This window comes from Candidatus Pelagibacter sp. PS_23, assembly GCF_059417905.1.
In genome coordinates this window covers 1-57,671 of record NZ_CM182071.1, presented here as the reverse complement: position 1 = coordinate 57,671, position 57,671 = coordinate 1, and the positions used below count along the sequence as shown (strand labels likewise).

Sequence of the window (57,671 nt, the reverse complement as noted above, 5' to 3'; positions counted from 1 at the left end):
GATTTTAGTGTTTAAAGATAAAAACTCTAAACCAGTTAAAAACCTATATGCAAGATTGGGTAATACTCAACCAAACTTTATGTTTGCTGGTCATTTGGATGTAGTGCCTCCCGGAAATATACAAGATTGGACGATTAAACCTTTTAGTCCAACTATTAAAAAAAATCATCTTATTGGTAGAGGTGCTAATGATATGAAAAGTGCAATTGCAAGCTGGGTTGTTGCTGTAAACAACTATGTATTAACTAATAAAAAAATTAATGGATCAATTAGTTTATTAATTACTGGTGATGAAGAAGGTGTTGCAATTAATGGTACTAAAAAAGTAGTTGATTACTTAAAAAAGAAAAAAGAAAAAATAGATTTTTGCTTAGTTGGTGAGCCAACAAACCCTAATAAACTTGGTGAAATGATTAAAATAGGTAGAAGAGGAAGTATTAATGTTGAATTAACGATAATTGGAACTCAAGGTCATGTTGCATATCCTCATCGTGCTAAAAATCCATCGACTTCATTAATAAAAATACTAAATGAAATAAAAGAAATAAAATTTGATAAAGGAACAAAAGACTTTCAGCCTACAAATTTAGAGGTAACCAAAATTAATATCAATAATACAGCTGATAATGTTATTCCAGGCCTTGCAAGAGCTACCCTTAACATAAGATTTAATAATAAACATACGTCTTCTAGCTTAAAGAATAGGTTGAATAAAATTTTCAAAAAAATTACTAAAAAAGATAAATCTAATTTTAAAGTTGAATACCGTGTATCAGGTGAAGCTTTTTTAACTAAGCCCAATAAAACAACTTATATGATTCGAGATGTAATAAAAAAAATTACAAAAATTAAACCTCAACTGTCTACAACAGGTGGAACTTCTGATGCAAGATTTATTAGAAAAATTGCCCCATGTTTAGAATTTGGTCTAGTAGGTAAAACAATGCACAAAGTAGATGAGGCAGTGTCTATTTCAGATCTAAAAAAATTGACTAAAATATATTATAATATTTTAGAAAATTATTTTAAATGAAAACTGGTTTAATAACCTCTGGCACTTATCAAAATCATAATACAGGCGACGGTCATCCAGAGAAAATTGATAGAGTTACAGTAGTTATCGATAACTTTAAAAAGTTAGATAATAAAGATTTAGTTTGGAAAAAACCTTCAAAATTTGACCGATCACTTTTAGAAATAACGCACAATTCTGATTATATAAATTTTGTAGAAAAATCTTTTCCTGAAAAAGGATTATCTTTTTTAGATGGAGATACGATTGTCTCCCCTGGGAGTAAGGATGCGACCTCAGATGCTGTAGGTTCAATTATAACAGCTATTGATGGTGTTCAAAATAAAGATTTTAAAAATGCTTTTTGTGCCGTTAGACCTCCAGGACATCATGCAGAGAAAAATAAAGCTATGGGTTTTTGCATTTATAATAATGTCGCTGTTGGAGCCAATTATCTTATAAATAAATATAAACTTAAAAAAATAGCAATTATTGATTTTGATGTACATCATGGAAACGGCACTCAAGATATTTTTTATGATAATGAAAAAGTTTTATATATTTCTACTCATCAATACCCTTATTACCCAGGCTCAGGCACTAAAGATGAAAAAGGAAAACATAACAATATATTAAATATTCCTTTACCAGCAGGAACAACTTCTGAAGAGTATTTAAATGCTTATGAATTTGTACTTAATAAAATTAAAGAGTTTAAACCTGAATTTATCTTACTTTCTGCAGGGTTTGATGCTCATAAAGATGATCCATTGGCACAACTTCAATTAGAGTCAAAAGATTTTTATAGTATTACCAAAAGAACACTCGAGTTATCAAAACAATATTGTGATGGAAAAGTAGTGTCAATTTTAGAAGGTGGATACGATCTACAAGCACTTCAAGAAAGCACTGAGATGCATGTAAAAGCTTTACTAGAATTTAATTGATAATTTCTCAATACGCATTAAAGAACTCACAATGAAACTTTACAAAATTAAAAAATCTGACATCGATAAAAAAGGTCGTGGCCTATATGCTGCAAAAGATATCAAAAAAGGTACTAGAATTATTGATTATGTGGGTAAAATTATCACTAAGAAACAAACAGAAGAATCACAAAAGTTTGATAATGCAAAGCCCATCTATTTATTTAATTTGAATAAAAAATATGACTTGGATGGAGATGTTTCTTGGAACACAGCACGTTTAATAAATCACTCATGTTCTAATAATTGCGATTATAACGGGACAGGTTTAAAGTTATGGGTGGTTGCTATAAAAGATATTAAAAAAGGTGAAGAAATTACAGCCGATTATGGTTTTGGTTATGATGAAGATTACAAACAATTTCCATGCAAATGTAAGTCAAAAAATTGTTGTGGTTATATTGTTAGAGCAGAATCTAGATGGAGAATTAATAAAAAATTTAGTATTGGCCGACAAAAAACTAGTAAATAACTTTTTCTAAGAATAATCCCTCAGCAGGTGCTGGTGGTGCACAAAGAATTCTTTTTTTTGATTTAATAACAAATTCAAATTTTTTTAAATCCCATTTATTTTCAGCTAAGTATTTTAAACTACCTACCATTGATCGTACTTGTTGTTGTAAAAATGATTGTGATTTAAATTGTATTTCAATTCTTCCATCTTTTGATTTAATCTTAACAGATTTCATAGTTTTGATTGGACTTTTTGCATTACAGCTTGATGCTCTAAAAGTAGAAAAATCTTTAGTACCTAAAAGTTTTTTTGCCCCTTTTTTCATTAACTCAATATCTAATTTTTTGATTATGTGCCAACCCCTTTCTTTTTCAAGAGAAGGCTTACTTAATCTATTAAAAATTATATATTTATAAATTCTTTGTTTGGCTGAATGTCGTGCATGAAATTTTAGACTTCTTTTTTTAATTGCTAAAACAGAAATACCTTTATCATTTATAAAATAATTAATTGATTTTAATAACTTATATAAATTTTGAATTTCTTTTTTGCTATCAAAATGGGCTGACTGCTCTATTGCATGAACGCCTGCGTCTGTTCTTCCAGATCCTATCAAAACCACTTTTTCTTTTAAAAATTTTGATAACTTGACTTGTATTTCTTTTTGAATTGATTTTCCTTTAGATTGTATTTGCCAACCAACAAAATTAGTTCCTATATATTCTATTAAGACTTGATATCTAAACATTTGTTATTCTTGAGCCTTTTGTAATTTGAGAACCAAGAACAAATTCATTAATATTTTGAGGCTTTTTTCCTTGTCTTTGAATTTCAATAATTTTGATAGATTTTTGGTTACCGCAGCTAATTTCTAAATCATTGGACATTACTTCACCTATCTCACCACTTTTATTTCCTAATTCTGCTTTTAAAATTTTGTATCTTTCATCTTTAAAAATAAAAAAGGCCCCAGGGCTTGGGTATAATCCGTTTATTTTTCCAATAATACTTTCTGCATTATCATTCCACTTAATTTCACCCTCTGATTTTTCAATTTTAGAAGCATAGGTTGCGCTTGTATCATCTTGTTCTTTAAATGTTAATTTATCTTCAAATATATTTTCTACATTTTCTATGATTTTTTCTGAAGCTAAAATTGAAAGTTTAGTTGATATTGTTTCTGCATTATCACTATCTTTAATTTTTATTCTATAACTATTGCCAACTGGACCAGTATCAAGTTTTTCTCCTATTTTCATAATACTAATTCCTGTTTCTTTCTCTAAATTCATAATAGACCTTTGAATGGGTGCAGCACCTCTCCACTTTGGCAGAAGGGAGGCGTGAATGTTTATAAAACCTTTTTTGGCAAGATTTAAATATTCTTTGGGTATTATTTGACCATAGGCCACAACAATTACCAAGTCTAAATCTAGTTGTTTTAAATATTCATATTCTTCTTTATTTGCTTTTAATGTGTCTGGTGTTCTACAATCTATATTATAATCTTCTGCTACAATTTGTATTGGCGACTTATTTATTTTTTGACCTCTTTGAGATTTTTTTGGTGGCTGTGTATATACAGCAGGTATTATATAATTTTTTTCATATAAAGATTTTAAAATTGGTACAGCAAAAAATGGTGTACCCATGAAGACAATTTTCTTTGTCATTTAAACGATTATTCTATTCGACTTAATCTTAGAGAGTTTTTTAATTATCATAGATTTTTTTAATTTAGATAAATAATCTATAAACAAAACTCCTTCTAAGTGATCCATTTCATGTTGAATACAAGTAGCCAATAATCCATCTGCTTTTAATAATTGTTTTTTTCCATTGTAATCTAAATATTCAACTTCACATTCATTTGGTCTTTCTATTTCAGCAAACTGATCAGGAACTGACAAACAACCCTCTTCATATTTTGACGTTATATCATTTTTATTTTTGATTACTGGATTAACAAAATATCTTGGCTCCTTTTTGTCTTCATCTCTACTTATATCCATTACTATAATTCTTTTTGGTACCCCTATTTGAATTGCTGCAAGACCTATTCCCGGTGCTGCATACATAGTATCCAACATATCATCCATAAGTCTTCTTTCTTCATCACCAACATTTTCAACTGGTTTAGAAATCTGCCTTAATAGTTTATTTGGTTCTGTTAAAATTGGTTTAACTGACATTATGGTTGATTATTTTAGTATAAATTTTAAACTTTTAAAGGAAGAACTTTAAAGAGTATTTTATTTCTTAGTGGATCCGCATTTAGCTGATTAAGTGTGCTTATAATAAAGTATAACGTATCCTCATCAATAGCATTTAAGCTGTCCTGCCCTATTACCTCAACAATTCTAAGCAATGCAGCAGCCATATCACCACTGTTAACAAATATTTGAATATCAGATGGTATTTCTGAATCGTTTATTTGGTATAAATCATCATACTTCTCTAAAATCTTGACACCATCGGACTTAAAGGTCTCAACTAAAATTACATCTTTTTTAGAAAAAAAATATTTTTTATCTTTTTTTATTTTTTTTAAGAAATCATTTATATCTTTTGTGGGATCATTTTTAGATTTTTCTAATTTTAAATAATTTATTAATTTTGATTGATGTAAAATTTTATTATTTATTTTAATATTTGCTTGTTCTGTCTCTTCATTACCTAAATTATTTTGATAAAATGTTGTAAAATTTGAAGGCACCTTGTTCTCTTCTATATTTTTTAAAAAATTTTTTAATTCTATATTAAATGCATTTTCAATACCGTCATTCTTGAAAGAATTTTTGAGAGCGTTCATTAACTGTAACTTATTCTCAATTTCAGTAGTAATTAAAATTCCTTGATAAATTAGCGCTCTTGTTTCTATTTTTGAGAGTACTTTTGTTGATTCTTTAATATTTAATAATTGATTAATATTAAATTGAAATCTCTTATAAAGTTCAAATAATTCTTTTTCTGCATAATTTCCCTCATGTGTTGCTTTTTCAATACTCGTAATTTTCTCTATATCTGTAAGCTCAATATCACTGATATCATCTAATAGATTTGAAGTTGATAGATATTTCCATATTTGCCTGGATGTGGTATTTTTTGGTTCAAATTTAAATTCTGGGTTCGTTCTGTGAGATAAATGGAAATCTAAAATTGTTTTTTCTGAAACTTCTGTTGCTGGTTCTGTATTATACCCCATTAAATAATCAATTTTTTTATTAAAAAACTTATCTGCAATGCCTAATTCTAATTGAAGATCGATAAGCAATTGAGCTTCATCTCTTTTATTATTATTAATTAAGCAATAAATGTTGAATTTAGATAAATATAAATCTTGTATCTGTTCATTAATTTTAGAAAAAATTTCACAAGCTTTTTCAACATCTGATTGAGACAAATAATGATCTACTAAGTGTTTGGTAAGTTTTGGATGTTCATTAATAATCTCATTATTCAATAAATATTTTTCAATCAAGTCAAAGTTTGAGCGCTTAATAAGCCACTTTGATTTAATTTCTAAAAACTGTTCTTTTGAAATATTCATTTCTGGATAATGTGCATTTGTTAATAATAAAACATCCAAAATCTCTGCAGCATCTCTTGAAAGTTCCAATTTATCTATTCTTTTAAAGATATTTAAAATTTGATCTCCGTTAGAATTGGACCACATATTAATATCCAACCCATTTTCTGCAGGGTCATAAATTCCGATTAATTTTTTTTCTTTTGAAATTAAAGTTTGCGTTTCTTCTATGCTTAATTCCCCTTCTTTTTGGGATTGCATATCATAAATACTATTCTGGGGAATATTTTTTTCTAATTCATCTTCTGTTAAGATTAAGTTTTCTTTAGGTTTTTTTTCTCCCACTTCCCAGATATCCACTGGTTCTTGTGAGTTGGTTGCAAAACCAAAAAATAAAGAAAATAATATAACTAAAAAATAGTTCTTACTTAACAATTTTAAGTTTTTCATTAGGGATGATTTTTTCAATGTCTTTATTTGGAGATGGAAATTCAATTTTACCAAGTAGTACTATGGCTCCAATAAAAATAATTAACACAAATACTATTTTGATTAATAAACTTTTACCACTCCGATTGCTTGTGTTTTTTGAAAATTGCATATATTCTTTAGTAATTTCAAATTAAGACATATTTGTGTTTTTTCAATAAAGAAAGCTTATGAATTCAAATAAAAACCTCGTTTTTTTAGGTATGATGGGGTCAGGCAAATCTTCTATTGGGGCTATGGTTTCCAAAAAATTGAATATTCCATTCATTGATATAGACAATTTAATTGAAGAACATGCTGGTATGACCATCTCAGAAATATTTAAAGTAAATGGCGAGGCATACTTTAGAAATTTAGAAGAAAGAATAACTATTAAGTCTTTAAAACATAAAAAAGTTGTTGTTTCTTTAGGTGGGGGCAGTTTTATTAATGACAAGATAAGAAAAGATATTTTAAAAAATCATTTTTCTTTTTGGCTCGATTGGGATGATTTAATTTTAATTAAAAGAATTAAAGGTAGTAAAAAAAGACCCTTAGCCTCAAATTCAACTGATCTTGAAATTAAAGCCATTATTAATAAAAGAAAGAAAGTATATTCAAAAGCTAATTTTAAAATAAACTGTAATAAATTAACAAAAAGTGAAATAGTTAAAACTATAATAAAAACATATGAGCTTAATTAAATTAAAAGTTAACACCAACAGTCAACAATATTCAATTATTATTGGAAATAATATTTTAAAAAAAGTAAATAAATTTTTGAAAGAAAATTCTATTGATTTTAATCAATGTCTTCTAGTAATTGACAAAAATATTCCAAAAAATTTAGTAAAAGATACTTTAAAATCTTTACCAAAAGGATTTGTTTCAATTCATTATTTTAATGCGAGTGAAAAAAATAAAAATCTAAAAAGTGTCAATGAAATCACATCAATTCTTTTAAAAAAAAGTTTTAATAGAAATGATTGTTTAATTTCTATTGGTGGTGGTATTACCGGTGATGTATCAGGCTTTGCAGCAAGTACTTTTAAGCGAGGCTTAAAGTTTGTAAATATACCAACTACACTACTTTCACAGGTCGACTCATCAATCGGAGGCAAAACAGGTGTAAACACCAAATATGGTAAAAACTTAATTGGCTCATTTTATCAACCTAGTCTAGTTATATCAGATACTAACTTTTTAAACTCTTTACCAAAAAGAGAAGTTGTATGTGGCTATGGTGAAATTTTAAAACACTCACTTATTAATGGAAAAAAATTTTTTTACTTTTTAAATAAAAATGGAAAAAAAATTATCCAATTAAAAAGTCCCTTTATACAAACAGCTATTCATCAAAGCTGCTTGATTAAAAAAAAAGTAGTTGAGGCTGATGAAAAAGAATTAGGTATAAGAAAAATACTAAACTTTGGACATACTTTTGCTCATGCCTTTGAAGCAACACTGCGTTATTCAGCAAAATTAAATCATGGTGAAGCAGTTATCCTCGGTGTTAAAACTGCTGCTAGATTTAGTTTATTAAATAAAATTTTAAATAAAAAAGAATTTGAATTAATTGATGGTCACTTAAATGACTTAAATCTTCCAAGAGATATTAATAAATTCTTTTCAATAAAAAATTTAAATACAATTTTATCTTTTATGAAAAAAGATAAAAAAAATAATACAAAGAAAATTAGTCTAGTTTTGATTAAAAGAATAGGTTCTCCAGTTTACAAATTACAGTTTAATGAAAAAACTATTAATCTCTTTTTAAAAAAAGAATTAACTAAGTAGTATTTGGATAGAATGTATGTGTTCTTTCAGCTCATACTCTAAAATATTATAGATTTTCTTGGTTGATTCTATCTTATTTAATTTTTTAAGCTCTTCAGATTTAATAATTAATTTTAGATGGAACATTCCTTCTTGATTTCCTTTATGATTTTTATGTAAAAAACTTTTATCTTCGATTTTAAGATCTTGTATAATAATTTTTGCTTCAAGTTTATTTTTAACAATTTTAATTAATTCGTTTATATTCATAAATAATAATTTATTACTATACAGCATGAAAAATATTTGTGATTGGAATAATTGCTTTGATACTGGTGAATATAAGGCACCAATTGAGAAAGATAATAGCAAACGCTACAGATTGCTTTGCTTAGCTCATGTTAAAGAATTTAATAAAAATTGGAATTATTTTAAAGGAATGGATGATGAGCAGGTATTTGATTTTTTAAAGTCTGACATGACCTGGCATAAACCCACTCAAAGCTTTAGCTCTTCAGATAATTTTTTTAAAGTTCTATGGAACAATACGTTAAAAGATGAATTTGATAAAACCAAACTTAGAGGTGAGTATAACCACATGAATCAATTCAAATTTGATGCTAATGATATTAAAGCTTTTAGTATTCTGGGTGTTTCAGTTGGCCAAAAATGGGAACAAATACAAGATCAGTTCAAAACTCTTGTCAAAAAATTTCACCCTGATATTAATTTGGGAAATAAAGAATACGAAGAAAAACTTAAATTAATTACTTTAGCTTATACTCAGCTAAAAAATACTTATAAGGAAAAAATTGACACCTAATTTAAACATACAGCCAGACATTAAAATGTCTTTAAAGCAAAGCTTTGGAATTGATTCAGATATGGAAGTTGACGCTTTCTCTAAAAGAAGTGAATACGTTCCCGAAATAGATAAAAATTATAAGTTTGATAGAGATACTACCCTTGCTATCATATCAGGTTTTGCTTTTAATAAACGTGTCTTGGTTCAAGGCTATCATGGTACAGGAAAGTCTACTCACATTGAACAAATCGCAGCTAGATTAAACTGGCCTTGTATTAGAGTAAATTTAGACAGTCATGTAAGTAGAATTGATCTTATTGGAAAAGATGCAATTGTTGTAAAAGATGGAAAACAAATTACTGAGTTTAAAGAAGGTATTTTACCTTGGTCCATTCAAAACCCTGTTGCACTTGTTTTTGATGAGTATGATGCAGGAAGACCAGACGTGATGTTTGTTATTCAAAGAGTATTAGAAGCTGAAGGTAATTTTACTCTTTTAGATAAAAATAAAGTTATTAAACAAAATAAATTTTTTAGATTATTTGCGACTTCAAATACAGTTGGTCTAGGAGATACAACAGGATTGTACCATGGTACTCAACAAATTAACCAAGGGCAGATGGATAGATGGAATATTGTAACATCTTTAAACTATCTTAGTCTTGATAGAGAAATGGAAATCGTTCTTGCTAAAAATAAAAATTTAAACAATCCAAAAGGTAAAGAAAAAGTCTCTAACATGATTAAAGTTGCATCTTTAACTAGAAAGGGCTTTATAGCTGGAGATATATCAACTGTAATGAGTCCAAGGACGGTACTTCATTGGGCTGAAAATGCTGAAATTTTCAAAGACACAGGTTATGCTTTTAGGGTCACTTTTTTGAATAAGTGTGACGATATAGAAAAAAATACAATAGCTGAATATTATCAGAGATGTTTTGGAGAAGAATTACCAGAGTCGATGGTTAATATTCAGATCTAAATGAGCTCAAAAGAAAACAATTTTAAAGAGCAATTTAAACAAGCATTAATTTCTACAGCTAAAGTAATTTCTGAAGATTATAAATTAGATGTTAAAAAATTAGATAAAGATTTAAGTAATAAAAAAACTGATTTTTTTGATGTAACCAATTTATCAAATAAAAACGATTTTGTTAAACTAAGAGCAGAAACTGACTCTGGAGCCTTAAAGAAAAAATTTTCAAATAAAGAAATATTTAATAAAAACCTACCTAATAATCCTTCTTGTAAATCTTTATATAATATTGCCGAAAAAATCAGGTATGAACTTCTTGGCGGCAAAATGCTTAAAGGAGTTGGAAAAAATTTAAGTGAAAATTATAACCAAAAAATACTTTCTAATCGTAAAGAACAATTAAAAAATAAAGAAGATGTTCCTGTTAATGAAGCTTTTGAATTATATATGTTAAACAAATTCTTTAAATTAGAGCTCAATGATGTGTCTACAAAAATGTTAGATTTTTGGAAGAAAGAATTTGACGAATCTATTGATAAGCATTTTGATTTTTTAAGTAAAAATTTGGAAGATCAAAATAATTATAGTTTAAAATTTTCAGAAATTTTAGAGAATATGGATGTCTTTGCTTCAAATAATGAAGAAAATAATGAAGAAAACGATGAACAAGAAAATGAGCAAGATAATAAATCAGAGAACGATAATGACGGCCAGTCTGATGACAAAGAGGAAGAAAATAATCAAGATGATAGTCAGACTAGTTTAGATGCTGGCTTTGATCTAAGCGACCAGCAGATGGAAGAGCAATTAGAAGATTCAGATTCTTTAAAAGAGAGTGCAGAAAGTGTTTTACAAAAAACAAATATTGATAATATTGATCAAGATTACAAAGTATTCACCACAGAATTTGATGAAATTGCAAAAGCTGAAATATTAGAAGATATAAAAGAAACACAAAAATTAAGAAAAAATTTAGACCAACAACTTGTCGGGTTTCAAGATTTGATTACTAAGCTTGCTAACAAACTACAAAGGCAGCTCCTTGCAAAACAAAATAGAGCATGGGAGTTTGACTTAGAAGAAGGTTTATTAGATAGCTCAAAATTAACTAGAATAATTATGGATCCTTATAATTCTTTATCTTTTATGAAAGAAAAAGATCTTGATTTTAAGGACACAATCGTAACCTTGTTAATAGACAATTCTGGTTCCATGAGAGGTCGGCCAATAACAATTGCTGCACTTTGTGCAGATATATTATCTAGAACCTTAGAAAGATGCTCAGTAAAAGTAGAGGTTTTAGGCTTTACTACAAAAAATTGGAAAGGTGGTAAAAGCAGAGAGGCTTGGACTAAAAATGATAAGCCAAAAAATCCTGGAAGATTAAATGATTTAAGACATATAATTTATAAAGGTGCAGACACACAGTGGAGACAGGCAAAAAACAATATAGGCTTAATGCTTAAAGAAGGATTATTAAAAGAAAATATTGATGGGGAAGCTATTTCGTGGGCCTATAATAGAATTAAAAAAAGAAAAGAAGAACGGAAAATACTGATGGTTATTTCAGATGGTGCCCCAGTTGACGACTCTACTTTATCTGTTAATTCAGGAGATTTTTTAGAAAAACATTTAAAAAAAATGGTTAAATTTATAGAAACTAAGAGTGACGTTGAAATTTTAGCTATCGGTATTGGGCATGATGTTTCTAGATATTACAATAAAGCTATTAAAATAACAGATGTGCATGAACTTGGAGATGTTATGGTTTCACAATTGAGTGGCTTATTTGAAAATAAAAAAAAACTACATTAAAGTTTTAAAAGATCTTCATTTTTCCATTTAATACTTACTTCAGCCCCACTTCTTGTTTGGGAATTTCTGCATAAAATATTTGCATAATTTTTTTCAAGTAAAGTTTTGCCTATAAAAATTCCAAGACCTAATCCAGATTTAGATTTTATTGAAGACTTAAAAGATTTAATATAAGGCTCTCCAATTTTACTCAAAACATCTTTTGGGTATCCCTCTCCATCATCTTCAATCATAACTTCTGTGAAATCACTATCACTTTTTATATTAATAAAAATCTTATTTTCAGAAAACTTATTTGCATTACCGATAAAATTTCTTAGCCCATAAACAATTTCTATTGATTTAGTTATATTTAGTGGATTTGAATTTTGATCATAATTTACAATAAAATCTTTTTTACTTGTTTCTTGGAATGACTTGACTATTTCACTCACGTATTCTGCCATTGTTAAATCGCGATCAATAAAATTATCTTCGATTATTGGGTTTAATGTTAATTTTTTTAAAATTTCACTACATCTCTCTAATTGACTGGATAATAACTCAATATCTTTTTTAACATCTTCATTATCTTTAAATCGCTTCAATAAATCAGTGGAGATAATCTTCATTGTTGAAAACGGTGTACCTAATGAATGTGCAGCGGCAGCAGCCTGCCCCCCTAATGATAATAGCTCATGTTCTTTTGACATGATTTCTTCCATTTTATTTAGTGCCTCTTTCCTTATTCTAGATTCTGATCCGAAGGTTAATGCAAAATAATTTAAAAAAATTAAAGCAATAATTAATGCTATTGGAATTGAATAGTAATAATAGCTGTCTACGTGAAAATGTTCTTTAATTGGATAGGGCAAAGGTTGATTAAAAAAAGTAAGAAAAATAATCAATAAAACTGTGAAGCTAACTAACAATAAATTACTCCTCAAACCTAAATTAGATGATGAAAATATAGCCGGGATAATCAAAAAAATTGAAAAAGGATTTATAATTCCACCTGTTAAATAAATCAAACAACTCAGTTGTAAAATATCAATAGATAAAAAAAGAAATGCTATTTTATCTGACAGTTGTGTGTTTTTATTAATATAGATTAAATAAAGATTACTTAGCGCTCCAATCAAAATTATCAAATTTTCTAAAATTAGATTAAATCTAAAATCAAAAACAAAATAAATAATATTAACTGTTATAAGTTGGCCAATAATAGCAATCCATCTTAGATTGATGTAGGTCGATTTTTTTAATGAAAAATATTTAGAAGTTTCGAAAAACTTCATTATTAGATATCTAGATTTTGAACATTAATTGCATTTGAAACAATAAAATCTTTTCTCAATGCAACATCATTACCCATTAATGTGTGTATTAAATCTTGATCTTTTTTTATATCTTTTGAGTATTGTACTTGTAATAAATTTCTTGTTTCAGGATCTAACGTAGTATTCCATAGCTCTTCTGGGTTCATCTCTCCTAATCCCTTAAACCTTTGAATGCTCATTCTAGATTTTTCATCTTCATAAGCTTTAGTAAATTCTTTTGTTCCTTTTTTAATTTTTTGTAATTCTTTATTATTCTTTAAAATATAATCTTCTAACTCTTTTTCATCTTTTATATAAATGCCTTTTGTTCCTTTATTAATCTTGAATAAAGGTGGCTGTGCAAGATAAACATGTCCATTTTCAATTAGTTTATTAAATGGCTTGTTGTTAAAGAATGTTAGTAATAATGCTCGTATATGAGAACCATCAACATCAGCATCAGTCATGATAATAATTTTTCCATATCTTAAATCTTTCAAATCAATATCTTCAACTTTTGGATCAAGGCCAAGTGCATTAATTAAAGTCACAACCTCATTAGATGACATCATTTTTGCTAAAGATTTTGTTCTATGTTCGCTACCATCTCTATTACTATTTTTTTTAAGAATAATCTCTTCCACATAAGTATTAAGAATTTTTCCTCTAAGTGGTAAAACAGCTTGATTTGACCTATTTCTTCCTTGTTTAGCAGAACCACCTGCAGAATCTCCCTCAACAATAAACAATTCTGTTCCTTCTTGTTTGCCTATTTGACAATCTGCCAATTTTCCAGGTAATCCACTTAATTCTAAAGCGCCTTTACGTCTAACATTTTCTCTAGCTTTTCTAGCAACATCTCTTGCTAGAGCTGCCTGCATTACTTTAGCTAAAATAATCTTTGATAAAGTTGGGTTTTGATCAAACCATATTGAAAGTTTTTCACTAACAATACTTTCTACAATCATTCTAACTTCTGATGAAACAAGCTTATCTTTTGTTTGAGAAGAAAATTTAGGATCAGGTATCTTTGCTGAAATTACACATGTAAGACCCTCTTTAATATCATCTCCTGAAATAGTTAATTTATTTTTTTTTAATAAATTATGCTCTGTAGCATATTTATTAATAACTCTAGTAAGAGCACTCCTAAATCCTAATAAATGAGTACCACCATCTTTTTGATAAATGTTATTTGTATAAGGATAGATGTCTTCTCCATAACTTGCATTCCACTTTAAAGAACATTCAATTTCAATATTATCTTTTTTTCCTTCAATATAAATAGGCTTCTTAAATAAATCATTACCGGTTTTATTAACAAGTTTTTCTCTTTTTTCGTCTAAAAAATCAACAAATTCTAAAACTCCCCCATCAAACTTAAATACAATTATTTTTTCTTTTTTTTGATTTAAATCGTTAACGGTTATTTTTATTCCTTTATTCAAGAATGCAAGTTCACGCATTCTTTTAATAATTATACTTGGAGTAAATTTAATTGAAGAAAATATTTCTTTTGATGGTAAAAAAGTTATTTGTGTTCCAGTTTCTTTTGATTTTCCTATAACTTTAAGAGGTGCTTTTGAGGCTCCATCTTTAAATTCTATAAAATATCTATTTCCATCTCTATCGATTTCTAATTTTAATTTTTCTGATAATGCATTTACAACTGAAACTCCAACACCATGTAAACCACCTGATACTTTGTATGAATCATGATCAAATTTTCCTCCAGCATGAAGCTGAGTCATAATAACTTCCGCTGCAGACATTTTTTCACCCTTATGCATATCAACGGGTATTCCTCTTCCGTCATCTCTTACTGTAATAGTCCCATCAGAATTTATCTTAACATCTATATTTTTACAGTGTCCTGCTAAAGCTTCGTCTATTGAGTTATCAACAACCTCATAGACCATATGATGCAAACCTGTTCCATCATCGGTATCGCCAATATACATTCCTGGTCTTTTTCTAACAGCTTCAAGACCTTTTAAAACTTTGATAGAGTCTGCTTGATATGTTGAATTGTTTTTCATAATTTTGTAGTGGAAAATTACATAAATATAACATTTTTTTAATAAAAAAGATTAAATAAATATTTTAAATTCACATACCATAGTTGAATTAGTGTTGATTTTAAATGTTTTTATCCTTTTCAAGTTGATAAGAAAAAACTTATACATTGAAAAATATCTTCAACTAAATAATCAATGAATCACTATATCTTTCTTTATTTAATTTTACAAAATCGGGCATCTTTGAAAGAGGATAGACCTCATATCTCTCTTCCTCTGTAGTAAAAGGTAATCGGTTTTTAATAATATTGTTAATATCTGATTCACTGTAAGTGCTTAAAATATTTTCTCCACGTCCTATAGCTCTATTTTCCAACTCATGTTTTAAATTTTTTGAAGATCCAAAAAATCTAAAATGCCAACCACCGTAATTAATAATATTTAATCTGGGTTTATCAAATCTCCACCAACCATATTTTTTTGCCTTAAAGTTTCTAATTTTTTGAACATTATTTATTTTTTTAAATAATCTAAAATTTAACATTCTTGTGCCTGGCCATAATCCATCTCCACTATCATGATCAAAGTTTCTAACTCTGAGATTAAGCTTAAAATAAAACATAACTTGCTTAAAAACAGTTAAGTTTCCATTAAATAGCTTAAACTTATCTATATCAGGGAATTCATCTACATCAGAAATCAATATAATATCATTATCCAAACAATCTTTTAACCCTTTGCTGATTCCATTTCTTGTATAATAATCGTTTATAAAAGTACTATGAGTATCACCTAAGTGTTTAGGATATGAATCTTGAATAACATGGACAATTTTTTTTTCGTATTTTTTGAATAAAGATTTGTTTTCATCATAATATAATTTTTTTATTTTACCTTGATGACTGTGAGTTCCTTCGACTATAACAAATTTATCAACTACATTTTTAAGATAGTTCATTCTCATATCCAATAAAGATATTTCGTCAAAAAAAGGGAAGCAATCAAAAATTTTCATTTATAATTAATTATTTTAAACCGAACTAAGGAAATTTAAAGATAAATTATTGGCGGAGAGACAGGGATTCGAACCCTGGGTACCTTTAACAGTACACACACTTTCCAAGCGTGCGCTTTAAACCGCTCAGCCATCTCTCCAGCTACTGGTCTTTATTAATTTTAAGCACTCCTATAAATGCTTCTTGTGGTATTTCAACTTTTCCAAACTGTTTTCCTCTAGCTTTTCCTTTTTTCTGCTTATCTAGTAGTTTTCTTTTTCTATCTCTAGCTCCACCACCATGAATTTTTGTTAAAACATCTTTTTTAAAACCCTTAATAGTTTCTCTTGCTATAATTTTTCCTCCAATTGCTGCCTGCACTGGAATCATAAAATTATGACGTGGGATTAAATCTTTTAATTTTTCACATACCTCTCTTCCAACAGTTTGTGCAAAATCTTTATGAACCATCATTGATAAAGCATCAACTGGCTCAGCATTAACAAGTATTCCTAATTTTACTAAATCTCCCTCTCTATGACCTATGATCTCATAATCAAAACTTGCATAGCCACTAGTCATTGATTTAAGTCTATCATTAAAATCAAAAACAACTTCATTTAGAGGGATTTCATAATTTAAAACTGCTCTATTACCTGAATAACTTAAGTTTGTTTGTACTCCTCTTTTATCCTGACAAACTTTTATAATTGCTCCAAGATATTGATCTGGTGTAATAATTGTTGCTTTAATCCAAGGCTCTTCAATAAATTTGATTAGAGTGGGTTCTGGTAAACTTGAAGGGTTTTGTAACTCTATTATTTCCCCCTTGTTCATATGAACTTTATAAACAACCCCTGGTGTTGTGGTTAATAAATTTATATCAAATTCTCTTTCTAATCTTTCAGTTATAATTTCTAAATGCAGGAGACCTAGAAAACCACATCTAAAGCCAAGACCTAACGCAGATGAAGATTCTGCCTCATATGAAAAACTAGCATCATTTAATTGAAGTTTACCTAAACCATCTTTTAATTTTTGGTATTCAGAGCTGTCAACAGGAAACAAACCACAAAATACAACTGGCTTACTTGGTTTAAATCCAGGTAGTGCTTCTTGAGGTGGTTTAGTTGCATCACAAATAGTATCTCCCACTTTTGTTTCTGATAAAATTTTTATTCCTGTTGTTATAAAACCAATTTCTCCTGCATTTAATTCATTAACATCAGTTGCTTTTGGTGTAAATACACCTACTTTTTCAATTATATATTCTTGGTCAGTAGACATCATTTTAATCTTCATATTTTTTGAAATTTTTCCATTAATAACTCTAACTAGAATAACCACCCCTAAGTAAGTGTCATACCAACTATCAACTAATAAGCATTTTAAATCAGCATCTTTTTCTCCTTCTGGAGCTGGTAGTGACACAATAATTTGTTCTAGAATTTCTTCTATACCCTCACCTGTTTTTCCAGAGCAAGGTATGGCATTTTCAGTATCAATACCTATGACCTCTTCTATTTGCTTCTTTGTTTTTTCTAAGTCTGATGCAGGTAGATCAACTTTATTCAGTACAGGTACTATCTCATGCTTGGTGTCTAAAGCTTGATAAACATTAGCCAATGTTTGAGCTTCTACTCCTTGGGTACTATCAACAATTAAAATAGATCCCTCGCATGCATACAGAGATCTACTAACTTCATAGCTAAAATCTACGTGTCCTGGAGTATCAATTATGTTGAGAATGTACTCTTTACCATCTTTTGCTTTATAATTAAGTTTAACTGTTTGAGCTTTAATAGTTATGCCTCTTTCTCTCTCAATATCCATTGAGTCTAGAACTTGTGCCTTCATTTCTCTTTCGGTTAGACCACCACAACTATGAATTATCCTATCTGCAATTGTTGATTTACCGTGATCAATATGTGCAATGATTGCAAAGTTTCTGATGTGATCAATTTTTGTCATGATTATGATCTAATCTTAGCACCAGTTTTAGATTCAACAGCTGAAATAATAAGTTGATTAATTTTATTTAAATCATCCTCAGCCAAAGTTTTTTCTAAAGATTGAATAATTACATTTAATGCAATTGATTTTTTACCATCAGGAATATTCGCTCCTTCATAAACATCAAATACTTTGACAGATTTTATTAACTCTTTGTCTACATTAGAGATGGTTTCAATTAATTCTTGAACTTTAAAATTTTTATCTAAAACAAAAGCAAAATCTCTTTCTGATTTTTGAAAATCTGAATATTTATACTGAGTTTTTTGATCTTTTAATGATTTTTTTGGCTGTTTTAAATTGTCTAAAAATATTTCAAAACCCACTAAAGACTCAACTTTAATATCTAATTTTTTTAATATACCTGGGTGAATATCACCAAAAAAAGCAACTACTTTTTCTTTTCCTTTGTTAAGAAATATTCTTCCTGATTTTCCAGGGTGATAATAGCTTGGTGTTTCATCATCAATATAGAGCTTATCTTTATTATAACCTGCTTCAACTAAACTTTTGATAACATCACTTTTAACATCAAACACATCTATTAATCTTTCTTTTTCCAGCCAGCTCTGCCTAGCCAATTTTCCTGATCTTAATCCAGTAGCGACTGTCTGTTGCTCACCTGGCTCAGATCCTAAAAAAGTTGGACCTATTTCAAAAAATGACAAATCTTTAAATCCTCTTCCTAAATTCTTATTCAAATGAATTATCAAATTAGAAAAAATTGAACTTCGCAAAACGTTCAAATCAGAACTTATAGGATTAATTATTTTAATTTCTTTGTTGTTTTCAATGAATAGTTGATTGATTTTACTGTCGGTAAAAGACCATGTGATAGCTTCAAAATACCCCTTAGAAGCAATAGATCTTTGTAAAAAATGAAATAATTTTTGTTTTAAATTTAATGTTTGTTTTTTTCTAACTTTTTCTGGTTCAATAATTTTAATTTGATCATAGCCCTTAATTCTTACAAGTTCTTCTACCACATCAACTTCTTGTGAAATATCTGGTCTCCAAGATGGTATAACAACATCTAGCATTCTCTTGTTTTCTTTAATTTCAAATCCTAGGTTATCTAAGATTTTTATCATTTCTTTTATATCAATATTAAATCCAGTAATTTTTTGAAACAAAGAAGGATCAAATTTTAATGATTTTTTTTTAATATCTTCAATTTTTTGAATATCAAATTCACTAACTTCACCACCACATATTTCTTGTATTAAATTAGCTGCTCTTTCAAGTCCTTGATCAATTGATAATGGATCAATACCTCTTTCAAATCTAAATTTTGCATCCGTATCTATATTTAAGATTTTAGATGATTTTCTGATTGATCGTGGACTAAAGTAAGCAGACTCAATTAACACATTTTTTGTATCTAGTTCAGTTCCAGTTCTTGTGCCTCCTATTATGCCTCCAAGACCTAATACGCCTGACGCATCTGATATGACACACATCTCATCCTCTAATTTATATTCTTTATTATCTAATGCTTCGAATGTTTCACCTTTCTTAGAATTTCTAACAACTATTCCTTTATCTATTTTATCAACATCATATGCATGAAGTGGTCTATTCAAATCAAACATTACATAATTTGTAATATCAACTATTGCCGAAATAGGTTTTTGGCCTAGAGCAATTATTTTGTCTTTTAGCCACTCTGGACTTTCAGTATTGTTTACTCCTTTAATTAAACAACTGCCAAAGGATATGCATGCTTGATTTTTTTCATTTTCAATTTTTACACTAATTGTTTGTTTATTTTTTTTATCAAGTTTTTTTTCTTTTTGATTTATTAATCTTCCCGCGCCTGCAGCAGCTAAATCTCTTGCTATCCCTCTAACCCCTAAGCAATCTGCTCTATTTGGTGTAATAGAAATATCAATTACATTTAAATTTTTTTTTGGAAAATAATTTTCTCCTATTTTTTTGTTATATTTTTCTGGTAAAAGCTCTGTTATGCCATCACTTTCGTTTGATAGATTAAGTTCAGATTCTGAACAAAGCATTCCATATGAGGTTACACCTCTTATTTTGCTTACCACCAATTTCATTTGACTTTTTGGCACTACAGCGCCAGGAGGAGCATAAATTGTTAATAAACCCTCTTTAGCATTTGGAGCTCCACAAACAACTTTTACTGATTTGCCCGAACCTATATCAACATCACATACTCTAAGCCTATCTGCATCAGGATGCTTTTCAGCCTTCAAAATTTTGGCAATTACAAATTGATCAAGCTCTCCTGATTGACTATCAACACCCTCTACTTCTAAACCAATATCTGTAAGTTTATCGATGATTTGATTTTCATTAAGTTTGGTATCTAAATGATCTTTGAGCCATGCTGTTGTAATCTTCATCGGCTTAAGCCCCTATAGTTTGTTGGGACATCTATTGGATCAAATCCAAAATGATTTAGCCATCTATAGTCACAATCAAAAAAGGCTCTTAAATCATTAATGCCATATTTCAACATTGCGAGCCTATCTATTCCTATTCCAAATGCATAACCTTGGAATTCATCAGGGTTTACTTTCACATTTTTTAAAACATTGGGATGAACCATTCCACAACCTAAAACTTCTAGCCATTTATCACCTTCCCCAATTACTATTTTTCCATCTTTTATTTCATAACCAATATCAACTTCTGCAGATGGCTCTGTAAATGGGAAATGACTAGGTCTAAATCTCATTTTAATTTTATCAACCTCAAAAAACTCTTTAATAAAATAATTTAAGCATCCTTTTAAATGCCCCATATTTATATTTTTATCAATATGTAGCCCTTCAACTTGATGAAACATTGGAGTATGAGTTTGATCGCTGTCAGATCTATATGTTCGCCCTGGCGCTATTATTTTAAAAGGTGGTTTATCATTAAGCATTGTTCTAATTTGAACTGGTGAAGTATGTGTTCTTAAAAGTAGCTCTTTTGTATCATCTAGATAAAAAGTATCATGCATATCTCTAGCAGGATGGTTATCAGGTGTATTTAACGCAGTAAAATTATTATATTCATTTTCAACATCTGGTCCCTCTTCTACACTAAAACCAATTTCTGAAAAAATTGAAGAAATTTCATCTATAACTTGAGATACAGGATGAATTTTTCCCTGAACAAAAGGTCTCTCTGGTAAAGTTATATCTATTTTTTCTTTTTCTAATTTTTTGTTAATCTCTTTTTTTTCAATATCATCAATTTTTATAGTAATTAAATTTTCAAGTTCACTTTTGACTAAGTTTAAATCTGATGCAAATTTTTTTCTTTCTTCTTCTGCTAATTTTCCAAGCTGTTTAAATTGCGAGCTGATTAACCCAGTTTTACCAAATAGTTCTGTTTTAATTTGATTAACTTGATTTAAATCCAAATTTTCTTTTAACTTTAAAAGAAATTCATCTTTTATTTTTTTAATATCAGACATATTGAGAGATTATTTCTTCACCGAAGAAAAACAATAGTGAAGATTAATTTAGTGCCGATTGAGCTTTTTGAACGATCGTTTTAAAGGCTTCTGGACTATCGTATGCTATTTCAGCTAGTATTTTTCTATCTAACTTAATTCCACATTTAGTTAAACCATTAATAAATTTTGAATAAGTTATTCCTTCAGATCTAACACCTGCATTAATTCTTTGTATCCATAAAGATTTAAATTCTCTTTTTTTAGTTCTACGATCTCTGTATGCATATTGCATAGCTTTTTCCATAGCTTGCTTTGCAACTCTTATAGTGCTTTTTCTTCTGCCCCATTGACCTTTGACAGCTTTTAAAACTTTTTTATGTTTTGCGTGACTTGTTACGCCTCTTTTTACTCTAGCCATTTTATCCTCTTAAACTGTAAGGCATGTATGATTTAACTATTTTGCCATCTTGTTTTGACATAGCAGTCGTGCCTCTTAATTTTCTAATTTGTGAATTTGTTCTTTTTATCATACCATGTCTCTTTCCAGCTTGAGCCATCATAACTTTCCCTGTAGCTGAGATTTTAAATCTTTTTTTTGCTGAACTTTTAGTTTTTAATTTTGGCATAATTCTGCGGACTTATACAAATATTGGAATGGATTTACAACCTCTATTAAGCCTTATAAAGGCTGAATAACCATGATCATTTGCTTACCATCAAACTTTGGGTGCAATTCAACTTTGCCAATATCTTGCATATCAGCTTTTATTTTATCCATTAATTCTCTACCTAGGTGTGAGTGTTGTAGCTCTCTACCCTTAAATCGTATTGTAAATTTTACCTTGTCACCTTTTCCAATAAATTTTTTAGCATTTTTAACTTTAAAATCATAATCATGAGTTTCTGTGACTGGTCTCATTTTAATTTCTTTTAATAAAACTATTTTTTGTTTCTTTTTAGCAACATTTGCTTTTTTTTGAGCATCATATTTAAATTTACCCATATCAATAATTTTACATACAGGTGGTTTTGCGTTTGGAGCTATTTCAATTAAATCCAATCCTTGTTCTTTAGCCATTGATATGGCCTCATTTGTATTTATGATTCCTATATTTTCACCATCGCTTCCAATTACTTGAACCTCAGGTGAAGAAATTCTATTGTTAGATCTTGGACCTTTATCTTTAGTTCTTCTTTGAAAATAATTTTGTTTAAAATCTGCCACTTAGTTTGAGGATGCTTTGTTTAAAGCTGAGAAAGTTTCTAAGAATAAGTTTAATTCCATATTTTCTTGTTTGTTCGTATCCAATCTTCTAATCGTTACTGAGTTACTGTCAACTTCTTTTTTTCCACAAATCAATAAAAGTGGTATTTTTGATAGTGAATGTTCTCTAATTTTATAATTTAAGTTATGGTTTTTTAAATCTACCTCAGAGCTTATGCCTGCATTGTTAATTTTTTCATTTACTTCTTTTGCATAAGAATCAAATTCCTCTGAAATTGGAATTACAACAGCTTGTAAAGGAGCTATCCAAAATGGAAATTTGCCTGCATAATTTTCTATAAGAATTCCAATAAATCTTTCTAATGATCCAAATAACGCCCTGTGAAGCATTACAGGAATTTTTTTAGTTCCATCTTTATCAACAAAAGAAGCATCTAATCTTCCTGGTAAATTAAGGTCTACTTGTAAAGTTCCACATTGCCAATCCCTACCAATAGCATCTCGTAAAACAAATTCAATTTTTGGACCATAGAATGCTCCCTCTCCTTTATTAATTGTGTATTGAAGCTTTGAAGCTTTAACTGCATCTAATAAAGCTTTTTCAGCTTTGTCCCATACATTATCATCACCAACTCTTAAGTCTGGTCTATCTGAGTATTTTAATATTACATCTTCAAATCCAAGATCTTTATAGATATCTAAAATTAAATTAGTAACAATCAAACATTCTGATGTAATTTGATCTTCTGTGCAAAAAATATGAGCATCATCTTGAGTAAAAGCTCTAACTCTTAAAAGTCCATGTAAAGCACCTGAAGGCTCATATCTGTGTACTTTTCCAAATTCTGAAATTCTTAAAGGAAGATCTCGGTAACTTTTTAATCCTTGATTAAAAACTTGTACGTGACCTGGACAATTCATTGGTTTTATTGCAAATATTTTTTCATCTGGTGTTTGAGAAGTATACATATGCTCTCCATATTTTTCCCAGTGGCCAGATTTTTCCCAAAGAGATCTATCTAAAATTTCAGGAGTGTTCACTTCTTTGTAACCAGCTTTTTCTTGTCTAGCTCTCATATATGCAACTAATTTTTGAAATAACTTCCAACCTTTTTCATGCCAAAATACTGATCCTGGACTTTCTTCCCTAAAGTGAAATAAATCCATTTCTTTTCCAAGTTTTCTGTGGTCTCTTTTTTCTGCTTCTTCTATTCTTTTTAAATATTCATCTAAATCTTTTTGTGATGCCCAACTTGTTCCATAAATTCTTTGCAACATTTCATTATTTGAGTCACCTCTCCAATAAGCCCCTGATACCTTTGTTAATTTAAAGTACTTACCAATTTTTCCCGTTGAAGACAGATGAGGGCCTCTGCATAAATCATGCCAGTCTCCATGAAAATATATGGAAACATCTTCACCCTGTGGAATACTTTCAATAATTTCAGCCTTGTATATTTCCCCTTTATCTTTGAAATGAGATATAGCTTTATCTCTTTTCCAAACTTCTCTTGTAGTTGGAACATCTCTATCAACAATTTCTTTCATTTTATTTTCAATTTTATTTAAATCATCTTCTGTAAAAGGTTCTTTTCTTGAAAAATCATAATAAAATCCATTTTCTATAATTGGACCGATTGTAACTTGTGTTCCAGGAAAGAGTTCTTGAACAGCCATTGCAGTTATATGGGCCGTATCATGACGGATAGTTTCTAATCCTTCTTTATCTTTTGAAGTAAAAATTTTGACTGAGCAATCTTTATCTAAAACAAAACTTAAATCCTTAAGCTCTTCATTAACACTAATAATAGTTGCCTGCTTTGATAAGGATTTACTAATCTTTTCAGCAACCTCAAGTCCTGTTACTTTATTTGGAAATTCAATAGTGTTTCCATCTGGCAATTTTATTAATGGCATTTAATTCAATAATTTTTTGTATTCTGAATATGTAGAAAAACACATTTTTTCAACATTAAATTTTTTAATTATATTTTTTCTACCTTCTATACCAATAGATTTCAATCTAGATTCGTCTAATTGTAAGACTTCTATTATTTTTTTACTCAAAGCTTCTGCATTACCAGACTGAAATAAAAAACCTGTCACGTTATCAATAATAGTTTCGTTAGATCCCCCAATATCACTTGCTATTATTGGTTTTTCCATTGATTGAGCTTCAACTGCTACCCTTCCAAAAGCTTCAGGTTCTACTGAGGCTGAAACAACAATGTCTGATATTTTATAAGCTAACGGCATATTTTTACAATGTTCTATAAATTTTAACTGACTAGTTAGCCTATATTGCTCAGCCAATCTTTTAATTTTTTTAGTATAAATGTCTCTTCCTTGATCGCTACCCAAAATAATAGCATTAAAAGACTCATACCCCAGTTCTTTATTAACAAGATTTAATGCCTCAATAAATGTCTCCTGACCTTTCCAAGCAGTTAACCGACCTGGCATTAGGATCGTTTTTTTATTTCTATCAACATCCCAATCTGAAATAAGTCTGTTTTCTTCACTGTCTAAAATTGTTGATAATTCAAAATAATCGACATTAATTCCCCTAAAAATTACCAAGAATTTTTTTTTTAAATCTAAATATTTTGGATAATTTTGATTAATATGTGAAAAAATAAAATTTGATCCTGCTATTATTAAATCTGATCTAACCATTACTGAATTATAGAATTTTTTAATTGAGTTTTTAAAATTATAGGTACCATGAAAAGTTGTAACAAACTTTCTTCTTGTAATTTTTGTTGCAAACAAACAAGACCAAGCTGGAGCACGACTTCTTGCATGAACAATAGATATATTATTTAGTAAAATAATAAAAATCAAAGCTATTGAATTAAAGAGCATTAAAAATGGATTTTTACTATGGACGGGAAGTTTTATTACTTTTACTTTTTTTTTATCAATAAATTTTAATAACTCTCCTCCACTAGTTACTATATAAGAGCTACAATTATTTTCTGGTAAATAGTGTGCAAGATCGTAACAGCCTGTTTCCGCACCCCCATATCCAAGTTTAGGAATTACTTGCAGTACTTTTAATTCTGAAGACATTTGATAGAACTATATATTAAGAATTAATTCTAATAAACTTATATGAATAAATTTAAATATATTAAGGTCCTTAATAACAGGCAAATAAGATACTTAAGTAAGGATTATAGAGATAATCTTTATATTGTTTTTTTACATGGTTTTATGTCAAGCATTGAAGGTGAAAAACCTCAGGCAATACTAAAATTTGCAAAAAAAAATAAGCTTGGTTTTCTTGCTCTTGAATATTCTGGTCATGGAAAATCCTCAGGAAAATTTACCAAGGGAAATATCACACAATGGTCAAAAGAAGTTAAAATAGTAATAAAAAAAATAGTTAAAAAAAACAAATTTATCTTAGTTGGTTCAAGTATGGGAGCGTGGCTCTCCTTAAATCAATTTAAATATTTTAAAGATCAAATTAAAGGTTTTTTAGGAATTGGTTCAGCTCCAGAGTTTTTACAAAACCTAATGTGGAAAAAATTTACAAAAAAAATGAAAAATGAAACTATAAAGAAAGGAATTTATAACTTAAAACATGGTAATTATGAGTATCCAATCACTTATCAGTTAATAAAAGATGGTAGAAAAAATAAAATCTTGAATAAAAAGATTAAATCTAAAATCAATGTAACTATGATTCATGGAAGTAAAGATGAAGTTGTTCCAACAAGTTATTCTAGAAAAGTTCTTAAGTTATTTACTAAAGCTAATAAAAAATTAGTGATAATAAAAAATGGTGATCACAGCTTATCAAGTAAACGAGGTTTAAAAAAAATACTCTTAGAGCTAAATAAAATTACAACTAATATAGTTTAATCCTTCGATATAGCTTGGAAATTTTAAATTATAATCAAAATAACTTTTCATCTTTTTGTTGCTAACTTTTTTAGACTCATTATAAAAATTTTTCAACATCTCACTTTTAATTTGGTCAACTTCAATTTTTTCGATATTTTCAATATTTAATATCTTTGCTCCAAATAAAGTAACCTCTTCAGATGTAGAGGGTTTATCATCAGATAGATTGTATATTTCTCCTGACTTAAATTTTGATAAAGATTTAAATAATATATTTGAAATATCATCTACATGAATTCTAGAAAAAAAATGATTTTTTTTGTTGATCAATTTCACGCCTCCTGATTTTAGACGTATTAAAATATTTTTTTCATTAGAATAAATTCCAGATAACCTAAATATCTGAATTGGTATTTTCTTACTTTTTTCTAGAGAAAACCATGCATTTTCAGCTTTCAATCTTGCAATACCATTATTTGAAATTGGGTTTGTTTTGCTATTTTCATTAACCCACTCTCCCTTATGATCACCATAAATACTAGTGGCTGATAAATATGTTATCCATTTTACTTTGGAGCTTTCTATAAATTTAGAAAAATTTTTTATAACTAAATCTTCTTGATTTTCTGGTGGTATAGAAACTAAGATATGATCTGCTTCTTTTAATTTTACAACTAAATTTTGATCAAAGTTGTCTCTATTAAATAGATAGCTATTATAATTAATACCCTTGAATGTTTTTTTTGAAGACTCACTTCTAGAGGTTGCTGACAAATTAATATTATACTGCTCAACACTAAGCTTCTTTATAAAATTTTTTGCTACTTGGCCAAAACCAAAACAAAAAATATTTATATCCTTCATTTTAACTAACTTCTTTTATAATAGATTTTAAACTTATTGGGTTTTTTAGCTTATCAATCATTTCTTTTGGACAAACTTGAATAAAATTAGAAATTTCTCTATCAAAATTTTCTATAATCTTTTTAGAAAAATCTGAATTTGTCTCCTGATGATGCTCTTGAACTAAATTTTTTAAATAAGTTATCCAATAATCTGTTTCTGGCGTTTGCCATACTACAGTCTCTGGGTTTACTTTTTTATAAAATTTCTTATTTATATCGTAAATAAACGCCATTCCGCCAGTCATTCCAGCTCCAAAATTGTCTCCTACATCGCCTAGAATTACAACTGTACCACCAGTCATATATTCACAAGCATTAGAATCGCATCCTTCAATAACTGAAATTGATCCTGAGTTTCTTACAGCATATCTTTCTCCAGCTTGACCTGCTGCAAAAAGTTTTCCAGATGTTGCTCCATACAAAACTGTATTTCCTATTATGGTATTCTCATGTGAAACTAGATTACTTTCGTCTGGAAGTTTGACTACCACCGTTGCGCCTGATAAACCTTTACCAACATAATCATTAGCATCGCCTTTTAAAATAAGTTTTAATCCTTTTATTGCAAATGCACCAAATGACTGTCCAGCTGATCCTTTAAACTTTAAAGATAAAAAGCCATCATCTAGTTTTTCAGATCCATATTTTTCATAAAGATGATTAGAAATTCTTGTTCCAACTGTCCTATGAGTATTTTTAATAATATATTGCTTTTCAATAATTTTTACTTTTCCAATTTGTTCTTTAATTTCAGGTAAAATTTCTTGATCCAAAGTATCTGGAACAGAATTTATTTCTGGAACTGTACAGTATCTTGTGTTCTCACCAGCATCTGTTTGAACAAATAAAGGGTTAAGATCTAAATCATCTAAGTTTGGTGAAGCTTTACTTACCTGTCTTAATAAATCAGTCCTACCAATTATTTCATTTAATGATTTAAATCCTATTTGTGCTAAAATTTCTCTTACTTCCTCGGCTATAAATTTAAATAAGTTGACTACCTTTTCTGGCGTACCAGAAAATTTTTCTCTTAGTTTTTCATCTTGAGTACAAACTCCAACTGGACATGTGTTTGAGTGACACTGTCTAACCATTATACATCCCATGGCTACTAAAGCTGTCGTAGCTACTCCATATTCTTCTGCTCCCATCATGGCTGCAATAACAACATCTCTTCCTGTTTTAATTCCACCATCTGTTCTTAGAGTAACTTTATGCCTTAAATTATTTAAAGTTAAAACTTGATTAGCCTCAGTTAATCCCATCTCCCAAGGTATCCCCACATATTTAACACTTGTTTGCGGTGTAGCTCCTGTTCCTCCATTATGTCCAGAAATTAAAATTATATCTGCTTTAGCTTTAGCTACCCCAGCTGCGATTGTTCCTATCCCAGAAGATGCTACTAATTTTACACCAACTCTTGCTTTTGGATTGGCTTGTTTAAGATCGTAAATTAATTGAGCTAAATCCTCGATAGAATAAATATCATGGTGAGGTGGTGGTGATATTAGGGTTACACCCGGAGTTGAATGTCTTAATTTGGCAATTTCTTCCGTAACTTTAAACCCTGGTAATTGACCTCCCTCACCAGGTTTTGCTCCTTGTGCAATTTTAATCTCTATTTCGTTACAGTTATTTAGATATTTAAGTGTTACTCCAAATCTTGCTGAGGCTATTTGCTTAACTCTAGAATTAGCACTATCTCCGTTTTCCATCTTAATAAATCTTTTTTCATCTTCTCCACCTTCACCACTACAAGAGGCTCCTTTAATTCTATTCATTCCTATAGCTAATGTTTCGTGTGCTTCTTTCGATAATGCACCATGAGACATACTTCCACTTCCAAATCTTGTTAAAATATTTTCGATTGGTTCTACTTCTGAAATATCTAAGGATGGGTTTAAATTTTTATCTCTAAATCCAATCAAGTCTCTAAGGTGTATAGGAGGAAGATTATAAATACCTTCTGCATATTTTTTATAAGCTTCAAAAGAATTTGATGAAACTGCACTTTGCAAAAGATGAATGAGCTTACCTTGATATTGATGAGTTTCACCATCCTTTCTATATCTATAAATTCCTCCGATTGGTAAAACTGCATCCGTTCCTTCAAATGCTTCTTTGTGAATAGTTCTTAATTTTTTTTCTATTCCATTTAACCCTATGCCTGAAATCTTTGATAAAATTCCTGGAAAGTATTCTGATGCTACTGTTCTACTCAAACCAACTGTTTCAAAATTACATCCACCTCTATAAGAGCTTATGACCGAAATTCCCATTTTTGACATTATTTTCAGAAGTCCATAATTTACCGATTGTATATATCTAGCTATGCATTCATCGTACTCAAACTTTCCAAATAATTTTTTTTCAAACCTTTGATATAAACTATCCAGTGCTAAATAAGGATTAACAGTAGTTGCTCCAACACCTATAAGTGTTGCAAATGAATGCGTGTCTAATGCTTCTCCAGTTTGAGCATTGATTGATGCATAGCCTCTTAATTTTTTTTTAATAAGATAAGTATTTATTGCACCAACACATAATAGCATTGGGATGGGTAATCTTTTTTCAGAAATATTTTTATCACTTAAAACTAATTGCGTAAGGCCTTGTCGAACTGCAATTTCAGACTCTTTTCTAATTCTCTCAATAGAAGTTTCAAGATTTTCACTTTTATCAAAAGTACAATCAATTGTTATTGATTTTTCCCCAAAAAAATTAATAAATTTTTCTAATTGAGAATTTGATAATATGGGGCTGTCTAAAACGTATATGTTTTCTTCTGTTAAATTAGTAAAATCTAAAATATTTCCAAGATTACCAAAACGAGTTTTTAAACTCATAACCTTGTTTTCTCTTAAAGAATCAATTGGTGGATTTGTAACTTGACTAAAATTTTGTCTAAAAAAATGGTAAAGCGGTCTATAACGGTCAGACAATACTGCAAGTGGAGTGTCATCACCCATAGAGCCAATGGCTTCTTTCGCATCTTCTGCCATCGGATGAAGAATAAGCTCCAGATCTTCTAAACTATAACCAAATGTATGTTGTCTTTTTTTTAGCTCATCACCTGAAAAAGTAGATTTTTCATTCTTTATTGGGAATTTCTTTTCTAAATCAATTATTTGATTGTTAAAATGTTTAAACTCTTTTGCTAGATAGTCTTTTATTTCAACATTAGAAAATACTTTACCTTTAGCTATTCTAACTCCAAGAATTTCACCAGGTCCTAATCTGCCTTTTTTAAGAATTTGCTTCTCATCGATTTCAACCATTCCCGTTTCTGATCCTGCACACAATATTTTATCTTTTGAAATAGTATATCTCATTGGGCGTAACCCATTTCTATCAGCCGCTACAATGGCCCATTCATTATCGGTAGCTGCAATAGCAGCTGGTCCATCCCATGGCTCCATTGTGCTATTTAAAAAATTAAATAGTTGTTGGTGATCTTTTGATAATGTTTGACTTTTTTTAGACCATGCATCTGGAATTAACATTAATTTTGCAAGGGGTGCTGATTGGCCAGAAATATTTAAAAGTTCAAAAACACTATCTAGTGCAGCAGAATCTGATGATCCTGGTTGTATAACTGGTTTTAAATTTTCCATATTATCAAATAATGGACTATTCATTTCTTGCTCATGAACTTTCATCCAGTTTGTATTTCCTTTGAATGTATTTATTTCTCCATTATGAGCTAATGCTCTAAAAGGTTGTGCCAGATCCCAACTAGGTGCTGTGTTTGTTGAAAATCTTTGATGAAATATTGCAAATCGAGATATAAACCGCTCATCCTTTAAATCTAAATAAAAATCTGCAATAGACTCCGCTAAAAACATGCCCTTATAAATAACTGACTTAGAACTTATTGAACAAATATAAAAACCTTCTATCGCATCTTTAATAGCTTCTTTTTCAATTTTTCGTCTTGATTCATAAATTTTTCTTTCTAACTCTTTTTCTGTTAAATCTTTATTATTATGTTTAAATAATACTTGAGTAATTTCTGGTCTTGTAAGATTTGCCTTTTCACCTAAAACTTTTGGATTTACTGGAACCTGTCTCCATCCATAAATACTAAAATTACTTTTTGTTAATTCACTTTCAACTAAAGTTCTTGCATTTTCTTGTGCTTGATAATTATTTCTGGGTAAAAAAATCATACCCACACAAATTTCTGAGCCATCATGGTCGTGACCTGTGATTTCTATCTTTTCAGCAAAGAAGTCTGAGGGAATTTCTAAATGGATTCCGGCTCCATCACCTGTTTTTCCATCAGCATCAACTGCTCCTCTGTGCCAAACCGCTTTTAGGGCATTAATTCCATATTCTACTACTTTCCTTGATTTTTTACCTTCTGTAGAAGCAATTAACCCTACTCCACAAGCGTCATGCTCCATTTCTTTAGAATAAACATGACCATCTTCAAGAATTTTAAGATTTTTTTTATAATTTTTCATTAAGCAACCTTCTCTTTACTGAGTTCTTTGGTCTCTAAAAAATTTTTTATTGATACTGCTACATCTCTTCCGTCTTTTATGGCCCAGACAACTAAAGATGCACCCCTAATAATATCTCCTGCTGCAAACACACCTGGTAAATTTGTCTCCATAGTATCAAAATTAGTTTTTAATGTTCCCCATTTAGTAACTTGTAGATCCTCAGAACCAAATAGTTTTGGTAAATTTTCTGGATCAAAACCAAGAGCCTTAATTACTATGTCTGCTTTAATATTAAAGTGAGAATTGTTCTGAATTTCTGGTTTACGTCTTCCACTGTCATCAGGTTCCCCAAGTTTAATTTTATCCACCATCAAACCTTCAACTTTATTTGTTCCGATAAATTCTTTGGGACTAGATAGCCATACAAACTCTACTCCCTCTTCCTCTGCATTGGCTACCTCTCTTGCAGATCCAGGCATATTTTCTTTGTCTCTCCTGTAAAGACATTTAACTGATTTTGCTTTTTGTCTGATTGAAGTTCTAACACAGTCCATTGCAGTGTCACCTCCTCCAATTACTACAATATTTTTTCCTTCAGCATTTAAAGTTCCATTATCAAATAATTCTACCTTGTCTCCTAATCCTTTTTTATTTGAAGCTGTTAAAAATTCCATGGCTGGAAATATATTTCCTAAATCTTTTCCTGGAAGATCTATTTCTCGAGCTTTATAAACTCCAGTTGCAATTAAAAGAGCATCATGTTTTTTTCTTAATTGCTCTAATGTAGCATCTTTTCCAACTTCAAAATTTTGAACAAATTTAATTCCACCTTCTTCTAATAATTTGGTTCTTCTCTCTACAACAAATTTTTCTAATTTAAAATTTGGAATGCCATAAATCATTAAACCACCAGCTCTATCATATCGATCGTATACTGTAATTTGATAACCTGACTTACGTAACTGCTCCGCAGCAGCTAGACCAGCTGGGCCTGCTCCTATAATTCCAATACTTTGACTCTTTTCATTTTTAACCTTTATTGGATTTACCCATCCTTGTTCCCAAGCATTATCAGTAATATACTTCTCAACTGAACCTATAGTTACAGTTCCATGTCCAGATTGTTCAATTACACAATTTCCTTCACACAATCTATCTTGTGGACATATTCTTCCACACACCTCTGGCATGTTGTTAGTGCTTTGAGATAATTCGTAAGCCTCTTTTAATCGTCCTTCTGCGGTTAATTTTAGCCAATCTGGAATATTATTACTTAATGGACAATGGACCTGGCAAAAAGGAACTCCACATTGAGAACACCTGCTAGATTGTTCGCTTGCTTTATCGTTAATAAATTCCCTATAAATTTCGTTAAAGTCTTCTTTTCTATTTCCAACTTCTCTTTTAGGTGGAGTTTGTTGACCTATTTTAACAAATTTAAGCATATTTTCTGACATATTTAACCCTCAATAAATTTAGCATATATCAAGGTTTTATGTAATAAAAGACAAACAAGGTCAGCATATATGACCTTAAATTTGAAATAAATCCAATTAAATCTTAATATTTTAATTTATGCATATCTAATATGTTAAAATGGAATTGTTTAAATTATTGAATATTTAAGCTACGAAGCATTAAATGTTCTCAAATATTATTGAAATTATAATCTTATCAATAGTTCAGGGAATATCAGAATTTTTACCAATTAGTTCATCAGCTCACTTGAATATTGTTGAGATAATATTTGAGTTTAATTCTAACTCACTAATGATTGATGTTAGTCTCCATCTTGGCTCTTTACTTGCAATAGTCTTTTATTTTAGAAGAGAGTTATTAGACCTTAGAAATAATCAGAAGTTATTATCTTTATTAATTATTGGCTCAATACCAATTGTAATAGCTGGCTACGTAATCAGCTCCACAGGTCTAGTTAACCTATTAGAAAACAATTTAAAGATAATCGCTTGGACAACATTAATTTTTGGAATTATCTTATATCTCGCAGATAAAAGTAAATTTGATAAAAAAATATCATCTAATTTAAATTTTAAAACAATACTATATATTGGTTTGTTCCAAATACTTGCTTTAATACCTGGTGTGAGTAGGGCAGGTATTACAATAACGGCTGCAAGACTTTTTAGATTTAATAGATTTGATTCAAGTAAAATTTCTTTTTTACTAGCTATACCTGCTATAGCTGGAGCAAGTGTGCTGCAGTTAAAAAATGCCATTGGTCAAAGCTTTGAGCTTAACTATCTTGTACTAATATCAATCACTCTTTCTTTTTTATTTTCTTATTTTACAGTTAAGTTTTTCCTAGATTATATAAACAAATTTTCTTTGAATGTTTTTGTTATTTACAGAATAATTATTTCAATAATTCTGTTTATAATAATATATAATTAATTTTTTTTTAATATTGGTGCTAATTGTGAAAACAAAACACCAAATAAAATAAATAAACATCCAAATAAATTATTTATATCTAAAATTTGATCTAATAAAATCCAAGCAGCAATTGTCGCAAAAACACCCTCTAAAGAAAAGATTATTGCTGAGGGAGCAGGGGATATATTTTTTTGTGCATATATTTGTAAAACAAATGCAAGACCTCCAGACAAAATTCCAGCATATAAGATTTGAAATTTTTCTTTAAGAATATTGGACCAAATAAAATCTTCAAAAATTAATCCTATAATTAATGATAGCGAGGAAACAATTAAAGTTTGAATCGCACCAATTGTTAATGGAAGATTATATTTTTCTATAATTTTGCCAGTAAAAATAATGTGTGTACTCCAGAAAAATGCGCCTATTATTATAAGTGCATCACCATTTCTAACTGTTGCGCTATAAAAATTAGTTAACAAATAACCTCCCATCACACAAAGAAGAACAGAAGGCCAAATACTCCAGTGAATTGGCTTTTTATACATGAAAAAAATTATAAACGGAACCATTGGCACATAAAAAATCGTAAAGAATGCAGCATTAGCAACATCTGTATAGAGTAAAGCTACTTGTTGAAGTGCTGATCCCAAAAATAAAGATAGGCCTATTAAAATAGCCAAGTTGATAAATTCTTTTTGATTTTTTTGTACTGATTTTGATATTTTTTTTCTTTCAAAAATAAAAGCTAATGGAGCTACTACTAAAAAACCAACAAAAAACCTGACAGCATTAAAAGTGAAAGGGCCAATGTCGTCCATTCCAGTATCTTGAGCTATAAAAGTCGTTCCCCATATGAATGTACATAATAATGCACAAAATAATGATGATGTTTTTGACATTAATATCTATACAGCTAATTTATAAGCAAAATTTTTGCCTAAATTTTCTTTTAGATCATTATTAAATCTAGCTGCTTCAGCTCCATCAATTATTCTGTGATCATATGATAAAGAAAGCGGTAGCATTGTTCTTGTTTCAAATTTCCCATTAATAAAAATTTGTTTTTTTTGTGCCTTGCCTACTCCTAATATAGCAACTTCTGGATAATTTATTATTGGTGTAAAGAATGAACCTCCAATTCCTCCAAGACTCGTAATAGTCATAGATCCTCCAAAAAATTCTTTCTTATCTATTTTTAAATTTCTACATTGGTCACTTACTATTTTCAATTCATTGCTAATATATGAGATGCTTTTATTGTCAGCATTTCTAATTTTTGGCACCATTAAACCATGTGGAGTATCCACTGCAATCCCAACATGAAAATAGTTTTTCATTGTAATTTTTCCATTTTCAATATCATCTATTGAAGAGTTGAAACTAGGAAACTTTTTTAAAGATGCAACTAAAGCTTTAACAATAAAAGCTAATGGAGTAATTTTTTTTCTTTCCCCTGTATACATGTCAGTAAGTGAAGTTCTAAAATCTTCCATTTCAGTTATATCTGCTTCATCATGATTTGTGACATGAGGTATTGTAGTCCAAGAATTAACTAAATATGTAGAGGCTAATTTTTTAACTCTAGGCATATCTTTAACTTCAATTTCACCAAAATCAGAATGAGAATATTCACTAACAATTTTTTTTGGTTGAACTTCGGTCTTATCTGGAGCTTTATTAATTCTAGAGGATATAAAATTTTTTACATCATCTTCCACAATTCTTCCCTGTCTTTCACTACCAACTATTTCATTAATATTAACCCCAAGTTCTCTAGCAAATTTACGTACTTTTGGGCTTGAAGATGAAATTTCTGAATTATCTTTTTTTATTGTATTTTGTGCTGAATTGACTTTTACAATTTTTTCTACTTGATTTTGATTTGTAACTTGTTCTGCTTCTTTAATAGTTTTTTGTTCTATTTTTTTTTCTTCTTCTCCAGACTGTTCTATAGTTAATATTAAATCACCTTCTGAAACCCTATCTCCCACTTTAATTTTAACAGACTTAACCTTTCCATCAAAAGAAGCTGGTATTTCAACACTAGATTTGTCACTCTCAATTGTAATAAGTGGATCATTTTTAGAAACTGACTGGCCATTTGAAACTAGCACCTCAATTACCTCAACGTCTTTAAATTCACCAATATTTGGTACTTTAATCTCTTTATCTGACATCTTATAGTTTTGTTGGCATTGGTTTGCTGCCATCAATATTATACCTCTTTATGGCTTCTTTAGCGTATTTAGAAGCTATCAGTTGCTCTTTTGCTAACACACTCAGTCCATATGCAACAATATGCTCTTTATCAACTTCAAAAAATTTTCTAAGGTTTTTTCTAGTGTCACTTCTTCCATAACCATCTGTCCCTAAAGAATAAAAACTTTTATTAGTATAAGGTCTAATTTGGTCAGAATTCATTCTCATATAATCTGAGGCTGCCATAATCGGTCCTTCAGTTTTTCCTAAACACTGTTCTACAAATGAAACTTTTTGTTCTTTATCAGGGTTTAAGAGATTATATCTTTCAACTTCCATGCCATCTTTTCTCAACTCATTAAAGCTAGTAACACTCCAAATTTCACTATCTATCTGATATTCATTTTGAAGAATTTCTGCTGCAGACATCATTTCTCTCAATATTGTACCTGAGCCTAAAAGTTGAATTTTTGTTTTTCCATACCTATTAAATTCTTTAATCTTGTACATTCCTTTAAGAATTCCTTCTTCACAATTTTTATCTTTTGGCATTCCTGGATGTGAATAGTTTTCATTCATGGTTGTGATATAATAAAAAACATTTTCATTTTTTTCATGCATTCTTCTCAAGCCTTCTCTAAAAATAACAGCTAACTCATAATGAAAAGTTGGGTCATATGTTACACAATTTGGTATCGTTGAAGCTATCAAGTGACTGTGTCCATCTTGGTGTTGTAATCCTTCACCAGCCAAAGTAGTTCTTCCAGCTGTTGCTCCAATTAAAAAACCTCTGGCCTGACTATCTCCAGCAGCCCATGCAAGATCTCCTATTCTTTGAAAACCAAACATTGAGTAAAAAATATAAATTGGAATCATTTCAATATCATGATTCGTGTAAGCTGTTGCAGCTGCAATCCATGATGACATTGCTCCAGCTTCATTAATTCCTTCCTCTAATACTTGTCCACTTTTATCTTCTCTATAAGAGCTTAACTGTGCAGAGTCTTCAGGTTCATATTTTTGACCTTCATGAGCATATATTCCTATTTTTTGAAAAAATCCTTCCATGCCAAAAGTTCTTGCTTCATCAGGAATAATTGGGACTAACCTCGGTGAAACATTCTTGTCTCTTAGCAAATTTGTAAACATTCTAACTAATGCCATGGTTGTAGACATTTCTTTTTCACCTGTTGATACTTTCATAAAATCAAAAATATCTTTTGCTGGTGCTTTAATTGGCTTTGCGTAAGTTGTTCTCTCTGGCAAAGAACCCCCAAGGTTCATTCTTCTTTCTTTGATGTATTTAATTTCAGGAGATTTTTCGTCTGGCTTAAAATACTCTACATTTTTTACTTGATCGTCAGTCAAGGGCACATCAAAACGATCTCTATAATATAATAAATCGTCTACGTCTAATTTCTTAGTTTGATGAGTTGTGTTAACACTTTCGCCTGTTTTTCCCATGCCATAACCTTTAATGGTTTTAGCGATTATAACCGTTGGGCTGCCTTGATTTTTTGATGCCTGATCATATGCTGCATAAACTTTATGAGGATCATGACCACCTCTATTCAATCTCCAAATATCTTTATCTGACAAACTAGAAACTAGCTCTTGTGTCTCTGGATATTTTCCAAAAAATTTTTCTCTAACGTAAGCTCCATCTCTAGCCTTCATTGCTTGATACTCACCATCAACAGTTTCGTTCATAGCTTTAACTAAATGACCTGTTTTATCATTAGCAATCAGTGAGTCCCAGTAAGAACCCCAAATTACTTTAATTACATTCCAACCAGCTCCTCTAAAACTTCCTTCTAGCTCTTGAATAATTTTTCCATTACCTCTAACAGGTCCATCTAATCTTTGAAGATTACAGTTTATAACAAATATTAAATTATCCAGTTTTTCCCTAGAAGCTAACCCTATAGCACCTAAAGACTCAGGCTCATCCATTTCTCCATCACCAAGAAATGCCCAAACTTTTCTACCTTCATCTTTAATTAATCCTCTATTAATTAAATATTTCATATATCTCGCCTGGTAAATTGCAAGCATAGGTCCTAATCCCATTGATACAGTTGGAAACTGCCAAAACTTTGGCATCAACCAAGGGTGTGGATATGAAGAAAGTCCCCCTGGTTTTACTTCTTGTCTAAAACTATCTAATTGTTTTTCATTTAATCTGCCTTCTAAAAATGCTCTAGCATAGATGCCTGGTGCACTATGACCTTGAAAATAAACTAAATCACCACCAAATTTATTATTTTTAGCTCTCCAAAAATGATTCATTCCTACATCATAAAGTGTTGCTGCAGATGCGAATGTTCCTATATGGCCACCTAATTCAGGAAATTTTTTATTTGCTCTCACAACCATGGCTGCTGCATTCCATCTAATTAAAGATCTAATTCTTCTTTCAATGTTCTGATCTCCATTGGACTTGACTTCTGCCTCTGGTGGGATTGTATTTATGTAAGGAGTGTGTTGTGTATAAGGAATATTTGCACCTTCTTGATATGCTTTGTTGATTAATTCTTTTATCAAAAAATGAGCTCTTTGATTTCCATCTTTTTCAACAACTGCAGATAAAGACTCTAACCAATCTTGTGTCTCTAATGGATCAATATCATTTTCATTTGTAACTTGAATTATTGTTTGTTTTTTTTCTGGGGCTGGACTTTGTTGACTAGCTTCTTCTTTTTTTTCATTCTTTAAAACAGATTCTGCTTGTTTAATAATACTTTCTGTATCTTTAGGAATTGGCTTTTCTGAAGGGCTTTCTTTTGAAGACTCAATACTTAATAATATGTCTCCTTTAGAAACTTTATCACCCACTTTAATATTTACAGATTCTATCTTGCCAGAAACTGTTGATGGAATTTCAACACTAGATTTGTCACTCTCAATGGTAACAACAGGATCATTTAAGTTTATTTGATCTCCAACTTTTACTAAAAGTTCAATGACCTCAACTTTTTCAAATTCACCAATGTCCGGAACAAGTAATTTTTCACTCATTATTTTAAATCGATTTATACACTTAAAAAAAACTATATCTCATGTTATTTTAGCACAATAATAAGCCTTTTTGTGCAAACCTGTATTTTTATTGAACAAAAAACTTTAAAATTAACAAATAAATAAGAAGTTAATTTCTCTCAATGCACATGGCTATTCCCATTCCACCACCAATACAGAGGGTGGCACAACCTTTGCTTTTATTTCGTCTAATCATCTCATGAATAAGAGTTACTAAAATTCTGGTTCCTGAAGCTCCAATTGGATGTCCTAATGCAATTGCCCCACCATTAACATTTACAATCTCTTTAGGAATTTTAAGATCTCTAATTACAGCAATACTTTGAGCTGCAAATGCTTCATTTATTTCAAATAAATCGACATCTTCTCTCCTCCATTCAGCTTTTTCTAAAGCTATATTAACAGCTTGAATTGGACCTAACCCCATCAACGAGGGTTCAACACCACAAGTTGCCCAAGAGACTACTTTAGCTAAAGGCTCTATGTCTCTATGTTCTGCTTCATCTCTAGACATTAATATAGTTGCTGCCGCACCATCATTGATTCCTGATGAATTTCCTGCGGTGACTGTTCCATTTTCTTTGAAAACAGTTTTTAGTTTTTTTAGATCTTCTAAATTTAAATTGCTTCTTGGATGTTCATCTTTTTCAAAAAGAAAATTTTTATTATCTGTATCAATCTTTAATTTGATCAGCTCATTTTTGAATCTATTTTCATTTATAGCTTGTTGAGTTTTTTCTTGAGAATTTAATGCAAATAAATCTTGTTCATCTCTAGAAATTTTATATTTTTCTGCAACATTTTCAGCAGTTATTCCCATGTGATAATTGTTAAACGAGTCTATTAATCCATCATTGATCATCGTATCTACTAACTTATTTTCATCTAGTCTTTTATCTTCTCGATAAAATATAGCATGTGGTGCTCTAGACATATTTTCTTGTCCACCAGCAACTATAATTTTATTTTCACCTAGTTTAATAGACTGATATCCTGAAATTACAGATCTTAATCCAGATCCACATACTTGATTGATTATATGTGCAGGTTTTGAAACTGGAATTCCAGCATGAATAGAAGCTTGTCTTGCTGGGTTTTGTCCTAGTCCAGAAGTTAAAACATGTCCCATAATCACTTCATCAATATCGTCTGATTTTAATTTTGATTTATAGACAGCTTCTTTAATAGCTAATGCACCTAATTTATCAGCACTCAAATCTTTTAAAGATCCTTTATATGTGCCTATAGGTGTTCTTAATGCAGCTGTAATAACTACATCATCTAGTTTTTTGGTCATTGCTAATACAACATAATATTTTATAAGTTAAATTACATTAAAAACTTTGATATACTGAGTAAATTATTTAATTAAGGACCGCTGGCCAAATTGGATAAGGCGCTCGGCTACGAACCGGGAGATTCCAGATTCGAGTTCTGGGCGGTCCACCAAAAAGGATAAATAAAAAAATGTTAGATTGGCTACTAAAATCATCTCTACAAAAATCAGTTATATATTTTTTTATAATTGTTTTTATAATTTTATTAATTTTAACCTTCATATTATAAAAATTATGAGTAATGAATTTGAACAAATAAGTATTAAATCTGGTTTTATGAAACACAATGGTGGTGTTTTATTTAGAACTATGTCTGAAACAGAATATGAGTTTAAATCTATAATTAATGAAAACCATTTGAATAATGCAGGAATAACTCATGGTGGTTATTTATCAGCCTTAATTGATGCAGGTGCAGGAACTGCTGCACACAGAGCGTCAGGTAATGCACCTTGTGTAACCATTTCATTAGACTTAAAATTTATTGGTGCATCTAAAGTGGGAGATGAAATCACCGGTTTTACAAGAATTTTAAAAAAAACAAATTCACTAGTATTTTTGTTTTGTGAACTAAAATGTAACAATAAAATTATAACCTCTGCTTCAGGTATATGGAAAATTTTAAAAATAAAATCTTCTAACTTAGGTCCAGGTGGTTAATTTTTAATAATTTTATAAACTTTAAAATGAGAACTTTTCTCTAATGATTCGGTCATGTTTTAACCTATTTTTGTTCTTTATGGACAACAATATATGGTGGAGTAAAAATTTAAGGTACCATCAATAGAAATGTCTAAAAATAAAATTACAGCTGTTCTTGGTCCAACAAATACCGGCAAAACCTATCTTGCAATAGAAACAATGCTTTCTTTTGATTCGGGAATGATTGGATTTCCATTACGTTTACTTGCAAGAGAGGTATATGACAAAATTATAAAAAAAATAAGCTCTGATAAAGTTGCATTAATCACGGGTGAAGAAAAAATAATTCCTCCTAATGCAAAATATTTTCTTTGCACAGTAGAATCGATGCCAATCAATAAGCATTTAGATTTTGTGGGTATTGATGAAATACAAATGTGTGCAGATCATGAGAGAGGTCATATTTTTACTGATAGATTGTTAAATCTTCGTGGCGAAAAACTAACGATGTTTATGGGATCTAGCACTATTAAAAATATAGTTAATAAATTGAATGAAGACACTGAGTTTATAAATAGAGAAAGACTTTCAAAACTTACTTATGTAGGGCATAAAAAAATATCAAGAATAAATAGAAAAACTGCAATAATAGCTTTTTCAACTGAAGAAGTTTATGCAATTGCTGAACTTGTACGTAGACAAAAAGGTGGAGCAGCTATTGTTATGGGCTCTCTAAGTCCAAAAACCAGAAATGCGCAGGTTGAATTATATCAATCAGGGGATGTTGATTTCCTAGTTGCTACAGATGCAATTGGTATGGGAATTAATATGGATTTAGAAAATGTATATTTTTCAAACCTTAAAAAATTTGATGGTAAAAAATTAAGACGTCTTAATATGTCTGAGATTGGGCAAATTGCTGGAAGAGCAGGCAGATATTTAAATGATGGTAGTTTTGGAGTGACTGGAGACTGCAAAGATATTTCAGCTGAGGAAGTAGAATTACTTGAAAATCATAAATTTGAAGAAATTAGAATGTTATTTTGGAGAAATTCTAATTTAAATTTTAATAACGCTTTAAGTTTAATTAAATCACTTGAAGAAAAACCCAATAAAGATTGGTTAAGGAAAATACACGAGTGCGGAGATGAAAAAGTATTAAAATATTTTTTAAAAGATATGGAAGGTAACAAAATTGAAAACAACAGAGAAACACTTGAATTACTTTGGGAGTGTTGTCAAATTCCAGACTTTGTGAAAAAAACATATGGAAATCATATTGAAGTTGTTGGCAAGGTATTCAATTTTTTAAATAGTAATTATGGTAAAATTACCAATGATTATATGAGATTACAGTTGATGAAATTAGATAAATTAGAAGGAAATGTAGATTCTTTGTCAAATAGAATTGCAAATGTTAGAACTTGGTCTTATGTTTCCAATAAAATTAATTGGGTTGAAAACCAAGATTATTGGATAGAGAAAACAAAACTATTAGAAGATAGATTATCAGATAGACTACATGAAGAACTTACAAAAACATTTATTGATAAACGAGCCAGCGTACTTGCAAGAGGCTTAAACCAAGATATGGATTTTAAAACTGAAATAATGGAAAACGACAAAGTAATAATTGATGAGCAGTTTATTGGTGATTTAAAAGGTCTAAAATTTGAAATGGACTTAAAAGTTGGGGCTTTAGAAACTGACATTAAATCATTGAAAAAGGCAGCAAGACAGACTGTGGGGCCCGAGCTTCAAAAAAGAGTTCAGTTAATCATAGAAACAGGTCTAATTGAATTAAAAGATGATTTTAAAATCTATTGGAAAAATTTTCCTATTGCAAAATTAGTAACCGGAAAAGATTATTTAAATCCAGATATACTTTTAATAGTAGATGATCTTTTAGAAAATAATGACAAACAAAAATTATCAGAATTTATTGAAAAATGGGTTAATGAAAAAATTAATTTAATACTAAAAAGTTTAATTGATCTAAGAAATTTAAAAGAAAGTAACTCATCCATTAAAGCTTTAGCTTATCAATTGTATGAAAGCAATGGTGTAGTTAAAAGAGAAATGGTTACCGAATACTTAAAAAAACTTGGGCAAGATGAAAGAAAAATTTTAAGAGACTTAGGGGTGAAGTTTGGGCGTTATCATATTTTTTTATTCAAACTATTAAAACCTGAAGCAGTTTCTTTAAGAACTTTATTATGGAAAAATTTTAACCAAAAGTATTTTGAGTTGACGCCACCTACGTTTGGTTTAAATTTTTTAGATGACAAAAATAAAAGAAATAAAAAATTTATGCTTTTATGTGGATTTGAAAATTTTGATAATTATTTTGTTAGAATTGACATCTTAGAGAGATTATTTATGCTAATTATTAACGCTAGCCCCGAAAAGGATAAAGAAATTAAACTAGTACCAGAGATGCTTAATTTATTAGGATGTAGTAAAGATAACTTTAAGAAATTGATTGAAAAAATGAATTATAAAACTTTAGAAAAAGACAATGATATGTATTTTAGATATAATCCAAAAAAACAAATTAAAAAAACTTTTAAAAAAATAGATACTTCAAACAGCCCATTTAAAGTATTGAAAAACTTAAATTTGAATTAATGATTAGCTTTTTTAAAAATAAAGAAAAAAATGAACCTCAGGATAACTCTTATTCTAAAATTGCTGCCTTGCTAATTCATGCAGCAAAAATAGATGAGGCTTATGAAAAAAAAGAAGAAGATATTATTAAAGAAACGCTTATTGATTTAGGCGCACCGGTCTCTGAGATAGATAAAATTATGTCTGAAGCAATAATTGTTGAAGATAACTCAAATCAAATATTAGATTTTACAAGAGAAGTAAAAAATGTTCCAGATTCTGATAAAATTAAAATAATTGAGTCATTATGGAAAATAATCTATTCAAACGATAGTGCTGACATTTATGAAACAAACTTAATGAGAAGACTCTCAGGTTTACTATATGTGGATGCCAAGACAATGGGAGACTTGAAGTTAAAAGTAAAAAGTGAATTGGGAAAATGACATACGTTGTAAATGATAAATGTATTAAGTGTAAACTAATGGACTGCGTTGAAGTCTGTCCTGTTGATTGCTTTTATGAAGGCAAAAATATGCTTGTAATTAAACCGGAGGAGTGTATAGATTGTGGCGTTTGCGAGCCAGAATGTCCAGTAGATGCGATAGTAGCAGATACTGAGTCTGGGAGCGAAAAATGGCTTGAACTAAATACAAAGTATTCTGAAATTTGGCCAAATATAACTATTAAAAAAGATCCTCCAGAGGATAATGAAAAATATAAAAATGAAGAAAACAAGTACGACAAATATTTTAGCGAAAATCTTTAAAAAAACTCCTGAGAAAAAAGTAAAAAAAAAAACTAAAGCAAAGGTAGCAAAAAAGCCTACGCTTCCTAAAGCTAAAGTTGTAAAAAAAAAAATTCCAGTAAAAAAAACTAAAACAATAAAAGCAACTCCAACTAAAATTAAAAAAAATTTAAAAACAGTCTCTAAAAAAGCTGTTCCAGAAAAAGTAGAAATTAAAACTGATAATTTAAGAATTTCAAAAAGTAATGAAGTTAAGCCTGAAATTAAAAAGGTAAAAAAACAAGAAACAGAAAAAAGAGAATATAAAGTTAAAGATTACGTTGTTTATCCAAAACATGGCGTTGGCCAAATTACAGAGTTTAAAAAAATTAACATTGGTGGAATTGATGTTGAAACTTATGTTCTTAAATTTGAAAAAGACAAAGCCAATGGTATGGTTCCTGTAAATAAGCAATCTCATCTTAGACCTCTTGCAACAATAAATCAGGTCAATAAATGTATATCTATTTTAAAAAGCAAGCCAAAAATTAAAAGATCTATGTGGAGTAGAAGAGCACAGGAATATGAAGCAAAAATTTCTTCAGGCAAAATCTATGAGCTTGCAGAAGTTGTTAGAGATTTAAATAAAGGTGACGACTTAATGGTTGATCAATCATACAGTGAAAGACAGTTGTTTGAAAAAGCTTATGAAAGAATTTTATCTGAATTTCAAATAGTGATGGGTGTATCATTAGAAGATACCCAGAAAAAATTAGATAAGGCTTTAAAGAGAAATTTGGAGGGCCAAGCAAAAGCTGTGGCTGCACCAACTAAGATTAAAGAACCTATCACAGAATCTGACACAGACTCAGAGCCAATTACCGATACTGAGGATTAAAAATTAGGGCAAAAAAAAACGCCTCTCACACATAACGTTATGAGAAGCGTTTTTTGAAAAGTCTAAGATACTATCTTTTTCTTTTCTTCGCTTTTTTAGCTTTTTTAGCTTTTTTCTTAGTCTTCTTTTTAGCTTTTTTAGCTTTTTTCTTTGTAGCCATCTTTAGCTCCCTGTTTAAGTTAAACGAATCAAAGTGATTCGTTGTTAACTTATTTTTATTTTTTTATACAAGTGATGTCAATTCATTAATTAATTGGCAAATTATAAATTTATTTTTTAAAAAAAATTTTTATTTAAAATTTTTGTTATGTAAAAAACATTAACGTTTATGCGACTTATAATGTCTTTTATAAAAATTAATTAAAAAGTTTTTCTAACTCATTTTGATAAGTTTTTATAATTTTATATCTTTTTAATTTTAAAGTAGGGGTCATCATATTGTTTTCAATTGTAAATTGATTTTTAATTACAAAAAACTTTTTTATTTTTTCTATTTTACTTAAATTTTTATTTATTTTTTCTATTTCTATTTTAATTTCTTCATTCTTTATATTTTTATATTCTGAGCTTAAAACAATTAAACAAACTAGATAAGGTTTGTTGTCACCATAAACTAAACTTTGCTCTATGTAATTAGATTTATTTAAATCACTCTCTATTTTGATTGGAGAAATATTATCTCCACCTGGAGTTATAATTATATCTTTTTTTCTATCTGTTATTTTTAAAAACTCGCCATCAAACTCTCCAATGTCACCTGTAGATAACCATCCATTCTTTAAAACTTTATTTGTTTCTTGTTCATTATTCCAGTAACCCAACATCACATTTTCTCCTTTAACCAGAATCTCACCATCATTTGCAATTTTAACTAAATTTCCCCTAAATGGTTTGCCCACAGTTTCTACCCTAATTTCATTAATAGAATTACAGCTTACTACAGGAGATGTTTCGGTTAATCCGTACCCTTGTAACGTTGGGAGACCAATTGCATTTAAAAAGCAACCCACTTCTTTGTCTAACGCTCCTCCTCCTGAAATAAATGCCTTTAGATTTCCACCAAATTGTTCTTTGATTTTCTTTCGTACTAAAAGATCACAAACAAAATTTATTAAACTTTCTATTAATGAAAATTGCACTCTATTTAATTTCTTATTTCCAAGTTTGATGGTTTGATTGATTAAGAATTTTTTTATTCCTGTAGCTTTACTAAAATTAGTATTTATTTTTTGATGTAAATTTTGATAAAATCTAGGAACTGCTGTCATTATCTCAGGTGAACAATTTTCCATATTTTTTATAAGTTTTTCTATACTCTCAGCATAGAATACCTGTGCTCCCACGACTATTTGAACAAATTGGACTGTATGTTCATATGAATGAGAAAGGGGTAGCCATGTCAAAAATTTAGGTTTTTTTGAGACAAACTCTTTTAATAAACCAAGGGCTCCCTCACAATTGTTTAAAATTCCACCATGGCTTAATACAACTCCTTTTGGATTTCCCTGGGTACCAGATGTATAAATTATACAAGCAATATCTTTTCTTTGAATTTTTAATTCAGAAAAATTTAAGGAATTAAAGTTTTTATTAGCAAAAATTTGATTAATACTTACATGAAGTTCTTGGTCAAATTCTTCAATTACATCAAAAAAAATAATTTTTTTTATAAATTTTTTTTTAGGTATAATATTTTTTACTTTTAAATACTGTGTCTTATTAGAAATGATTAAAACAGTCGGAGTGCAATCATCAATTATATACTCATAGTCTCTTTCTACATAAGTTGTATAAGCCGGAACTGTTATGCCCTCCGAAAGCATAATAGATAAATCTGATATCATCCACTCTGGTCTATTTTCTGATATTAACAAGCATCTATCACCTTTTTTTATATATCTTGATATTTCCTCAGAAAGTTTAATGACATTTGAATATACATCCTCCCAAGAATATTTTTTTTCAACTTCTTTTAAGGACTGTAAAAACACACTTGTTTTATCTTGTGTAAGATACTGTTTATAAAATAGTTCTAATAAATTATTAATTTTGTTTATTTCCATAAAATATTGGTGGGCGAAGAGAGAATCGAACTCTCACTTCTTGCGAAACACGATTTTGAGTCGTGCGCGTCTACCAGTTCCGCCACTCGCCCTTTGTTTTCCTTATTATAACTATAAAATTAAATAGTATAAGAGCATAATTTATATTAAAAACAAAAAAATGCTTAATGAATTATATCAAAAAACTTTAAAACTTGCTGCCCACAAGAAGTCAAATACTTATCTTGCAATTTTATCTTTTACTGAAAGTTCTTTTTTTCCAATCCCACCTGACGTTATGATTGCTCCAATGGTTATTGCAAAAAAAAATGATTACTTAAAAATTTTTTTAATAGCTACTTTATTTTCTTCACTTGGAGGTATCCTTGGATATTTCATTGGATCTTATTTTTTTGATCTTGGAATGATTGTAGTAGAATTTTATAATTATGAAGAAAAGGTAATTAATCTTAAAAATAGCTTATCTGAGGGAAGTGGTCTTTATGTGTGGCTTGCTACATTATTTCTTGCTGGGTTTACACCTTTGCCCTTTAAAGTATTCACAATAACAAGTGGTATGATTGGTTTTAATTTGCCTATATTTTTCATTATTTGTCTATTTTCTAGAGGGTTAAGATTTTTTATCGTCTCATACCTATCATATAAATTTGGTGATATTTTTAGCAAGTTTATGAAAACTGATGCTGCAAAATGGTTTACAATTTTAGGTATTATAATTGTATTAATTTTTACCCTAATATATTTTGCAATTAAATAACACGTACATGATTAACCGAAAAACTACACTTCATCTTATATTATTATTCAGTATTTTTGCTCTTTTAACAGCCTATTTTATTGAATATATTTTAGGTCATCAACCGTGCAATCTTTGTTTAATTGAAAGAATACCTTACATTGTTTCAATAGTTATAATTTTACTTTTTATTTTTATTCAAAAGTTTGAAAGATTTTTTTTAATAATTTTAAGTATTACATTTATTATAGCATTCACTATTTCGTTTTATCATTTTGGAATAGAGCAAGGTTTTATAAAAGAGTCTTTAGTTTGTGACTTAAATTCTAATAACGCAGATTTGACTAAAGAAGCTCTTCTAAATCAGCTAAAAGAAGTTACAGTTAGCTGTAAAGATGCAACGTTTAAAATTTTAGGATTATCTCTTGCTACAATAAATATTTTTATCTCTTTAATAATCACAACTATAACTATAAAACTTTTCTTAACTTATGAAAAAAACAAATAAAGAAAAAGTAAAAGAATTTATTCGAGTTGATCACGCAGGTGAACGAGGCGCAATAAAAATTTATGAAGGCCAATTACTAGCTCTAAATACATTTGTTAAAGATGAAAACCTTAAAAAGAAAATTGAAGAAATGAAAATTCACGAAAAAGAACACTGTGAATATTTTGAAAATGAAATTAAAAAAAGAAATATAAAACCTACAAAGTTTTTACCTTTATGGGATTTGCTTGGTGTAGGACTTGGTTTTGGCTCAACAATGCTGGGGAAAAAAGCTGCTATGCTATGCACTGCCTCAGTGGAAGAAGTAATTGACGAACATTATCTAAATCAAATTAATGAATTAGAAAATGATGAGAAAAAATTAAAAGAAAAAATAATTAAATTTAGAGAAGATGAGCTGCATCATAAAGATATAGCCTATAAAGAAGGTGCAACTAAAAAAGGAATGTATTCTATTCTGGATAAATTAATTAAAACTGGATCAAAAATTGCTATTAATATTTCTGAGAAAATTTAATTAAGCTTCTAACTCAACATCCCAATACAAATAATCCATCCAGCTCTTGTGTAGGAAATTTGGTGGGAAATTTTTACCATTTTTATGTAGGTCTTCTGTAGATGGCTGATATGGCTTTTGATTTAAGCTCATATCCAAATTTTTTAATAACCTTCCACCTTTTTTTACATTGCATGAAGAACAAGCAGTTACAACATTATCCCAGTTGGTTTGTCCACCTTTGGATCTTGGAAGTAAATGATCAAAAGTAAGATCTTCACCACTTCCACAGTATTGACATGAAAATTTATCTCTTAAAAAAACATTAAATCTTGTGAAGCTAGGATTAGACTGTGGTTTTATAAAACTTTTTAATGCAATAACACTTGGTAATCTCATATTAAACGATGGGCTCCTAATAACTCTGTCATAATTACTAACTATAACCACTCTATCCAAAAAAACAGATTTTATAGAATCTTGCCAGCTCCATAAAGACAATGGATAATAACTTAAAGGCCTATAATCTGCATTTAACACTAGCGCAGGACATTTTTCTAAAGACAAATTCTGATCGTTAAAAATCATTATAAAAAACTCTAACTGAAAAAAAATAATTTATCAATAAATAGAATTTAATTATATTTGAAAGTTATTTTTAATATAATTTAAAGCCGCGCTTGATGCCTCAATAGGAATATGATGTTCACAATTCTTTATCATTTTGGTTTCAATTTCAATATTATTTCTAATTAGGAAATCTTTTGCCTCTAATAAAAATGTTGGTGACACAACTGCGTCTTGATCACCATGTATCAATAGCATTTTAGTAGTAGAAGATTTTCTCATACTAAGATCATCTTGATTAATTATCTTACCAGAAAAACCAACAATACAATTATAATTTTGATTGCTAGTTAAACCTAAATTAATAGACATCATGCATCCTTGACTAAATCCTGATAAGCAAATTTGAGAATTATTAAGATTATATTCACTTTTAACTTCTTCAATATATTTTTGGAGTTTATTTTCTGCTTTTTTAGATTCTTCTAGAATATAACTTGGATCATCTTTAGTTAAATCAAACCATTGAAAACCTGCTGGGTTAATTTTACATTCTTCATGACCATCTGGACATAAAAAAATAGTATTAGGCAAAAATCTTTTCCAATTTAAGGTCAACATACTTATGTCTTTCCCATCACCCCCATAGCCGTGCAGTAAAATAATAGCATTTTTAATTGGTATATCTTTTTCTGGCTTAATAATTGTAGTTGATAGACAAAGTGTCATAGATGTTTTTATTATGTTTTTTTTATTAAAAATTATTCTACAATAGTTTCATGATAACAGGAACATTAGTTAAAATTTTAGGTATTGTGCTTTTAATAGTTGTAGCAGTCGTCTTGATCTTAGGAATTGGAACTTTGTTCAAAGGTGGCGAAACTAGCAAAAAATATTCGAATAAACTGATGCAGCTAAGAGTGTTGCTGCAATTCATTGCTATAGTAGCATTGGTTAGTTTTGCTTATTTCTTTAAAGATTAATCGTATTGTTTTAGCCAATTAATAAAATCCAAATTATTAAAATCAATAGAGCCCATAATACGCCCAAACTCTTCACCTTTTTTATTAAATAAAATAGTTGTAGGAACTCCCCTTAAAGAAAATTTTTTAGCCAAAGTAATTGGCGCATCAAAATATATCTCTAGATTTTGAATATTTAGTTCTTTAAAAAAAGAGTCTGATTTAGAGAAATTTTCCTGACCAATATTAATAGGAAAAATTTTTAAGTTATCAAAATTACTATTTAACTGTAAGTCATCTAGAGATGGCATCTCCTCTCTGCATGGAGCACACCAAGTAGCCCAAAAATTCAATATTAACAATTTTCCTTTAAAATCATCTAAATTTACATCGTAATCGTTTGAGTCCTTAAAAACTACTTCCTCATATATTTTTGGATTTTTTGATAAAACTAAATTTTTTATATTAGGTTTTTCTAGTGCATAACTAATGTTGCTAGTTATTAGGTAGATAAATATTAATAATAATTTCATACTAAATATGTATAATTAATTATCATGGTAAAAAATAAAAACAATACGGCAATATGGGGATCGAGAATAAAAAAAGATGCCTCAACCTTGTTTCAAAAAGTTGGTAATTCAATAGATATTGATAAAAAGCTTTTTCAAGAAGATATTTTAGGATCAATCGTACATGTTGAGATGTTATTTAGACAAAAAATTATTTCTTTTAAAATTAAGAATAAAATAATTTTCGGGCTTAATAAAATTGAGAAAGAAATTTTAAAAAATAAATTTGAATATAATAGAAAGTATGAAGATATTCATATGAATATTGAAAAAAGATTATTTCAAATTATAGGAGAAGAGGCTGGATATGTTCACACGGCTAGATCTAGAAATGATCAGGTAATTACTGATTTTAAAATGTGGACGACTTCAGCAACTAAAGAAATTAATAAGAATTTAGACAATATTATTAAAACCATTCTCAAAATTTCAGAAAAAAATATTGAAACCATAATGCCTGGGTTTACTCATTTAAAAAATGCACAAGCTGTATCTTTTGCGCATTATTTAATGTCTTATGTAGAAATGTTTAATAGGGACAAAAAAAGATTTACCTATAATTTAGAAAGTTTATCAGAAAATCCTTTGGGTGTTGCCGCTTTAACAGGTACTTCTTTTAATATTGACAGAAATTTTACTTCAAAAAAACTAGGATTTAAAAGACCAACTAATAACTCAATTGATACTGTTGCAGATAGAGATTTTGTTTTGGATTTTTTATACAGTGCTTCTGTTTGTTCAATGCATATTTCAAGAATAGCTGAAGAACTAATTATTTGGAACTCTGATGGATTCAATTTAATCACACTTTCAGACAAAGTGGTAACTGGTTCTTCAATAATGCCTCAAAAGAAGAATCCTGATTTGTTAGAATACTTAAGAGGGAAAACTGGAACGGTTTATGGAAATTTGTTTTCAATGTTGACAATTCTTAAAGGGCTTCCCATATCTTATTTTAAAGATCTTCAAGATGACAAAGAAATACTCTTCAAATCTAATGAAATCCTTAATAATAGTATTGCTATTCTTAATGAGGTTTTAAAAAATCTAAAACCTAATAAACAACAAATGTTAGACCTTGCTAACTCAGGCTATATTACAGCTACTGACTTAGCTGACTATCTTGTTAAAAATCATTCAATGCCATTTAGAAAAGCGTATCAAACTACAGCTTCTATTGTGAATTATGCAGAGAAAAAAAAGAAAAAATTGAATGAATTAAATATTGACGAACTAAAGAAAATTGAACCAAGGCTTACAATTGAAGTTTTAAAGATATTTAATGTAATAAACTCTGTTAACTCTAAAAAATCTTATGGTGGAACGTCTTTTGATAATATCAAAAAAATGATAATGAAATATAAAAAAACGTAAAATGATAAAAAAACTAATTTTAATTTGTATAATTTGTTCTTTCTTGTTTTCATGTGGAAAAAAAAGAGACCCTCAATATGAGGGGAATGAAATGGTTTTTCCAAAGTCAGTAGATTGATGAAATATATAAATAAAAACTTAACAATTGAAAAAGTTAATGTTCAAAAAATAGCAAAAAAGTTTGGTACACCAACTTATTGTTATTCACACAAACGGCTAACAGAAAACATAAAAAATTTTAAAAAAAATTTTAGCTCTTTTTCTCCATTGATTTGTTTTGCTGTCAAATCCAATACTAATGTAAATCTGATAAGAGAAATTAGAAAATTAGGGCTAGGTGCTGATGTTGTTTCAATGGGTGAGTTAATGATGGCTCTAAAAGCAGGTATAAACCCAAAAAAAATTGTTTTTTCGGGCGTGGGTAAAACTTCAAAAGAAATAAGTTATGCAATTGATAAAAAAATTTTATTAATAAATGCTGAGTCTAAAAGTGAAATTATTGAAATTGAAAAAATTGCAAAATCAAAAAAAAAAATAGTTAATATAGGTATTAGACTTAATCCCAATACAGATGCTAAGACATTAAAACAAATTTCAACTGGAAAAAAAGAAAATAAATTTGGTGTAGATAAAAAAACTTTTTTTGAATTAGTAAATTTTACAAATCATTCTAAAAATATTAACCTTAAGTGCTTAAGTGTTCATATTGGTAGTCAAATTTTAGATCACAAACCATATGAAAAAATGCTCAATGTAGTGAATAAAATAATAAAAAAAAGTGGTCATATCTTTGAATTTATTGATCTAGGTGGGGGCATGGGTATTTCTTATGAGAAAAATAGTAAAAAACTTAACTATCAAAAATATAACATTGCTATACAAAAATTTTTAAAGGGCCAAAAAACAAAAATAATATTTGAACCTGGTCGATCTATAGTTGGTAATATTGGATTTTTAATTTCTCAAGTTATTTATATAAAAGAAAATACTAAAAAAGATTTCATCATATTAGATGCTGCAATGAATGATCTTATGAGACCTGCATTATATGGTGCAAATCACCAAACTATACCTGTAGTAAAAAATAATAGAATTTCAAACAAAACTTATGAATTTGTAGGACCAATTTGTGAAAGTACAGACAAATTTACAACTATAAAAGGTTTTCAGAAATTAAAAGAAAAAGATCTTGTGATAATGTGTGATGTTGGAGCTTATGGAATGTCACTAAGCTCAAATTACAATGTAAGGCCAAAGCCAGCAGAATTAATAATTAAAGGATCAAAGATTAATATTATTAAAAAAAGACAAAAACTAAAAGATTTGATTTAGTTTTTGATTAATATGATAAGAAATTTTTTATTTTCATTATTTTTTTTCTTAGGAATAGTTTTAATTTCCATAATTTTCTTGCCAGCAATTTTACTACCAAAAAAAATAGTTTTATTTGGTGGAAAAATTATGGGCTTTTGGACTTCTTTATGTTTAAAAATATTTTTATCAACAAAGATAATCATTAAAGGTAGGGAAAACATAATTAGAGGAAAAAAATTTTTTATAGCTGCTTCACACCAGTCAATGTTTGAAACTTTTTTTTTACAAACTATCTTTAATTCTCCTGTTTTTATTTTAAAAAAAGAATTGCTAATGATTCCTATATTTGGCTGGTATTTAAAAAAAATAGGGTCAATTTCAATTAAAAGAAATAAAATTTCTAAAGAAAACTTAGGTTTTTTCGATGATATTTCTAAACAAGTGAAATTATCTGAAAGACCTTTAATAATTTTTCCACAAGGAACAAGACTTTCTGCAGAAGATAGAACTCCTTTTAAAAAAGGATCTGGTAGAATTTATGAAGAATTAAATATTCCATGCCAACCAATCGCAATCAATTCTGGTAATACCTGGCCAAAACATGGTTGGAAAAAAATTAATACCACTCTAACTGTTTCAATTTTAAAACCTATTGAACCTGGACTAAGCAAGGAAATTTTTACAAAAGAATTGGAAAAAACTATTTACACTGAACTTGATACTTTAAGCTAGCCTTTCATAGGCATTACAACAAATATACTGTCAAAATCGCCTGGATCTTTAATTAATGCCGGAGACCCAGTATCATTGAAAAAAATTTCAATCTTATCTCCATCAAGTTGTGCTGCTACATCAATTAAATATCTAGAATTAAAACTTATTTCTAGATCATGATCAAACTTTACAGTTAAACTTTCTTTTCCATCACCACTATTTGTGTTGTTAACTGATAAGTTTAAAACGTCTTTTGACAAACTAAATTTAACTCCATCTTTTTTATCTAATGAAACTGAAGCAACTCGATCAACAGAGTCTAAAAATAATTTTAAATCTATTTCTAACTTCTTTTGATTATTCTTAGGTATTACCTGAATATAATTTGGAAATTTTCCATCAATTAACTTAGATATTAATATACTATTATTTAATTCAAATTTTATTTTAGATTTAATATTTGAAATTTTAACATCACCATCATAACTTTCTAACAATGAGCATAGTTGAAAAATTGTTTTTTTAGGAAGTATTATTGGTTCAAAATCTACTTGCTGGTCTAATCTTATTTTTGAAATAGACATTCTATGACTGTCTGTAGCTGCTGCTGTTAAAAAATTTTTATCTTCAGTTTGTGTTTGATGAAAAAAAATTCCACTTAAATAGTGTCTTGTTTCATCATTTGAAACTGAAAATTTACATTTATTCAATAATTTCAATAATTGTTTTGATTTTATAGAAAATTCATTTTGATTAAAGTTTTCATCTGTTAGTGGAAACTCAGATGCACTAATACAATTTAAATTAAAAACAGACTTTTCAGACTCAACTTGAAGTTTGCTAACGTCTGTTAAAGATAAATTAATTTTTTTTCCTGACGAAAATTTTCTTATGATGTCATACATAATAGATGACGTGGTAGTTGTGTTTCCTTCTTCTATAACTTCTACATTGTTAATTTGATGAATAAATATTAAATCTAAATCTGTTGCTGTAATTGTTAGGTTAGAATTACTCGCATTTAATAAAACATTTGACAAAATAGGGAGTGTGCTTCTTTTTTCAATTACGCCTTGGCAATAATTAAGTGCTTGTTGCAGATCTTGTTGATTAACGTTAAATTTCATTTTCTTTATTATACAATATCTGATTTTTTAGATTATTAATATTGTTTGTCATTTCTGGATCTTTTTCCTTCAATTTTTCAATGGTTTTAACTGAATGAATGATTGTTGTATGATCTCTATTAGAAAATTCTCTTCCAATTTCAGGTAATGACTTAGATGTCAAAATTTTTGTTAAATATATTGCTGTTTGTCTTGGTCTTACAAGATATCTAGATCTTCTTGAAGAAAGCATCTCACTTTTACTAATTTTGAAGAACTTACATACGGTTGATTGTATTAAATCTATTGTTACTTTGTTTTCTCCAATATTTAATAGATCTTTTAAAACTACTTTAACCTCTGATAAATTTGGAACTTTGTTGTAAATTCTTGAAAAAGAAACAACTCTATTAATTGCTCCTACTAACTCTCTAATACTTGTGGTTATTTCTGTGCTTATAAACTTTTGTATTTCTTCTGAAATATTTACTTGATTTGAGTAAAAAATGTTTAGTTCCTCTGTTTTTTGTTTAACAATTTTACTTCTAAGTTCATAGTCAGGTTTTTGTATATCCACAACAAGACCTCCAGCAAATCTTGATTTAATTCTATCTTGGATTCTTGATAATTTGTTCGGAGCTCTATCGGCAGAGATTATAACTTGTGAGCCTTTATCTAATAGTGCATTAAACGTATGAAAAAACTCTTCTTGCATTGCTTCTTTACCATTCATGAATTGAATATCGTCTATCAATAATATGTCAGTATTTCTAAAATACTCTTTAAACTTCACCATATCATTAGATTTGATTGATTTTACAAACTGATACATAAATCTCTCAGCAGAAATAAACATAACTTTGTTTTTTTCTTTTAATGAAAGACCAATTGAATTTAATAAATGTGTTTTTCCCATTCCAACTCCTCCATAAATATAAAGTGGATTATAATGAGAAATATTTTCTGAAACTTTCATGGATGCTTCATAGGCAAGTTTATTACTTGTTCCTGTTATAAAATTATCAAATCTTTTATTTGGGTCTATTCTGTTATATTGTAAGTATGTATCTTTAATGAATGATACGTTTTCATTATTTTCATTTTTAGTAAAATTATTTTCTATCTCATTTTCAGAATTTTTTTCAATAATCTTAAACTCTATTCTTGTTAAATCTTTCTTATACGTTTTTACTATTTGCAAAATTTGGTCTAAATATCTTGAAGTAATCCAGTCTCGAATAAATCTAGTAGAAACCGAAAGTAAGACATAGCTATTCATCTCTTCAACAAAGTCTATCTTTCTAAGCCAGCTTTCATATATATCGCTACCTAGTTTATTTTTCATATCCTTTTGAATTAAAGCCCAATCTAAAGCTTCAGATGAAACATCTTTTGTACTTTGTGTTGTGTTGTTGCTTGTCAT

At 29.0% G+C, this 57,671-nt stretch carries 51 protein-coding genes and 3 tRNA genes (1 of these 54 running past the window's edge); 23 read left to right on the top strand and 31 right to left on the bottom strand.

The features are described 5' to 3' along the window. The 3 genes in view from dapE to AC5SLY_RS00260 are tightly spaced (at most 31 nt apart) and all read left to right on the top strand, a layout consistent with a single transcriptional unit that may run on beyond the window. Nucleotides 1–1,033, top strand: partial view of a succinyl-diaminopimelate desuccinylase gene (gene dapE, locus AC5SLY_RS00270; RefSeq protein WP_494598841.1) — the 3' portion only. 125 nt of this gene lie to the left of the window's left edge; the window shows 1,033 of its 1,158 coding nt (coding positions 126–1,158); its start codon lies off the left edge, out of view; the stop codon is at nucleotides 1,031–1,033. After that, complete coding sequence (locus AC5SLY_RS00265) at nucleotides 1,030–1,959, top strand: histone deacetylase family protein (RefSeq protein WP_006997443.1); 930 nt, start codon at nucleotides 1,030–1,032, stop codon at nucleotides 1,957–1,959. The genes dapE and AC5SLY_RS00265 overlap by 4 nt, the downstream gene beginning before the upstream one ends. Nucleotides 1,960–1,990: 31 nt before the next feature. Next, the gene (locus AC5SLY_RS00260) at nucleotides 1,991–2,470 is read left to right on the top strand and encodes an SET domain-containing protein (RefSeq protein ID WP_006997444.1); all 480 of its coding nucleotides are present in this window, start codon (nucleotides 1,991–1,993) and stop codon (nucleotides 2,468–2,470) included. Here the strand turns inward: AC5SLY_RS00260 and truA are convergent. From truA to AC5SLY_RS00240, 4 genes are read right to left on the bottom strand one after another with little or no spacing between them, the layout of a single operon-like run. Continuing rightward, nucleotides 2,460–3,200: a tRNA pseudouridine(38-40) synthase TruA gene (gene truA, locus AC5SLY_RS00255; protein WP_494598840.1), complete on the bottom strand. Its 741-nt coding sequence runs from the start codon at nucleotides 3,198–3,200 to the stop codon at nucleotides 2,460–2,462. The two genes, AC5SLY_RS00260 and truA, sit on opposite strands and share 11 nt — an antisense overlap. Further along, a complete protein-coding gene (gene fmt / locus AC5SLY_RS00250) occupies nucleotides 3,193–4,125 on the bottom strand; it encodes a methionyl-tRNA formyltransferase (protein WP_494574086.1) in 933 nt (310 codons plus the stop codon). The genes truA and fmt overlap by 8 nt, the downstream gene beginning before the upstream one ends. After that, entirely contained in the window at nucleotides 4,126–4,644 is a 519-nt protein-coding gene (gene def / locus AC5SLY_RS00245) for a peptide deformylase (protein ID WP_020169025.1), read from the bottom strand. A 26-nt stretch (nucleotides 4,645–4,670) separates the two neighbouring features. After that, entirely contained in the window at nucleotides 4,671–6,431 is a 1,761-nt protein-coding gene (locus AC5SLY_RS00240; protein WP_494598839.1) for a hypothetical protein, read from the bottom strand. A 209-nt stretch (nucleotides 6,432–6,640) separates the two neighbouring features. Between AC5SLY_RS00240 and AC5SLY_RS00235 the strand changes: the two genes are divergently transcribed. Both AC5SLY_RS00235 and aroB read left to right on the top strand, forming a co-directional pair. Further along, nucleotides 6,641–7,153, top strand: a complete 513-nt coding sequence (locus AC5SLY_RS00235; RefSeq protein ID WP_494598838.1) for a shikimate kinase — start codon at nucleotides 6,641–6,643, stop codon at nucleotides 7,151–7,153. After that, nucleotides 7,140–8,246: a 3-dehydroquinate synthase gene (gene aroB, locus AC5SLY_RS00230; protein ID WP_494598837.1), complete on the top strand. Its 1,107-nt coding sequence runs from the start codon at nucleotides 7,140–7,142 to the stop codon at nucleotides 8,244–8,246. The genes AC5SLY_RS00235 and aroB overlap by 14 nt, the downstream gene beginning before the upstream one ends. Here aroB and AC5SLY_RS00225 read toward each other — a convergent pair. Further along, on the bottom strand, nucleotides 8,235–8,495 hold the full coding sequence (locus AC5SLY_RS00225; protein ID WP_230454312.1) for a BolA/IbaG family iron-sulfur metabolism protein: 261 nt from the start codon (nucleotides 8,493–8,495) through the stop codon (nucleotides 8,235–8,237). The two genes, aroB and AC5SLY_RS00225, sit on opposite strands and share 12 nt — an antisense overlap. 25 nt (nucleotides 8,496–8,520) lie before the next feature. On the opposite strand from AC5SLY_RS00225, the gene AC5SLY_RS00220 reads away from it, so the two are divergent. Genes AC5SLY_RS00220 through AC5SLY_RS00210 form a run of 3 tightly spaced genes read left to right on the top strand, consistent with a single transcriptional unit; the run spans nucleotide 8,521 to nucleotide 11,821 of the window. Further along, complete coding sequence (locus tag AC5SLY_RS00220; RefSeq protein ID WP_006997453.1) at nucleotides 8,521–9,048, top strand: J domain-containing protein; 528 nt, start codon at nucleotides 8,521–8,523, stop codon at nucleotides 9,046–9,048. Beyond that, nucleotides 9,038–10,012 carry a cobaltochelatase subunit CobS gene (gene cobS, locus AC5SLY_RS00215; RefSeq protein ID WP_018413771.1) on the top strand — a complete coding sequence of 325 codons (975 nt, stop codon included), beginning with the start codon at nucleotides 9,038–9,040 and terminating at the stop codon, nucleotides 10,010–10,012. The genes AC5SLY_RS00220 and cobS overlap by 11 nt, the downstream gene beginning before the upstream one ends. Continuing rightward, entirely contained in the window at nucleotides 10,013–11,821 is a 1,809-nt protein-coding gene (locus AC5SLY_RS00210; RefSeq protein ID WP_020169020.1) for a cobaltochelatase CobT-related protein, read from the top strand. Here the strand turns inward: AC5SLY_RS00210 and AC5SLY_RS00205 are convergent. The 12 genes from AC5SLY_RS00205 to AC5SLY_RS00150 form a co-directional block, all read right to left on the bottom strand. Then, nucleotides 11,818–13,098: an ActS/PrrB/RegB family redox-sensitive histidine kinase gene (locus tag AC5SLY_RS00205; protein WP_494598836.1), complete on the bottom strand. Its 1,281-nt coding sequence runs from the start codon at nucleotides 13,096–13,098 to the stop codon at nucleotides 11,818–11,820. The two genes, AC5SLY_RS00210 and AC5SLY_RS00205, sit on opposite strands and share 4 nt — an antisense overlap. Before the next feature lie 2 nt (nucleotides 13,099–13,100). Next, nucleotides 13,101–15,158 (bottom strand): DNA gyrase subunit B, encoded by a 2,058-nt coding sequence (locus AC5SLY_RS00200; protein ID WP_494598835.1) that lies wholly within the window; start codon nucleotides 15,156–15,158, stop codon nucleotides 13,101–13,103. 163 nt (nucleotides 15,159–15,321) lie between these two features. Continuing rightward, entirely contained in the window at nucleotides 15,322–16,152 is an 831-nt protein-coding gene (locus tag AC5SLY_RS00195; RefSeq protein WP_494598834.1) for a hypothetical protein, read from the bottom strand. Nucleotides 16,153–16,202: 50 nt separating this feature from the next. Next, a tRNA-Ser gene (locus AC5SLY_RS00190) sits at nucleotides 16,203–16,292 on the bottom strand. 2 nt (nucleotides 16,293–16,294) lie between these two features. Beyond that, nucleotides 16,295–18,103 (bottom strand): translation elongation factor 4, encoded by a 1,809-nt coding sequence (gene lepA, locus AC5SLY_RS00185; protein ID WP_494598833.1) that lies wholly within the window; start codon nucleotides 18,101–18,103, stop codon nucleotides 16,295–16,297. Between the two features lie 2 nt (nucleotides 18,104–18,105). Beyond that, a complete protein-coding gene (gene pheT, locus AC5SLY_RS00180; RefSeq protein ID WP_494598832.1) occupies nucleotides 18,106–20,514 on the bottom strand; it encodes a phenylalanine--tRNA ligase subunit beta in 2,409 nt (802 codons plus the stop codon). After that, nucleotides 20,511–21,578 (bottom strand): phenylalanine--tRNA ligase subunit alpha, encoded by a 1,068-nt coding sequence (pheS, locus tag AC5SLY_RS00175; protein WP_006997460.1) that lies wholly within the window; start codon nucleotides 21,576–21,578, stop codon nucleotides 20,511–20,513. The genes pheT and pheS overlap by 4 nt, the downstream gene beginning before the upstream one ends. A gap of 43 nt (nucleotides 21,579–21,621) precedes the next feature. After that, nucleotides 21,622–21,978 carry a 50S ribosomal protein L20 gene (gene rplT / locus AC5SLY_RS00170; RefSeq protein WP_006997461.1) on the bottom strand — a complete coding sequence of 119 codons (357 nt, stop codon included), beginning with the start codon at nucleotides 21,976–21,978 and terminating at the stop codon, nucleotides 21,622–21,624. A 1-nt stretch (nucleotide 21,979) separates the two neighbouring features. Beyond that, on the bottom strand, nucleotides 21,980–22,186 hold the full coding sequence (gene rpmI / locus AC5SLY_RS00165; protein ID WP_006997462.1) for a 50S ribosomal protein L35: 207 nt from the start codon (nucleotides 22,184–22,186) through the stop codon (nucleotides 21,980–21,982). 53 nt (nucleotides 22,187–22,239) lie between these two features. After that, nucleotides 22,240–22,785, bottom strand: a complete 546-nt coding sequence (infC, locus tag AC5SLY_RS00160) for a translation initiation factor IF-3 (protein ID WP_006997463.1) — start codon at nucleotides 22,783–22,785, stop codon at nucleotides 22,240–22,242. Next, nucleotides 22,786–24,702, bottom strand: a complete 1,917-nt coding sequence (thrS, locus tag AC5SLY_RS00155; RefSeq protein ID WP_018413765.1) for a threonine--tRNA ligase — start codon at nucleotides 24,700–24,702, stop codon at nucleotides 22,786–22,788. Next, the gene (locus AC5SLY_RS00150) at nucleotides 24,703–25,857 is read right to left on the bottom strand and encodes a glycosyltransferase family 4 protein (protein ID WP_018413764.1); all 1,155 of its coding nucleotides are present in this window, start codon (nucleotides 25,855–25,857) and stop codon (nucleotides 24,703–24,705) included. It abuts the gene before it with no gap. A 42-nt stretch (nucleotides 25,858–25,899) separates the two neighbouring features. Between AC5SLY_RS00150 and AC5SLY_RS00145 the strand changes: the two genes are divergently transcribed. Next, entirely contained in the window at nucleotides 25,900–26,655 is a 756-nt protein-coding gene (locus tag AC5SLY_RS00145; protein WP_018413763.1) for an alpha/beta fold hydrolase, read from the top strand. Here the strand turns inward: AC5SLY_RS00145 and AC5SLY_RS00140 are convergent. From AC5SLY_RS00140 to AC5SLY_RS00130, 3 genes are read right to left on the bottom strand one after another with little or no spacing between them, the layout of a single operon-like run. After that, entirely contained in the window at nucleotides 26,626–27,501 is an 876-nt protein-coding gene (locus AC5SLY_RS00140; RefSeq protein ID WP_494578123.1) for an NAD-dependent epimerase/dehydratase family protein, read from the bottom strand. The genes AC5SLY_RS00145 and AC5SLY_RS00140 overlap by 30 nt on opposite strands. Before the next feature lies 1 nt (nucleotide 27,502). Next, complete coding sequence (gltB, locus tag AC5SLY_RS00135; RefSeq protein ID WP_494598831.1) at nucleotides 27,503–32,008, bottom strand: glutamate synthase large subunit; 4,506 nt, start codon at nucleotides 32,006–32,008, stop codon at nucleotides 27,503–27,505. Continuing rightward, nucleotides 32,008–33,447, bottom strand: coding sequence for an NAD(P)-dependent oxidoreductase (locus tag AC5SLY_RS00130; protein WP_494598830.1), 1,440 nt, complete (start codon nucleotides 33,445–33,447; stop codon nucleotides 32,008–32,010). The genes gltB and AC5SLY_RS00130 overlap by 1 nt, the downstream gene beginning before the upstream one ends. 184 nt (nucleotides 33,448–33,631) lie before the next feature. Here AC5SLY_RS00130 and AC5SLY_RS00125 point away from each other — a divergent pair, with 184 nt between their 5' ends. Further along, on the top strand, nucleotides 33,632–34,402 hold the full coding sequence (locus tag AC5SLY_RS00125; RefSeq protein ID WP_011281705.1) for an undecaprenyl-diphosphate phosphatase: 771 nt from the start codon (nucleotides 33,632–33,634) through the stop codon (nucleotides 34,400–34,402). Here AC5SLY_RS00125 and AC5SLY_RS00120 read toward each other — a convergent pair. From AC5SLY_RS00120 to AC5SLY_RS00105, 4 genes are all read right to left on the bottom strand, one after another. Further along, nucleotides 34,399–35,286: a DMT family transporter gene (locus AC5SLY_RS00120; RefSeq protein WP_011281704.1), complete on the bottom strand. Its 888-nt coding sequence runs from the start codon at nucleotides 35,284–35,286 to the stop codon at nucleotides 34,399–34,401. The two genes, AC5SLY_RS00125 and AC5SLY_RS00120, sit on opposite strands and share 4 nt — an antisense overlap. Nucleotides 35,287–35,292: 6 nt before the next feature. Beyond that, nucleotides 35,293–36,564 carry a 2-oxo acid dehydrogenase subunit E2 gene (locus AC5SLY_RS00115; protein ID WP_494599127.1) on the bottom strand — a complete coding sequence of 424 codons (1,272 nt, stop codon included), beginning with the start codon at nucleotides 36,562–36,564 and terminating at the stop codon, nucleotides 35,293–35,295. Between the two features lies 1 nt (nucleotide 36,565). Then, on the bottom strand, nucleotides 36,566–39,604 hold the full coding sequence (gene aceE / locus AC5SLY_RS00110) for a pyruvate dehydrogenase (acetyl-transferring), homodimeric type (RefSeq protein ID WP_494598829.1): 3,039 nt from the start codon (nucleotides 39,602–39,604) through the stop codon (nucleotides 36,566–36,568). A gap of 130 nt (nucleotides 39,605–39,734) precedes the next feature. Then, a complete protein-coding gene (locus AC5SLY_RS00105) occupies nucleotides 39,735–40,922 on the bottom strand; it encodes an acetyl-CoA C-acetyltransferase (protein ID WP_011281701.1) in 1,188 nt (395 codons plus the stop codon). 75 nt (nucleotides 40,923–40,997) lie between these two features. On the opposite strand from AC5SLY_RS00105, the gene AC5SLY_RS00100 reads away from it, so the two are divergent. From AC5SLY_RS00100 to AC5SLY_RS00075, 6 genes are all read left to right on the top strand, one after another. Further along, nucleotides 40,998–41,074: transfer RNA gene (locus AC5SLY_RS00100), tRNA-Arg, on the top strand. A gap of 122 nt (nucleotides 41,075–41,196) precedes the next feature. Beyond that, nucleotides 41,197–41,622 (top strand): PaaI family thioesterase, encoded by a 426-nt coding sequence (locus AC5SLY_RS00095; protein WP_233788033.1) that lies wholly within the window; start codon nucleotides 41,197–41,199, stop codon nucleotides 41,620–41,622. A gap of 129 nt (nucleotides 41,623–41,751) precedes the next feature. Then, nucleotides 41,752–44,232, top strand: a complete 2,481-nt coding sequence (locus tag AC5SLY_RS00090; protein ID WP_018413755.1) for a helicase-related protein — start codon at nucleotides 41,752–41,754, stop codon at nucleotides 44,230–44,232. Beyond that, nucleotides 44,232–44,657, top strand: a complete 426-nt coding sequence (locus AC5SLY_RS00085) for a tellurite resistance TerB family protein (protein WP_006997481.1) — start codon at nucleotides 44,232–44,234, stop codon at nucleotides 44,655–44,657. The genes AC5SLY_RS00090 and AC5SLY_RS00085 overlap by 1 nt, the downstream gene beginning before the upstream one ends. Next, nucleotides 44,654–44,980, top strand: a complete 327-nt coding sequence (gene fdxA, locus AC5SLY_RS00080; protein WP_006997482.1) for a ferredoxin FdxA — start codon at nucleotides 44,654–44,656, stop codon at nucleotides 44,978–44,980. Before AC5SLY_RS00085 ends, fdxA begins: the two co-directional genes overlap by 4 nt. Beyond that, on the top strand, nucleotides 44,922–45,836 hold the full coding sequence (locus AC5SLY_RS00075) for a CarD family transcriptional regulator (RefSeq protein ID WP_006997483.1): 915 nt from the start codon (nucleotides 44,922–44,924) through the stop codon (nucleotides 45,834–45,836). Before fdxA ends, AC5SLY_RS00075 begins: the two co-directional genes overlap by 59 nt. A gap of 356 nt (nucleotides 45,837–46,192) precedes the next feature. Here the strand turns inward: AC5SLY_RS00075 and AC5SLY_RS00070 are convergent, their stop codons facing one another. Further along, nucleotides 46,193–47,899 (bottom strand): AMP-dependent synthetase/ligase, encoded by a 1,707-nt coding sequence (locus tag AC5SLY_RS00070; RefSeq protein ID WP_494598828.1) that lies wholly within the window; start codon nucleotides 47,897–47,899, stop codon nucleotides 46,193–46,195. Nucleotides 47,900–47,906: 7 nt separating this feature from the next. Continuing rightward, nucleotides 47,907–47,991: transfer RNA gene (locus tag AC5SLY_RS00065), tRNA-Leu, on the bottom strand. A gap of 68 nt (nucleotides 47,992–48,059) precedes the next feature. On the opposite strand from AC5SLY_RS00065, the gene AC5SLY_RS00060 reads away from it, so the two are divergent. Genes AC5SLY_RS00060 through AC5SLY_RS00050 form a run of 3 tightly spaced genes read left to right on the top strand, consistent with a single transcriptional unit; the run spans nucleotide 48,060 to nucleotide 49,660 of the window. Next, entirely contained in the window at nucleotides 48,060–48,656 is a 597-nt protein-coding gene (locus tag AC5SLY_RS00060; RefSeq protein ID WP_006997486.1) for a YqaA family protein, read from the top strand. 7 nt (nucleotides 48,657–48,663) lie between these two features. After that, nucleotides 48,664–49,143: a disulfide bond formation protein B gene (locus AC5SLY_RS00055; RefSeq protein WP_271480409.1), complete on the top strand. Its 480-nt coding sequence runs from the start codon at nucleotides 48,664–48,666 to the stop codon at nucleotides 49,141–49,143. After that, on the top strand, nucleotides 49,127–49,660 hold the full coding sequence (locus tag AC5SLY_RS00050; protein ID WP_006997488.1) for a demethoxyubiquinone hydroxylase family protein: 534 nt from the start codon (nucleotides 49,127–49,129) through the stop codon (nucleotides 49,658–49,660). The genes AC5SLY_RS00055 and AC5SLY_RS00050 overlap by 17 nt, the downstream gene beginning before the upstream one ends. Here AC5SLY_RS00050 and AC5SLY_RS00045 read toward each other — a convergent pair whose 3' ends face one another. Beyond that, on the bottom strand, nucleotides 49,661–50,227 hold the full coding sequence (locus AC5SLY_RS00045; protein ID WP_006997489.1) for an HNH endonuclease: 567 nt from the start codon (nucleotides 50,225–50,227) through the stop codon (nucleotides 49,661–49,663). It lies immediately after the preceding gene. A 51-nt stretch (nucleotides 50,228–50,278) separates the two neighbouring features. Next, the gene (locus AC5SLY_RS00040) at nucleotides 50,279–50,935 is read right to left on the bottom strand and encodes an alpha/beta hydrolase (RefSeq protein ID WP_494598827.1); all 657 of its coding nucleotides are present in this window, start codon (nucleotides 50,933–50,935) and stop codon (nucleotides 50,279–50,281) included. Between the two features lie 50 nt (nucleotides 50,936–50,985). Here AC5SLY_RS00040 and AC5SLY_RS00035 point away from each other — a divergent pair, with 50 nt between their 5' ends. Further along, the gene (locus AC5SLY_RS00035; RefSeq protein WP_018413748.1) at nucleotides 50,986–51,189 is read left to right on the top strand and encodes a twin transmembrane helix small protein; all 204 of its coding nucleotides are present in this window, start codon (nucleotides 50,986–50,988) and stop codon (nucleotides 51,187–51,189) included. Here AC5SLY_RS00035 and AC5SLY_RS00030 read toward each other — a convergent pair. Continuing rightward, entirely contained in the window at nucleotides 51,186–51,701 is a 516-nt protein-coding gene (locus AC5SLY_RS00030; protein ID WP_271625609.1) for a TlpA disulfide reductase family protein, read from the bottom strand. The genes AC5SLY_RS00035 and AC5SLY_RS00030 overlap by 4 nt on opposite strands. Before the next feature lie 24 nt (nucleotides 51,702–51,725). Between AC5SLY_RS00030 and argH the strand changes: the two genes are divergently transcribed. The 3 genes from argH to AC5SLY_RS00015 all read left to right on the top strand — a co-directional run bounded on the left by argH (nucleotide 51,726) and on the right by AC5SLY_RS00015 (nucleotide 55,160). Continuing rightward, a complete protein-coding gene (argH, locus tag AC5SLY_RS00025) occupies nucleotides 51,726–53,114 on the top strand; it encodes an argininosuccinate lyase (protein WP_494598826.1) in 1,389 nt (462 codons plus the stop codon). A 117-nt stretch (nucleotides 53,115–53,231) separates the two neighbouring features. Further along, nucleotides 53,232–54,446, top strand: coding sequence for a diaminopimelate decarboxylase (lysA, locus tag AC5SLY_RS00020; protein WP_494598825.1), 1,215 nt, complete (start codon nucleotides 53,232–53,234; stop codon nucleotides 54,444–54,446). 12 nt (nucleotides 54,447–54,458) lie between these two features. Further along, nucleotides 54,459–55,160, top strand: coding sequence for a lysophospholipid acyltransferase family protein (locus AC5SLY_RS00015; protein WP_011281690.1), 702 nt, complete (start codon nucleotides 54,459–54,461; stop codon nucleotides 55,158–55,160). On the opposite strand, the gene dnaN is transcribed toward AC5SLY_RS00015, so the two are convergent. Continuing rightward, the gene (gene dnaN / locus AC5SLY_RS00010) at nucleotides 55,157–56,269 is read right to left on the bottom strand and encodes a DNA polymerase III subunit beta (protein WP_020169004.1); all 1,113 of its coding nucleotides are present in this window, start codon (nucleotides 56,267–56,269) and stop codon (nucleotides 55,157–55,159) included. The genes AC5SLY_RS00015 and dnaN overlap by 4 nt on opposite strands. Then, entirely contained in the window at nucleotides 56,259–57,671 is a 1,413-nt protein-coding gene (dnaA, locus tag AC5SLY_RS00005; RefSeq protein ID WP_020169003.1) for a chromosomal replication initiator protein DnaA, read from the bottom strand. The genes dnaN and dnaA overlap by 11 nt, the downstream gene beginning before the upstream one ends.

Excerpts from the sequence above, each read along its gene's own strand:
- AC5SLY_RS00120 (WP_011281704.1), bottom strand. The coding sequence starts at position 35,286 with ATGTCAAAAACATCATCATTATTTTGTGCATTATTATGTACATTCATA.
- def (WP_020169025.1), bottom strand. The coding sequence starts at position 4,644 with ATGTCAGTTAAACCAATTTTAACAGAACCAAATAAACTATTAAGGCAG.
- AC5SLY_RS00205 (WP_494598836.1), bottom strand. The coding sequence starts at position 13,098 with ATGAAGTTTTTCGAAACTTCTAAATATTTTTCATTAAAAAAATCGACC.
- fmt (WP_494574086.1), bottom strand. The coding sequence starts at position 4,125 with ATGACAAAGAAAATTGTCTTCATGGGTACACCATTTTTTGCTGTACCA.
- dnaN (WP_020169004.1), bottom strand. The coding sequence starts at position 56,269 with ATGAAATTTAACGTTAATCAACAAGATCTGCAACAAGCACTTAATTAT.
- AC5SLY_RS00200 (WP_494598835.1), bottom strand. The coding sequence starts at position 15,158 with ATGAAAAACAATTCAACATATCAAGCAGACTCTATCAAAGTTTTAAAA.
- AC5SLY_RS00115 (WP_494599127.1), bottom strand. The coding sequence starts at position 36,564 with ATGTCAGATAAAGAGATTAAAGTACCAAATATTGGTGAATTTAAAGAC.
- rpmI (WP_006997462.1), bottom strand. The coding sequence starts at position 22,186 with ATGCCAAAATTAAAAACTAAAAGTTCAGCAAAAAAAAGATTTAAAATC.
- AC5SLY_RS00260 (WP_006997444.1), top strand. The coding sequence starts at position 1,991 with ATGAAACTTTACAAAATTAAAAAATCTGACATCGATAAAAAAGGTCGT.
- AC5SLY_RS00240 (WP_494598839.1), bottom strand. The coding sequence starts at position 6,431 with ATGAAAAACTTAAAATTGTTAAGTAAGAACTATTTTTTAGTTATATTA.
- AC5SLY_RS00050 (WP_006997488.1), top strand. The coding sequence starts at position 49,127 with ATGAAAAAAACAAATAAAGAAAAAGTAAAAGAATTTATTCGAGTTGAT.
- thrS (WP_018413765.1), bottom strand. The coding sequence starts at position 24,702 with ATGCCATTAATAAAATTGCCAGATGGAAACACTATTGAATTTCCAAAT.
- aroB (WP_494598837.1), top strand. The coding sequence starts at position 7,140 with ATGAGCTTAATTAAATTAAAAGTTAACACCAACAGTCAACAATATTCA.
- AC5SLY_RS00220 (WP_006997453.1), top strand. The coding sequence starts at position 8,521 with ATGAAAAATATTTGTGATTGGAATAATTGCTTTGATACTGGTGAATAT.
- rplT (WP_006997461.1), bottom strand. The coding sequence starts at position 21,978 with ATGGCTAGAGTAAAAAGAGGCGTAACAAGTCACGCAAAACATAAAAAA.
- AC5SLY_RS00035 (WP_018413748.1), top strand. The coding sequence starts at position 50,986 with ATGATAACAGGAACATTAGTTAAAATTTTAGGTATTGTGCTTTTAATA.
- AC5SLY_RS00145 (WP_018413763.1), top strand. The coding sequence starts at position 25,900 with ATGAATAAATTTAAATATATTAAGGTCCTTAATAACAGGCAAATAAGA.
- AC5SLY_RS00130 (WP_494598830.1), bottom strand. The coding sequence starts at position 33,447 with ATGTCAGAAAATATGCTTAAATTTGTTAAAATAGGTCAACAAACTCCA.
- AC5SLY_RS00195 (WP_494598834.1), bottom strand. The coding sequence starts at position 16,152 with ATGAAAATTTTTGATTGCTTCCCTTTTTTTGACGAAATATCTTTATTG.
- AC5SLY_RS00210 (WP_020169020.1), top strand. The coding sequence starts at position 10,013 with ATGAGCTCAAAAGAAAACAATTTTAAAGAGCAATTTAAACAAGCATTA.
- AC5SLY_RS00040 (WP_494598827.1), bottom strand. The coding sequence starts at position 50,935 with ATGACACTTTGTCTATCAACTACAATTATTAAGCCAGAAAAAGATATA.
- AC5SLY_RS00125 (WP_011281705.1), top strand. The coding sequence starts at position 33,632 with ATGTTCTCAAATATTATTGAAATTATAATCTTATCAATAGTTCAGGGA.
- gltB (WP_494598831.1), bottom strand. The coding sequence starts at position 32,008 with ATGAAAAATTATAAAAAAAATCTTAAAATTCTTGAAGATGGTCATGTT.
- AC5SLY_RS00060 (WP_006997486.1), top strand. The coding sequence starts at position 48,060 with ATGCTTAATGAATTATATCAAAAAACTTTAAAACTTGCTGCCCACAAG.
- dnaA (WP_020169003.1), bottom strand. The coding sequence starts at position 57,671 with ATGACAAGCAACAACACAACACAAAGTACAAAAGATGTTTCATCTGAA.
- AC5SLY_RS00095 (WP_233788033.1), top strand. The coding sequence starts at position 41,197 with ATGAGTAATGAATTTGAACAAATAAGTATTAAATCTGGTTTTATGAAA.
- AC5SLY_RS00090 (WP_018413755.1), top strand. The coding sequence starts at position 41,752 with ATGTCTAAAAATAAAATTACAGCTGTTCTTGGTCCAACAAATACCGGC.
- lepA (WP_494598833.1), bottom strand. The coding sequence starts at position 18,103 with ATGACAAAAATTGATCACATCAGAAACTTTGCAATCATTGCACATATT.
- pheS (WP_006997460.1), bottom strand. The coding sequence starts at position 21,578 with ATGTCTGATATTAAAAAAATAAAAGATGAATTTCTTTTAAAGTTAAAA.
- AC5SLY_RS00030 (WP_271625609.1), bottom strand. The coding sequence starts at position 51,701 with ATGAAATTATTATTAATATTTATCTACCTAATAACTAGCAACATTAGT.
- AC5SLY_RS00225 (WP_230454312.1), bottom strand. The coding sequence starts at position 8,495 with ATGAATATAAACGAATTAATTAAAATTGTTAAAAATAAACTTGAAGCA.
- pheT (WP_494598832.1), bottom strand. The coding sequence starts at position 20,514 with ATGAAGATTACAACAGCATGGCTCAAAGATCATTTAGATACCAAACTT.
- lysA (WP_494598825.1), top strand. The coding sequence starts at position 53,232 with ATGAAATATATAAATAAAAACTTAACAATTGAAAAAGTTAATGTTCAA.
- AC5SLY_RS00075 (WP_006997483.1), top strand. The coding sequence starts at position 44,922 with ATGAAAAATATAAAAATGAAGAAAACAAGTACGACAAATATTTTAGCG.
- AC5SLY_RS00140 (WP_494578123.1), bottom strand. The coding sequence starts at position 27,501 with ATGAAGGATATAAATATTTTTTGTTTTGGTTTTGGCCAAGTAGCAAAA.
- AC5SLY_RS00265 (WP_006997443.1), top strand. The coding sequence starts at position 1,030 with ATGAAAACTGGTTTAATAACCTCTGGCACTTATCAAAATCATAATACA.
- aceE (WP_494598829.1), bottom strand. The coding sequence starts at position 39,604 with ATGAGTGAAAAATTACTTGTTCCGGACATTGGTGAATTTGAAAAAGTT.
- AC5SLY_RS00045 (WP_006997489.1), bottom strand. The coding sequence starts at position 50,227 with ATGATTTTTAACGATCAGAATTTGTCTTTAGAAAAATGTCCTGCGCTA.
- AC5SLY_RS00085 (WP_006997481.1), top strand. The coding sequence starts at position 44,232 with ATGATTAGCTTTTTTAAAAATAAAGAAAAAAATGAACCTCAGGATAAC.
- fdxA (WP_006997482.1), top strand. The coding sequence starts at position 44,654 with ATGACATACGTTGTAAATGATAAATGTATTAAGTGTAAACTAATGGAC.
- argH (WP_494598826.1), top strand. The coding sequence starts at position 51,726 with ATGGTAAAAAATAAAAACAATACGGCAATATGGGGATCGAGAATAAAA.
- AC5SLY_RS00105 (WP_011281701.1), bottom strand. The coding sequence starts at position 40,922 with ATGACCAAAAAACTAGATGATGTAGTTATTACAGCTGCATTAAGAACA.
- AC5SLY_RS00055 (WP_271480409.1), top strand. The coding sequence starts at position 48,664 with ATGATTAACCGAAAAACTACACTTCATCTTATATTATTATTCAGTATT.
- AC5SLY_RS00235 (WP_494598838.1), top strand. The coding sequence starts at position 6,641 with ATGAATTCAAATAAAAACCTCGTTTTTTTAGGTATGATGGGGTCAGGC.
- AC5SLY_RS00150 (WP_018413764.1), bottom strand. The coding sequence starts at position 25,857 with ATGTCTTCAGAATTAAAAGTACTGCAAGTAATTCCTAAACTTGGATAT.
- AC5SLY_RS00015 (WP_011281690.1), top strand. The coding sequence starts at position 54,459 with ATGATAAGAAATTTTTTATTTTCATTATTTTTTTTCTTAGGAATAGTT.
- AC5SLY_RS00070 (WP_494598828.1), bottom strand. The coding sequence starts at position 47,899 with ATGGAAATAAACAAAATTAATAATTTATTAGAACTATTTTATAAACAG.
- truA (WP_494598840.1), bottom strand. The coding sequence starts at position 3,200 with ATGTTTAGATATCAAGTCTTAATAGAATATATAGGAACTAATTTTGTT.